General features: G+C 35.7%; 48 protein-coding genes. 9 read left to right on the top strand and 39 right to left on the bottom strand.

The features are described from left to right. Window positions 1-613 precede the first annotated feature (613 nt). Window positions 614-766 carry a hypothetical protein gene (locus B371_RS23625; protein ID WP_019415713.1) on the bottom strand — a complete coding sequence of 51 codons (153 nt, stop codon included), beginning with the start codon at window positions 764-766 and terminating at the stop codon, window positions 614-616. Window positions 767-1172: 406 nt separating this feature from the next. Here B371_RS23625 and B371_RS0118000 point away from each other — a divergent pair, with 406 nt between their 5' ends. From B371_RS0118000 to B371_RS0117990, 3 genes are all read left to right on the top strand, one after another. After that, window positions 1173-1868, top strand: a complete 696-nt coding sequence (locus B371_RS0118000; RefSeq protein ID WP_026023121.1) for a hypothetical protein — start codon at window positions 1173-1175, stop codon at window positions 1866-1868. Between the two features lie 92 nt (window positions 1869-1960). Next, window positions 1961-2266: a DUF3243 domain-containing protein gene (locus B371_RS0117995; RefSeq protein WP_019415711.1), complete on the top strand. Its 306-nt coding sequence runs from the start codon at window positions 1961-1963 to the stop codon at window positions 2264-2266. Window positions 2267-2288: 22 nt separating this feature from the next. Next, window positions 2289-2522, top strand: coding sequence for a hypothetical protein (locus B371_RS0117990; protein WP_019415710.1), 234 nt, complete (start codon window positions 2289-2291; stop codon window positions 2520-2522). A gap of 73 nt (window positions 2523-2595) precedes the next feature. Here B371_RS0117990 and B371_RS0117985 read toward each other — a convergent pair whose 3' ends face one another. Beyond that, entirely contained in the window at window positions 2596-3684 is a 1089-nt protein-coding gene (locus B371_RS0117985) for an AI-2E family transporter (RefSeq protein WP_019415709.1), read from the bottom strand. 365 nt (window positions 3685-4049) lie between these two features. Here B371_RS0117985 and B371_RS0117980 point away from each other — a divergent pair, with 365 nt between their 5' ends. Next, window positions 4050-4622 (top strand): GNAT family N-acetyltransferase, encoded by a 573-nt coding sequence (locus B371_RS0117980; RefSeq protein ID WP_019415708.1) that lies wholly within the window; start codon window positions 4050-4052, stop codon window positions 4620-4622. Window positions 4623-4993: 371 nt separating this feature from the next. Here B371_RS0117980 and B371_RS24175 read toward each other — a convergent pair whose 3' ends face one another. The 5 genes from B371_RS24175 to B371_RS0117960 form a co-directional block, all read right to left on the bottom strand. Next, a complete protein-coding gene (locus B371_RS24175; protein WP_019415707.1) occupies window positions 4994-5404 on the bottom strand; it encodes a GNAT family N-acetyltransferase in 411 nt (136 codons plus the stop codon). Window positions 5405-5437: 33 nt separating this feature from the next. Further along, entirely contained in the window at window positions 5438-5827 is a 390-nt protein-coding gene (locus B371_RS24170) for a GNAT family N-acetyltransferase (RefSeq protein ID WP_019415706.1), read from the bottom strand. Window positions 5828-5904: 77 nt separating this feature from the next. Next, complete coding sequence (dacB, locus tag B371_RS0117970) at window positions 5905-7389, bottom strand: D-alanyl-D-alanine carboxypeptidase/D-alanyl-D-alanine-endopeptidase (protein WP_019415705.1); 1485 nt, start codon at window positions 7387-7389, stop codon at window positions 5905-5907. A gap of 166 nt (window positions 7390-7555) precedes the next feature. Further along, window positions 7556-8467, bottom strand: coding sequence for a DMT family transporter (locus B371_RS0117965; protein WP_019415704.1), 912 nt, complete (start codon window positions 8465-8467; stop codon window positions 7556-7558). A 14-nt stretch (window positions 8468-8481) separates the two neighbouring features. Next, entirely contained in the window at window positions 8482-9027 is a 546-nt protein-coding gene (locus tag B371_RS0117960) for a bifunctional transcriptional activator/DNA repair enzyme AdaA (RefSeq protein ID WP_019415703.1), read from the bottom strand. 117 nt (window positions 9028-9144) lie between these two features. Between B371_RS0117960 and B371_RS0117955 the strand changes: the two genes are divergently transcribed. Continuing rightward, window positions 9145-9603 carry a methylated-DNA--[protein]-cysteine S-methyltransferase gene (locus tag B371_RS0117955; protein ID WP_019415702.1) on the top strand — a complete coding sequence of 153 codons (459 nt, stop codon included), beginning with the start codon at window positions 9145-9147 and terminating at the stop codon, window positions 9601-9603. A 545-nt stretch (window positions 9604-10148) separates the two neighbouring features. On the opposite strand, the gene B371_RS0117950 is transcribed toward B371_RS0117955, so the two are convergent. The 16 genes from B371_RS0117950 to B371_RS0117875 all read right to left on the bottom strand — a co-directional run bounded on the left by B371_RS0117950 (window position 10149) and on the right by B371_RS0117875 (window position 25272). Further along, the gene (locus B371_RS0117950) at window positions 10149-11288 is read right to left on the bottom strand and encodes a CaiB/BaiF CoA-transferase family protein (RefSeq protein WP_019415701.1); all 1140 of its coding nucleotides are present in this window, start codon (window positions 11286-11288) and stop codon (window positions 10149-10151) included. A 21-nt stretch (window positions 11289-11309) separates the two neighbouring features. Next, window positions 11310-12731 (bottom strand): DASS family sodium-coupled anion symporter, encoded by a 1422-nt coding sequence (locus B371_RS0117945; protein ID WP_019415700.1) that lies wholly within the window; start codon window positions 12729-12731, stop codon window positions 11310-11312. Window positions 12732-12882: 151 nt separating this feature from the next. Next, window positions 12883-13563 (bottom strand): class I SAM-dependent methyltransferase, encoded by a 681-nt coding sequence (locus B371_RS0117940; protein ID WP_019415699.1) that lies wholly within the window; start codon window positions 13561-13563, stop codon window positions 12883-12885. Window positions 13564-13636: 73 nt separating this feature from the next. Beyond that, the gene (locus B371_RS0117935) at window positions 13637-14803 is read right to left on the bottom strand and encodes a mandelate racemase/muconate lactonizing enzyme family protein (protein WP_019415698.1); all 1167 of its coding nucleotides are present in this window, start codon (window positions 14801-14803) and stop codon (window positions 13637-13639) included. A 69-nt stretch (window positions 14804-14872) separates the two neighbouring features. Beyond that, a complete protein-coding gene (locus tag B371_RS0117930; RefSeq protein ID WP_019415697.1) occupies window positions 14873-15718 on the bottom strand; it encodes a CoA ester lyase in 846 nt (281 codons plus the stop codon). A gap of 210 nt (window positions 15719-15928) precedes the next feature. Beyond that, entirely contained in the window at window positions 15929-16990 is a 1062-nt protein-coding gene (locus B371_RS0117925) for a tartrate dehydrogenase (protein WP_019415696.1), read from the bottom strand. A gap of 43 nt (window positions 16991-17033) precedes the next feature. Further along, window positions 17034-17699, bottom strand: a complete 666-nt coding sequence (locus tag B371_RS0117920) for a GntR family transcriptional regulator (RefSeq protein ID WP_019415695.1) — start codon at window positions 17697-17699, stop codon at window positions 17034-17036. Window positions 17700-17771: 72 nt separating this feature from the next. Beyond that, the gene (locus B371_RS0117915) at window positions 17772-18098 is read right to left on the bottom strand and encodes an NAD-binding protein (protein ID WP_019415694.1); all 327 of its coding nucleotides are present in this window, start codon (window positions 18096-18098) and stop codon (window positions 17772-17774) included. Between the two features lie 17 nt (window positions 18099-18115). Further along, entirely contained in the window at window positions 18116-18658 is a 543-nt protein-coding gene (locus tag B371_RS0117910) for an NAD(P)-dependent oxidoreductase (protein ID WP_019415693.1), read from the bottom strand. Between the two features lie 5 nt (window positions 18659-18663). Then, window positions 18664-19896: an MFS transporter gene (locus tag B371_RS22065; RefSeq protein ID WP_019415692.1), complete on the bottom strand. Its 1233-nt coding sequence runs from the start codon at window positions 19894-19896 to the stop codon at window positions 18664-18666. A 47-nt stretch (window positions 19897-19943) separates the two neighbouring features. Then, entirely contained in the window at window positions 19944-20492 is a 549-nt protein-coding gene (locus B371_RS0117900) for a Fe-S-containing hydro-lyase (RefSeq protein WP_019415691.1), read from the bottom strand. Window positions 20493-20502: 10 nt separating this feature from the next. After that, window positions 20503-21348 (bottom strand): fumarate hydratase, encoded by an 846-nt coding sequence (locus B371_RS0117895; protein ID WP_019415690.1) that lies wholly within the window; start codon window positions 21346-21348, stop codon window positions 20503-20505. A 16-nt stretch (window positions 21349-21364) separates the two neighbouring features. Beyond that, window positions 21365-21874, bottom strand: coding sequence for a PaaI family thioesterase (locus tag B371_RS22060; protein ID WP_019415689.1), 510 nt, complete (start codon window positions 21872-21874; stop codon window positions 21365-21367). A 17-nt stretch (window positions 21875-21891) separates the two neighbouring features. Next, window positions 21892-23232, bottom strand: a complete 1341-nt coding sequence (locus B371_RS0117885; protein WP_019415688.1) for an MmgE/PrpD family protein — start codon at window positions 23230-23232, stop codon at window positions 21892-21894. A 60-nt stretch (window positions 23233-23292) separates the two neighbouring features. Beyond that, the gene (locus B371_RS0117880; RefSeq protein WP_019415687.1) at window positions 23293-24453 is read right to left on the bottom strand and encodes an acyl-CoA dehydrogenase family protein; all 1161 of its coding nucleotides are present in this window, start codon (window positions 24451-24453) and stop codon (window positions 23293-23295) included. A 24-nt stretch (window positions 24454-24477) separates the two neighbouring features. Continuing rightward, complete coding sequence (locus B371_RS0117875; protein ID WP_019415686.1) at window positions 24478-25272, bottom strand: enoyl-CoA hydratase/isomerase family protein; 795 nt, start codon at window positions 25270-25272, stop codon at window positions 24478-24480. Between the two features lie 300 nt (window positions 25273-25572). Between B371_RS0117875 and B371_RS0117870 the strand changes: the two genes are divergently transcribed. Further along, a complete protein-coding gene (locus B371_RS0117870) occupies window positions 25573-26496 on the top strand; it encodes an AEC family transporter (protein ID WP_019415685.1) in 924 nt (307 codons plus the stop codon). A 42-nt stretch (window positions 26497-26538) separates the two neighbouring features. Here B371_RS0117870 and pcaC read toward each other — a convergent pair whose 3' ends face one another. From pcaC to B371_RS0117855, 3 genes are all read right to left on the bottom strand, one after another. After that, a complete protein-coding gene (gene pcaC / locus B371_RS0117865; RefSeq protein WP_019415684.1) occupies window positions 26539-26919 on the bottom strand; it encodes a 4-carboxymuconolactone decarboxylase in 381 nt (126 codons plus the stop codon). A gap of 28 nt (window positions 26920-26947) precedes the next feature. After that, on the bottom strand, window positions 26948-28291 hold the full coding sequence (locus B371_RS0117860) for an MmgE/PrpD family protein (protein ID WP_019415683.1): 1344 nt from the start codon (window positions 28289-28291) through the stop codon (window positions 26948-26950). Window positions 28292-28390: 99 nt separating this feature from the next. Beyond that, complete coding sequence (locus tag B371_RS0117855) at window positions 28391-29446, bottom strand: DctP family TRAP transporter solute-binding subunit (RefSeq protein ID WP_019415682.1); 1056 nt, start codon at window positions 29444-29446, stop codon at window positions 28391-28393. 352 nt (window positions 29447-29798) lie between these two features. Here B371_RS0117855 and B371_RS0117850 point away from each other — a divergent pair, with 352 nt between their 5' ends. Together B371_RS0117850 and B371_RS0117845 are read left to right on the top strand one after the other, a co-directional pair. Next, window positions 29799-30296 (top strand): TRAP transporter small permease, encoded by a 498-nt coding sequence (locus B371_RS0117850; RefSeq protein WP_019415681.1) that lies wholly within the window; start codon window positions 29799-29801, stop codon window positions 30294-30296. Further along, entirely contained in the window at window positions 30284-31546 is a 1263-nt protein-coding gene (locus B371_RS0117845; protein WP_019415680.1) for a TRAP transporter large permease, read from the top strand. Before B371_RS0117850 ends, B371_RS0117845 begins: the two co-directional genes overlap by 13 nt. Window positions 31547-31646: 100 nt before the next feature. Here B371_RS0117845 and B371_RS0117840 read toward each other — a convergent pair whose 3' ends face one another. Next, entirely contained in the window at window positions 31647-32342 is a 696-nt protein-coding gene (locus B371_RS0117840) for a class I SAM-dependent methyltransferase (RefSeq protein WP_019415679.1), read from the bottom strand. A 138-nt stretch (window positions 32343-32480) separates the two neighbouring features. On the opposite strand from B371_RS0117840, the gene B371_RS0117835 reads away from it, so the two are divergent. Then, a complete protein-coding gene (locus B371_RS0117835; protein ID WP_019415678.1) occupies window positions 32481-33470 on the top strand; it encodes an aldo/keto reductase in 990 nt (329 codons plus the stop codon). Window positions 33471-34006: 536 nt separating this feature from the next. On the opposite strand, the gene B371_RS0117830 is transcribed toward B371_RS0117835, so the two are convergent. The 12 genes from B371_RS0117830 to B371_RS22550 all read right to left on the bottom strand — a co-directional run bounded on the left by B371_RS0117830 (window position 34007) and on the right by B371_RS22550 (window position 42418). Beyond that, window positions 34007-34453 (bottom strand): N-acetyltransferase, encoded by a 447-nt coding sequence (locus B371_RS0117830; RefSeq protein WP_019415677.1) that lies wholly within the window; start codon window positions 34451-34453, stop codon window positions 34007-34009. Window positions 34454-34597: 144 nt separating this feature from the next. Next, a complete protein-coding gene (locus B371_RS0117825) occupies window positions 34598-34972 on the bottom strand; it encodes a nucleotide excision repair endonuclease (RefSeq protein ID WP_026023119.1) in 375 nt (124 codons plus the stop codon). Between the two features lie 304 nt (window positions 34973-35276). Continuing rightward, complete coding sequence (gene ytxJ, locus B371_RS0117820; protein WP_019415675.1) at window positions 35277-35612, bottom strand: bacillithiol system redox-active protein YtxJ; 336 nt, start codon at window positions 35610-35612, stop codon at window positions 35277-35279. 110 nt (window positions 35613-35722) lie between these two features. Further along, complete coding sequence (locus tag B371_RS0117815; RefSeq protein ID WP_019415674.1) at window positions 35723-36223, bottom strand: GNAT family N-acetyltransferase; 501 nt, start codon at window positions 36221-36223, stop codon at window positions 35723-35725. 24 nt (window positions 36224-36247) lie between these two features. After that, window positions 36248-37282, bottom strand: coding sequence for a glutathione S-transferase family protein (locus B371_RS0117810; RefSeq protein WP_019415673.1), 1035 nt, complete (start codon window positions 37280-37282; stop codon window positions 36248-36250). Between the two features lie 42 nt (window positions 37283-37324). Next, on the bottom strand, window positions 37325-37702 hold the full coding sequence (locus tag B371_RS0117805) for a DUF1499 domain-containing protein (protein WP_019415672.1): 378 nt from the start codon (window positions 37700-37702) through the stop codon (window positions 37325-37327). Between the two features lie 32 nt (window positions 37703-37734). Next, entirely contained in the window at window positions 37735-38409 is a 675-nt protein-coding gene (locus B371_RS0117800; protein WP_019415671.1) for a TVP38/TMEM64 family protein, read from the bottom strand. After that, window positions 38406-39758, bottom strand: a complete 1353-nt coding sequence (locus B371_RS0117795; protein WP_019415670.1) for an NAD(P)/FAD-dependent oxidoreductase — start codon at window positions 39756-39758, stop codon at window positions 38406-38408. The genes B371_RS0117800 and B371_RS0117795 overlap by 4 nt, the downstream gene beginning before the upstream one ends. Then, a complete protein-coding gene (locus tag B371_RS0117790) occupies window positions 39745-40347 on the bottom strand; it encodes a CDP-alcohol phosphatidyltransferase family protein (RefSeq protein WP_019415669.1) in 603 nt (200 codons plus the stop codon). The genes B371_RS0117795 and B371_RS0117790 overlap by 14 nt, the downstream gene beginning before the upstream one ends. A 6-nt stretch (window positions 40348-40353) precedes the next feature. Beyond that, window positions 40354-41217 carry an ABC transporter ATP-binding protein gene (locus B371_RS0117785; RefSeq protein ID WP_019415668.1) on the bottom strand — a complete coding sequence of 288 codons (864 nt, stop codon included), beginning with the start codon at window positions 41215-41217 and terminating at the stop codon, window positions 40354-40356. After that, complete coding sequence (locus B371_RS0117780) at window positions 41214-41906, bottom strand: ABC transporter permease (RefSeq protein WP_237721555.1); 693 nt, start codon at window positions 41904-41906, stop codon at window positions 41214-41216. The genes B371_RS0117785 and B371_RS0117780 overlap by 4 nt, the downstream gene beginning before the upstream one ends. Before the next feature lie 26 nt (window positions 41907-41932). Then, window positions 41933-42418, bottom strand: coding sequence for a hypothetical protein (locus tag B371_RS22550; protein ID WP_019415666.1), 486 nt, complete (start codon window positions 42416-42418; stop codon window positions 41933-41935). Between the last annotated feature and the right edge of the window lie 18 nt (window positions 42419-42436).

Below are 42436 nucleotides of genomic sequence, written 5' to 3'. Positions count from 1 at the left end.
CAATCATTCTCCTTTAAAAAATCAACAGTGATAACAATATATTTTTAAAAATAAATATAAACATCCGTTCTATCTTGTAAAAAGAAAAGAAAGTACCCAAACCTATAGGATGATTTTTGTGTACAACCCAAATATTACTAACCAAGAATATATCCTGAACAAAATTCACTTTGACTGAGAGGAAACTTGCATTTCTAAAAAAGTAAATCACGACTTCTTATTAATCGAATTACGAGAGTCACATCAAAGAAATACCGTTTTAGCATGTTAGTCTCTATATACTAAAAACACCATGAACACTAGGTTCATGGCACAGTAATTTTGTATACTTTCTATATTTTAAAAAAACGGATAACAATTAGATGTTCATGTTTATTATCGTGTTTAGGAGTTATGAAATTGACTAAAATTAATGGAATTTAATAAACTATCTTTAAGAAAAGCGCGAAGCGTATTCTAGCCCAACTCTTGCGCTGGTTGATGAAAGGCTAACGTTCAAAGCCTTTCTGTTAACAACGTATATACTTTTAATCTTTAATGTCCTACATCAACCTTATGTACATAATTCAATATATCTTTTACTAATTTTCACCACAATAATGTATATTCACTATTAGTTCCAATTTTTAAAAATACTCATAATTATTCTCGGAATAAAAAGTATACTCCTCCAAGCAACATCAAATAATATTGAATCCCTAATTTCTGCAAAGATGCTTGAAATAAAATTTTCTTTCTTATTATCACGATTATTTTCTTTCTCCATTCGTATATCCCCTAAACATATAAAAAGTTATATTATTTACGTATAATTCCAAATAGCATATATATTACTGCATGTCGCAAATTTTTTTAAAAAAATCGATGCGAAAAACCATTAGAATATTTTCCAGAGCTCCTTGCAGGTTATGGTATAGTTTAAAATCTTTGCTTAGCTTATCCTTATCATCATTGGGTTACTTTAAGCGCTAGAAGTGTTTTGTTTTATAAATTCACTATTAAAACTTCGATCATATATCCTTCTGGAATATCATCTTCACTTGTTTTATATTTCCAACCTTTTGATAGCATTTTTAAATTCCTTATTATTTTCTATCTATTCCTTAGATTTCGTTTCGATAAAGTTACCCAAATTACATTTCAAAAACTACAAACTTTTGTATACTAAGAACATGACTACTTTAACGAACGATCAAATCCGACAACTAAATATGTATAGCACATATACAACACCACCTGCTCATCCTCTTTTTACATTAAATCAACTAAAAGACATCGACTTCTTGGGAGTTGTCCAAGCTATTACGGGCATTGAAAACAAAACAGTTGCCGCTTCTTATCTAATGCGGAGATATGGCATGTTTGCTTCAACTCAGTTTTTACTGTTAGCCACTTACGATGAAATATGGATGGGTGAACTTGACGACTTAATGTTTGGTGCAAATGTGGAGTATGGCAATAAAGGAATAAGTATGTATATTGATAAAAACCACTATATCGATGTTGAATGTGAAGTTCGAGCAACTATCATTCATAAAATCTTAAAACAAACTCATTCTTTACTTGTCGAAATCCGTAAGCATTCTTCTGTCTCTCCCATGACATTATGGGAAAACGTATTTGGTTTCTTATTGTGGCATTATGGAGTTTTGTTAGAAAACCCATCAACTGCTAAACAATCCCGTATTGATTTGGAAATCTTAAAATCAAATGAGACTTGGAAAGGAATAGCTTCACAGTCTTTATTCAACACCTATTTAAAAGGGCTTGAACCAGCTCAATTATTGAACACTCCAGTTCGTACGACTTGTTGTTTTTCTAAAGACGTTCCTGGATTACTCAAATGCGGATTTTGTCCACTCGATTAGTATTAAATACCCATTTAGGTTTTAAATACGTTTAAATTCTTATGAATAGGATAAACCTATAGTAAGAATATAAAAAGGAGAGTGTTTATAACATGGATAACATTCAAGGTAAAGTTCAAGAAGAATTAAGAGAGATTACCCCAGATATGAGAGAAGAAGTTTTATCAAATTTTTCTACTTTTAAATCTTATTTAGGCGATAAAGTTTCTATGGGTGAAAAATTAGGTCTTGGTGAAGAGAAATTAGCAAAAACTGCTGAAATGGTTGCAAATTATTTAGCTAAAAATGAAGATCCAAGAAACAGCGAAGAGAAATTGTTACAAGAGTTATGGAAGTCTGGTGACAAAGACCAGCAGCATGCTTTATCTCACATGTTAGTAAATATGGTGAAGCACTAAGTTACCGAGAGGATGGATTGATATGAAAAAGAAACCTTTAGATTCAGATGAGAAGGTTCATCGAAAAAATGAAAAAGGTCCTGCTTTAGACAATCCTGACCTAGTCAAAACAGAAAAAGAGAGCCTTTTCGATATGCATGAAGACATGAAAACAGTTGACCCTATCCCTGTAGAAGAATTAAACCAAAAAGTTAAAGATGAAAAAGATAAACGTCACTCGAAAGATACTTCTACAAGTGAAGAACGCTATAAATGAAAAATCCGGTCTCTCATAATAGAGAGACCGGATTTTTCACTTTTTTAGTAGAAGTGACATATATTAAATAGAGTTACTCTTCTTCTACGGTGGCATTTGCTGCTTCTTTAATTTCTGAACCTCTCGCATACACATTTTTCATGATTACTTTAATTACAGCATAAGTAGGTACCGCTAAAATGATCCCCCAAAAACCTGCAATATTTCCTGCTGCTAAAATAATAGTAATGATTGTTAAAGGGTGAATATCAAGGACTTTTCCCATAACATTTGGTGAAATTAAATTACTCTCAATTTGCTGCGCAACGAGCATGATAATTGCCACGTATATGGCCTTTTCCGGCTCTTGAATGAACCCAATTATTAGTGCAGGTATGACTGAAATGAATGGACCTATAAAAGGAATAACATTCATCATTAATCCAAAAGTAGCGAGCAGCAATGCATACTCAAGTCCAATAATTAAATACCCAATAAGCAACATTACTCCAACAGCGAAACTTACAATAAGTTGCCCTTGAATATAAGACCTCAATGTAATATCAATGTCTACCAATGTTTTTCGAATCCATGTTTTACGTTCCCCTCTAAAGAAACTTGCTACAAATGGCGCAAATTTTTCATGGTCTTTTAATAAATAGAGAAGGAAAAATGGTACCAATACCAATAGAAATACACCTCGTAAGAAACTTTGGATAATTCCAATCATCCAGGTACCAAACCCTTGCGCCATGTCATTTACTCTTGAAGTTAGGTTATCAATCGGTTGTTCAACAAACAGTGGTAAATGCTTTTTCTGATCAACTATGAAGTCTACCATATCTTCAAAACCTTGCATGAGTTCAGGTGCATCTTGGGCAAGAGCATTAATCTGTTTTGTAATCATTGGGCTAATCATTGCCGTGAATAACCATACAATTAATCCAAGAACAATAAAAATAGCTAATATGCTTGTCCACTTTGGTACTTTTTTTGACTCAAAAAATTTAAGCGCTGGCTTCGTTAAGTAGAATAGAACACCCCCCAATAGCAAAGGTAAAAAAATAGTTTGTCCTATTACTACTAATGGTGAAAAAATATCTTTCACTTCAATAAACAATCTTATAATAATTAAGGCCAGAGATATCCCTATCCCTATTTGAAACCAAAGTTTTTTTGTCATTTTTTTCACTTCCTTGATTTATAGTTGATCTATATTTTTCAAAACTATAAATGATTGATTAAGAGAGTCTTTTTCATAAAAATGTCTTAATAAACGTAGTTCTTCTTCTCTTAATTTAACCTTAAGTGATCATCATTATTCAAAAAATATAAATTTGGTAAGAGATTTATAGGTATAAACCTTGAAAATAAATTTATTTATCCAGATTTTTACATATCTTTTTGTAAAATATTTAATGTTTCATGTTTACATTTTAAAATTACGGGTAAATATAATACCGAGGCTTTTTTCTCGCCTGTTTTTCCTCTATAAACATACAAAACAAAAACTCCGGGCAAAATACGATTTTGATAGGAGACAGATACATGAATTGGTATGAAAAACTAAATCAATATTTTCCAATCGAAGAAATGAAATCCAAAGAACATATGGAGACATTACTTGCTGAAAAGTCAAAAGTTTATATAAAAGATGAAGGTCCCAAACATGTGTTGATGTATGTTGAATTTGAAAACTTTGTATTTGTAGATTATTTATTTGTATCAAAGGAAGCTCGAGGAGAAGGACTAGGTCGCAAACTATTAGATAAATTAAAAGAAAAGAACAAAGCCATCTTGCTTGAAGTCGAACCTGTAGATTATGATGACACTGATACTGAAAAACGTCTTAAGTTCTACTTCCGTGAAGATTTTAAACATGCCTTACGAATTGGATATACTCGTCGCTCTTTAGCAACAGGCGAAAACACAGTTTTGGAAATACTTTACTGGTCACCGAGCGATCAAAGTGAAGAGGAAATTTATGAGGCCATGAAGTGGACATATGAAAACATTCATACATTTAAAGATAAGCATTTCTATGGTGATTCCTACGATCCATCAAGCAAAGTCTTAGTTTTGAAAAAAGACAAAAAACCCAATATCCTTGAATCCTTTTAAGGTTAAAACGAAAGAACCGTTCAACTGGTACTTTCGTTTTTTTATTGTAATTAGTTTAAGAAAAATTGTAAAGTAATTCCCACTATTCTTTGCTATCGAACCTCTAATTAGACTGTAATTCTTTCTTATCTCCAAATATAAAGACGACCCGAAGTAAATGTTACTTCGGGTCGTCTTGCTTTCTTATGGAATATCTTAGCGGTTGATATCAAGATCTATTTACATATTACAATCCACCCTCAATGAGGACTTTAAAAGGATGACTCAATAACAATAAAAATAGCCCACTAAATAGTTCTTGTCTTGTCTCAACAAAAAGTCTTTTTAAAAATCATTTTTCTCCTGGGGTTCATTCACAAGGTTTTATGCAGTTATCTCACATTTGTTAAATCATACGTATAATAATCTTGAGCATGGACTATTTTAAACCCAACAGAATAATACAGCTTTAATGCATGTTCATTTTTGGTTTCCACTTCTAAATGTACAGAATGGCCTAATTCACTTTGTCCTTTGACGACTTTACGAAGTACTTTTCGACCTATACCTCTACCTTGAAATTCGGGTAGAATGGAAAAACCATATATCCATGCTTGACCCTTTTCTCGCTTAATTCTAATTTTACCAACTACTTCATCATTCACTATAATCATAAGCATATCGGTGTCTTCATCACTGTCAATACGACTTTCCATATCTCTAGCATCTTCTTCAGACACACCAAACCCTTCAACGTCTAGTCGAACTCTTATGTCAATATCGTCTTTGTGAGCATTTCTCAAACTCAATCCATCTGATTCTTCAAGTTCTTGTGGCTACCAATGCATTTGATGCTCTGAGTTTTTGTAAGATGCTCCTTGGGTTGCTAAAAATCCTTTTGCTGCATCAGAAGTTGCAGGAGCATTAAGTAGAATTCTTTTAAAACTATGATTTGCCATACTCAATTTCGCTTTATTAAACAACTCAGTGAAATAACCTTTTCTACGTTCGTTTGGCTTCACCATGCCACACACTTCAGCAGTTGAGCCAAATTCATATATGCCAATAAATGCGATTAACTCTTCCTTTTCATATAGTAAAAAATCAAATTGATCTGTCCCGCGGTTACGTAACATTTCCCAGTTTAACTTTAGCTGAAATTTATCATGTGCTTCACACTCTTTTTGGAGTTTTTCTATATCTACTAGTTGTTTAGCCGTTAACACTTGATCCCCTACCTTGCTTCCTTTTTCTACCTAAAACTAGCTTCCCACATTTTGATAAGGGAAGCTAGTCATTATTTTTATTTGCTATAGGATGCAATTGCTGTAGCTATTTGATCCTCAATTGGCGTTACAGCCGCTAAATCATTGTTAATGATTACTGAGAATACAAGTAACTCCCCGTCTTTTGTAGTGGCATAGCCTGATAAAGCAGAAACTGCTGTTAATGAACCTGTTTTCGCTTTGACGTTGCCGACAGTTGGCTCGGCTTTCATTCGGTGCCGCAAAGTTCCCCCTACAAAACGTTCACTTATACCTGCGACTGGGAGCGATGCTAAAAAAGTGTTATACCAAGATTCTTTTTGCACAGAAACTAGGAGATTTGTTAATTCATTTGCAGGAATTAAATTAATATGTGACATCCCGGAAGCATCTCGAATCATTATCGTAGACATATTCAAACCCAGTCTATCCGAATGTTCTTCAATCACCTGAAGTCCCTTTGCCCAGCTACCTTCGCCATATACTACTTTACCCATTTCTTTTGCCAATACTTCTGCATGGCCATTGTTACTTAATTTCATAAATGGGATAGATAATTCTTTGAGGGTCATCGAACTTTTTGATGTTAGCAATTGAGCTTCATTTGGCGTTTTACCCATAAGCACTTTTGATGTATCTCCAAGATCAATGCCATGTTCTATTAATGATTTTTCGAATAAGTCAAGTGCATAATAGGAAGGCTCCCACACGGCGATCCACTCACGAGTGACGGTACCGCCAACCGGCACTGTCCCTTCAATTACAATGTTATTTGTTCCATGGTCTCGTTCGATTGTGATGGTCTTTGTTCCACCAGCTGCAACCGTCTTAGATCGATTATCTATTTTCACAACATCAGTTGCTGGCAACACTTTAATTGTTGCGGGTTCCCCTACTCTTGAATTCGCATGTGCTTCAACAATTACTGAACCGGCATCATAATCTGCATTTGGCGATGCGGTAAGTGCTGAAACCTGCGCAGCATAGTAGTACGATTCGTCCGTCCAGTTGATATCCTTTGATAATCGAACATTATCGTACCATGTGTCGTCTCCAATTAAATTCCCGTTCACTTTCTTGATTCCTTTAGACACAAGATCTTGTGCAAACACATCAAAATCTTTCTTTAAAAGTGTTGGGTCTCCTTTTCCTTTCAAGTATAAATTCCCTTGCAACACTCCTCCTACTACACTGCTATCACTTAACACTTCAGTAGTAAAACGATATTCTTCACCGAGAATTTCCAAGGCAGCCGCTGCTGTAAGTAGTTTAATGTTAGATGCAGGATGTAACCTTGTGTCACCTAAGTGATCATAAACGATTTCTCCAGTAGTTGCTTTCCTTATACTTACACCGGTAGTTGCACCTTTAATACGTTCATTTTGAAGTATTAAGTTAATGCTATTTCCTAACTTGGCATAATCTTCGTTTGCAACCACTTTTTGTTGATTATTATCATTAATAAAAGGCAAAAAAGCGAGAACAGCGATTAAAATAAAGACCATATACTTTTTGAACCTCAAATTTTCTCCCCCTAATAGACTATAGAGTAAAGCAAATCAATTAATAGTTGAATAGTATGCGTTTATATAACTGAAACATACACTTTTTTCTCATCATCTCTATATATGTCAAATCTTTTGTGAGTATGCTACTAATAACAGAAATCAGACTTTGTCCAGAAGAGTTTCATAGTTTCTTTCCTATTGAGAAAAATTTCATTGTGAAAGTTAGTTTTGGACGAGTAGTTAAATAGACGCCACACAATATGACAAGTAACCCGATGATCATTTGTATCGAAATAGGTTCCTGAAGTAAAAAGTATCCCCAGAAAATAGCGGATATAGGAATTAAATAAGTTACAGAAGTAGCAAATTCTGGACTTCGCTCTTTCATTAAGTAAAAGAACAATAAATGAGCAATACCTGAACCGAAAAATCCAAGTCCAATAACAGCGAACAAGATTTCGCCATTTAGATTTTGTGCAAGTGTTTGTAATTGACTTGGATTGGTGAATAGCATCATTAATCCTCCGAATGTTGCTCCGACAACCAATGTACAGGTTGTCACAAAAACGATACCTGCATCTCTTAAATGTCTTCGAGCATAATGAGAAGAAAAGCCATAACAAACAGTAGCTAAAATCATCGTACCAATTCCAATAAAACTTTCTCCAAACAATAGCGATACATCAAAGTCCATGATAATTAATATTCCAACAAAACCAATAGCTATTCCTACCCATTGTTGCTTTAACAATATAGCACCGAAAAATACAAGTCCCATTATGCCTGTAAATATAGGAGTAAATGCATTAAGGACTGCTGCTAAACTACTGTCAATTTGAGTTTGACTTAATGCTATTAATCCCCACGGCAAACCAGCGTTTATTACTCCAACTACCATTAATGGTTTCCAAGGAATAGGCTTGATAATATCTTTACGCTTAAACCATAAGTATGGACCCAGTAACAATGCACCTGCTATGCAACGAATAAAAACGGTTCCCCATACTCCTGCTGACTCACTAAGAATTGAAATAAATACAAAAGATAAACCCCAAATAAGACTTAGGGAAATTAGTGCTACGTAAACACGCATAAAATCTACATCCTTTACTGAACCTTGGTTCGATATTGTGTCGGGGAAAGCCCGACATGTTGATGAAAAGCCGTAGAAAAATGGGCAGCATTGTGATAACCGACCAATTGAGCAATGTTGATTATAAGTAAGTCAGTAGTTTGAAGTAAATGTTTCGCTTTAGACATTCTCGTTGTCACCAAATATCGTGTTGGTGATACTTTCATTTCTTTCGTAAAGACTTTCTGTAAATAGGTTGGCGAAACGAATAATTGTTCAGCCAATAATTTCAGTTTCAGTGGTTCTGCAAAATGTACTTCAATTATTTTAATGGTTTGTTTAACAAGATGTGAGCCTGGATCAATATATACCAAGTCTTCCGGGCGACAACGCTTACAAGGGCGGTATCCCGCATCAACTGCTTCAGCTAGTGTAAGGAAAATTGACACATGCTTACGTAAAGGTTTTTTAGAATGACAAGAAGGTCGACAGAACACAAGTGTTGTCGACACGCCATAAAAGAATTGATCATCAAAGGTTTCATCATTGTTTGAAACGGCGATCCATTCAATTTCTTTCATTAACAAGTGCCTCCTTTTTTCTAATAGTATCACAGTTCAATTGTCCCAAAATTGAAAGACAATAATTGAAAAGCAAATATCTCAATAGTCTTTTATAATGAATCAAGGGGGTTGCTTATGTTTACAGGTTATATTGATTCAGCTATCGGAATTATTGAAGTAAAAGCTTCGAATCTAACACTTCTTTCCGTGCTGTTTGTTGAAGAAAAACAACCAAGTGTTGAAAATAATATCGTCAAACATTTTACACAAGAAATTGATGCATATTTTAAGGGACATTTAACAAACTTTACGCTCCCACTAATAAAAGGTACTCCTTTTCAACTTCAAGTGTGGGATGAGTTAACACAAATCCCTTATGGGGAAACAAGTACATATTCTCAAATTTCTCAAAAGATTCAACGAGAAAAAGCTTTCCGTGCAGTTGGGACTGCAATTGGAAAGAATAAATTAGCCTTAGTTATTCCATGTCATCGAGTAGTAGGAAAAAATGGTGAAATAGCTGGTTTTGCATGGGGAACGTGGCGAAAAGAATGGCTACTTTCACACGAGAAGGGGCTATCTAATAAGTCTTAAAAAGGAGTTACTCAGTACGAGTAACTCCTTTTTAAGATGAGAAAATTTGCAGCAAGTTTCTACTTTTCATTCACTTAGAACTTTTCGCTCACTCAGATCAGATTTTCGCTTACCTAGAACAGTTTTCCGCTCACTCAATACTACTTTTCACTCACCCAGTACAGTTTTCCGCTCACTCAAGATTACTTTTCGCTCACTCAGTAGATAATGACCATTATATTCCAATAAAAATGTGTATACTTACTGAAACAAACGTCCCTATTAAAGTTGTCAGCTTGGTAAATCTTTTTTTTCATTGAAATAAGTTAGAAACCCCTATAATCTGATGATAAAAAGCCAGCTAATAAGAAACTCTTTACAAAATAGGCCCGTTCCTTTAAGAAAGTACAAACTTCCTGCAGCATAACCTCAAGAATAAAACAGCCTACTAAATCTAGTAATTTGTTTAACAAAGCTATTTTAATAACCAAAGAGGGCTAATCATAAAAGTCATTTTAAATAACTTTTGTGACAGCCCCTTTTTGTGTAATTGCTCATTAAATGATTTAACGGAACCCAAATTCTTTTAAAATAGCTTCTGTATGTTCTCCTACAGCAGGAATAGGATTCATAACAGACTCTACTTCATCAAACGTAACAGGCGGAATCAATGCTTGGAGCTTTCCGACTGGAGAATCCACTTCTCTCCAGCGATCCCGTGCTTTTAGTTGAGGATGATTGATTAATTCATTTACTGTGTTAAGACGCGCGTTCGCAATTTTCGCTCCTTCTAGAAGATCAATAATCTGATTTGAATCCTTTTTTTGAAAAACATTTTCGATAATGGTTTTTAAAAAATCTTTGTTACATACACGGTTGGAGTTAGTGTTAAATCGAACATCCACAGCGAGCTCATCATCTTCGAGTACATCTTCACAAAAACGAACCCATTCCCGTTCATTTTGAATACCCATAAAAACAAACTTTTGATCCTTTGCCAAAAATGGACCGTATGGATAAATCGTTGCATGACTGGCACCTGTTCGTTTCGGTTCTGATTCACCATATCCAGAATAATAAAGAGGATATCCCATCCATTCTGCCAATGCCTCCAACATAGAAACCTCTATAATCGCTCCCTTGCCACTTTTATAGCGAGCGATAATTGCAGTTAAAATGCCTGTATAGGTATACATCCCAGCAGCAATATCTGCAATAGAAATACCTGATTTAGAGGGCGTATCTTCTGTTCCAGTTACGGAGACTAAACCGGCCTCACATTGGATGAGCAAATCGTATGCTTTTTTATTCGTGTAAGGACCAAAAGAGCCATACCCTGATATCCCACAAATAATTAACTGGGGATATTTTTGTTTTAACTCTGCTGCACTAAAACCTAGGCGATCAACAGCACCTGGTGCCAAGTTTTGAATAAATACATCTGCTTTAGATATCAGTTTATCTAAAATTAATTTAGCTTCATCTTGTTTTAAATCAAGAGTAATTGATTCTTTAGAACGATTTAGCCATACAAAATGACTTGCCATCCCTTTAACTGTATCATCATAGTTTCGAGCAAAATCTCCGGAACCTGGCCTTTCAACTTTGATTACTCGTGCTCCTAAATCTGCCAGTTGCCTAGTTGCAAAAGGTGCTGCTACCGCTTGCTCTAACGATACGATCGTTATTCCTTGTAATGGGTACATCATATTCCTCCTATCATTAAATTAAACCAAACCAATCCATCTCCACCATGTTGCCGCGACAATGATTGTTGCAATGATTGATATGATGGTTGCATATAATCCAGGTTTTAGAAAGTCTTTCTGTTTTATCATTCCAGTACTATGAGCTAATAAATTTGGCATTGATTCGACAATTAAAATAAATCCAAAGAGAGAGGTCAATCCAGTTGTAAACCCAATAACTAATGGATCTATTCCAGCATTTTGCGAGACACTTATAAGTATTGGAACTAATACGACAACTGCTGTTGAAACATTTGATATCATTTTATGGAATATCTGCGCAATCAAAATAACCACGATTACAGCTATAAATGGACTTTGAATAAGAGACATGAACCAGTCTACACTTAAATATTCACTGATTGTATGTGCTGCTCCGGAATCTACAAACGTGTATCCCATAGACAGAGTTACACTTAATAATAAGACCGTATTATAATTTATTTTTACAACTGTTTCCCAAGGAGCAATACCGATTATGGGTAATGTCATTAGTACTACCCCTATTAAAGCAGGAATACTTGGATGCATTCCATGAAGTGGTTCACTTAACCATAAACCTACAATGAAAAACAAAATAATTAAGCAGCGAATCTCTTGCTTGTTCACTGGACCTAGTTCCTTTATTCTAATTTTCATTTCATCTCTAATCATAGGGAAGTACTGTTGATCTTTTGGCAACGGAAATACCTTCAATAGGAGAATCCATATAGATGGAATTAAGATGAGCCATAATGGAAAAGTATAGAAAAACCATTGAAAATACGTGATTTTAATTCCTGCAAAACGATTAAGTAGTTCCACTGTTAAAATATTACCTATTGCAGCAGTCATGACTGCCGTACCACTGATTATCCCCCCAAAAGCTACACCCAACATAATCATTTTCCTTAAATTACTTCCGGGCTTAGCGTCAACCGTTTCAATAATCATGGTGGAAACAGGTAACATTAATGCCGAACGAACAGCTGTTGAGGGAATAAAGAAAGCTTGAATTTGTTGAATGATAATAATGCTACCTAATAACCCCTTTGCATGCCCCCCCCATCTCAACAAGATTTTGTACGTCATCCTCTTAATGAGCGAAGTTTGGTTTACTGCTGTCGCAAGCATCATGCCACCAACAATCAAGTATGTAGCGGGAGAAGCAAATCCACTAAAGATGATGGATACCTCAGCAATATTAAACAAAAGCATTAATAATAGTATAATTAGAGCTGTAAGTCCTAAGGGAATTGGTTCAAAAGACCATAAAATTATTCCTAGCGTTATAATGCTAGTCATAAGTTTGGCAGAATAAGAAAATGTATCTGGCAACCAGATAAACATAGCTAAGAAAGCGAGAATCGCAAACGCAATAGACGCTAACGCGTTTAAATCCACACTAGAAAATTTCTGCATCGTTTTTCAACCTTTCCTGTTATACAACTTACCGTTCGTTTATAATACCGAGAGAATATAGTGTCTCTTCGCTGAACAGTGCTCGAAGGGAGAAAGAGAACTAAATCGATCGAATCTACTAATCCTTCTTCCATCATCTAACATATCAAATTTAAAGAGCATGACAAATCCAACCACTAAAATGATTTGTCTTGAAAAAGTTTGCAATTCTATGAAAACCAGCCTCACCTAACAATTCCCGTATTTTTTCTTCTGAAATCGATGACTCTGTAAGCGTACCTTTCATCAGTTCTTCAACTTTTGTTTCTGACAAACTAGTCGTGTCGAGCCAATAATTTTTCCATAGGGAGACAAGTTCCTTAAATTCTGGATCACTTGGATCTCCGAACTTACTGACGAGTATAAACGGTGCACCTGGCTTCAGTTGTAATCTGACTTTCTTTAGAAGCGCTAGCTTTTCTCCTATATTGGGAATGATATGAAGAACCAGTATACACGTTGCTCCGTCGAAGGTATATTCTGCTGGTACGTCTAGGATTGTTCCATTAATCAGTTCCACTCGACTATTCATTCCCATCTGCGTCGCCTTCACCCCAGCCACCTCAAGCATCGCTTTTGATGGGTCCACAACAGTGAAATTCCAATCTGGATTTGAAGGGCCAAACACTTTTAGATCGTTTCCTCCCCCACCTCCTACAATAAGAAGTGAAGCATTTCCTATTAGATTGCTACGCAGGAATGTTTGTGAGAGCCGGAGCATTGGATCATATGTGGGAAGTGTCCGCCTTACTCCTTTGTCATATTCGGTAGCAATCTCCATATTGAACTCCATCTTTCAACCCCCCCTATGTGATACTAACTTTTAGTTTCTATGAAAAGGATTGGAAATACCGGTAGCCCATTTGTTATTTACCAATGGTTAATAGTAATTTGTACAAATCCGACTTTGCCTCAAAACCAATACCTGGAACGTCTGGAAGCTTTACATAGCCATTTTCAACAGCATAGTTATCAGCGAACCCTCCGAATGGTTCAAATACACCCGGGTATGATTCATTTCCATGAAGTGCAAGACCCGCTGCAATGTTCAGTGACATTTGGTGTCCTCCATGAGGAATACAGCGTCTCGAAGACCATCCATGTTCTTTTAACATTTCGAGAATTTTTAAGTACTCCACTAATCCATAACTAAGTGCACAATCAAATTGTAGGAAGTCTTTTTCTGGATTCATGCCTGCATAGCGGATTAAGTTCGTTGCATCTTGTAGAGAAAATATATTTTCGCCAGTGGCAATTGCATGAGGATAACGTTTAGAGAGCTCAGATTGTAGATGATAATCAAGCGGATCTCCTGCTTCTTCATACCAAATAAGTTCATAATCTTTTATTTTCTCTCCAAATTCTATTGCATATTCTAAGTCGAACCGGCCATTTGCATCGACCATTAATCCGCTTCCTTGAGGGAGAATATCCAGGACTGCCTCAATGCGTTGTAAATCCTCATTTAATGAGGCACCGCCTACTTTTATTTTCACATCTCTATAACCTAAGTCTAAATAGCCCTTCATTTCATCTTGTAATTCTTTCAATCCCTTGTTAGGGAAATAGTAGCCACCTGCTGCATAAATATAAACTTTTTCATCCACTTGACCATTTCCATAGCGATCAGCAAGCAGTTGATACAATGGTTTTCCTTCTATTTTTGCTACTGCATCCCAGATAGCCATATCAATAACACCCACTGCAACTGTCCGTTCACCATGGCCCCCTGGTTTCTCGTTAGACATGATAATGGTATGTATTTTATGCGGATCTAGATTTAATCCATCGTCTGTTACTATATCTTTTGGATCTGCTTCGAGTAATCTTGGGATAAATCGTTCGTTCAATAATGCCGTCGGAGCGTATCTACCATTCGAATTAAACCCGTATCCAACAACTGGTTTGCCGTCCCTGACAACATCTGTTGTAATGGCAATTGCGGATGCCGTCATTTTACTAAAATCAATATAGGCATTTCTTATCGGACTGCTAATCGGTACTGTTTTAACTTCAACTTTAGTTATTTTCATCAATACGCACCTCATCAATTTTATTAAAATACATTTTAAATACACCCTAATCATTACTATTCTGGCACTCTAATATTTTATCAATAATATGTTCTTTGCCTTTTTATAGACAGGATAATCAACTAGTTGACTATTAACTGTAATGGAAGCTACTCCATTTTTCTCAGCTACTTCAAACGCCTTTACAATTTCTTTTGCCATGTTGATTTCTTTTTCTGAAAAGGAAAACACTTTGTGAACGGTTTGTATCTGCTTAGGATGAAGAATCAACTTCCCTTTATAGCCTAGCTGCTTGGCAATTTTCGTTTCATTTTCCAAACCCTTATCATTGTCCAAGTTTGGATACACTGTGTCTATTGGTGGTCCAATTCCCGCTGCTTTTGAAGCAATCACGATTTGTGAACGCGCAAATAACAGTTCCGTTCCACCCGGTGTAAGCTCACAATCAATATCAAGAGAGAAATCTATTGATCCAAAAGCTAATCTTGAAATCATGTCATCTGCCGACGCAACTAAATAAGCAAACTGGACCCCTTTCGCCGATTCAATTAGTGGAATGATTTCGAAGTCTTTCTGAGATTCTGTCAAAAATTGACGTGCTTTATCACAAACCTGCCTGATGCCCTTCTCACTTTCAGATTTCGGCACCATAACACCCTTAGCTCCATATGTTATTGCACATATAAGATCTAATTCCCAGAATGGTGTAGCAGGGTCATTTATTCTTATAATTATATTTTTTTCACTACTAAAACTTTTTAAAGCTTCTCTGACAGTTTCTCTTGCATTATCTTTTTCTGAAAAAGCAACAGCATCTTCTAAATCTATAATGACGTAATCCGCTTCTGAATAAATAGCTTTCTTAATGATGGATTGTTCAGTTCCGGGAACAAATAAATATGATCGTCTACTCATTTCTTATCCCTCACTTACTTTACATCGGATATTGGATACAATTTAATTCTAATACTACTAGACAATATTTTTATTGTATACGGAAAAAGACAGAAAACTTGTTTTAGCTTTCAGATTATTCATAGAATAAATTTTCATGCTAGCTCACTGTCAATCCCGCTACTTTAAATTTAATCTAATTACCTTTTTCATTATTAATATTGGTGTAAACTAGCTTTGTTCTTCAATTTTAGCGATAATTGCATCGGTTACTTCTGTGGTATTTGAATGTCCTCCAATATCAGGAGTTTTGATACCAGACTGCATTGTACTTTCAATCGCATTTAATACGATTGTCCCCATTTCCATTTCCCCAAAATGGTCTAACATCATTTTTGCTGTCCAAATTTGCCCAATTGGATTTGCTATTCCTTGTCCATATATATCCGGGGCTGAGCCGTGAACCGGTTCAAACATTGACGGATATTTGCCATTTAAGTTTATATTCCCAGCAGGTGCAATACCGATACTCCCCATAATAGCTGCCCCTATATCGCTTAATATATCTCCAAATAGATTACTCGCCACGACAACATCGATAGTTTGAGGTCTTGTTATGAAAAAGGCAGATAATGCATCAATATGAACGCTATTGGTTTGAATGTTCGTGTTGTTTTGAGATATTTCTACAAACACTTCATCCCAAAAAGGCATTGAATGTCCAATTCCATTTGATTTTGTAGCACTTGTTAAACGGCCGCTTCTTTTACTTGCTAAGTCAAAAGCATATTCCATAACGCGGGATACGCCTTTTTTTGTGAAAACAGCATTCTGAATCACTATTTCATCCATCCCATTATGAACTCTTCCTCCGCTATTGCTATATTCGCCCTCGCTATTTTCGCGAACAATCATAATATCGAAGTTTTGTGGATTTGTTAATGGAGATACTATCCCTTTTAATTGTTTTGCAGGTCTTACATTGACAACTTGTTCAAATCCTCTTCGTATATTCAATAAGAGACCCGACAAAGAAATATGATCTGCTACTAGAGAAGGATCTCCAACAGCTCCTAAAAAGATTGCATCACTTTGACTGAGTTGTTCCAGCCCATTTTTTGGCATCATTTCACCATGCTCAATGTAATATTCAGAACTCCACGGATAATGTGTATAATTGAATTTTAACCCTCCGTGGAGTTTTGCTATTGTATCCAAAACACGGAGTGCTTCCGGAACTACTTCTTTTCCAATTCCATCTCCTGGAATTACCGATATATCTAACTGTTTCATAAAAAATTCTCCCTTCAATCTACTTTTATCTTATAGTGGAATTTTAGCGGTTTTGAATGATATTAATTAAATTTTCTTTAGTTCTGATAATATGTCTTGTTGTTACTTCTTTTAGCTTTATTTCATCTTTTTCTTTTACATATTTCAACATAAGACGATGCTCATTATGAGACTCATCCAGATGATTGGCCAGTAAACTAGGTGTGTAAGGAGGGATTCCTTTCCATAGCGTATCAATAAATCCTTTAATTCTTCTCCAAGGACAACCGTCGATTAAAATCTGATGGAATTGGAAATTTAACTTCATGTATGTTTCCATGTCTGTTTCATTAGTTTTTAAGCCAACCATTTTGTCATATAATATTTCTAACTCTTCAATATCTTCTTCATCTAAAAAAGGCAGTGAGATTGCTACTGCTTCTCCTTCTAAAATTGCTCGTAGCTGATAGATTTCTTCTATATCTTCCGTTGACACGGGGGTTACCACTGCACCTCTTCTTGGTTCAATACGAACAAGTCCTTCTACTTCAAGCTGTCGCAATGCTTCCCGAAGAGGCATTCTACTTACGCCTAGTTTCTGTGCCCATTCTTCTTGCATTAAGCGATCACCCATTTTAAATTCACCTTTTAATATCAATTCCCGTAATTTAGTAGTTACCTTAAATTGTAAGGTTGCTCTGTCTTGCTCAGATAATTTGAATTTCTCCATTCTGCACTCCCTTAATTCTTTTCTACTCGAAAAAAACATTGATGTATGTGTGAGAATTAATAACAGTACCCTTTATCCTTTTATTTCAACATCGAACATTTCTTCTATATATTTCACAATAGCTGTATGGTCCTCACTACCTCTGCCTTGAGACCAAGCATGCTTCCATAATTGAAAAGAAGCACTTGATATAAACATTGGTACTTTTTCTTCTTCTGCCATATTCATAGCAATTTTTAAATCTTTTACCATTAAATCGAGTGTAAATCCAACCTCAAATTTCCTTGTTAATACTTGATTTGGAAATTTAAAATCACTTGAAAAACTTTTTCCTGTACTCGAATTAATTACATTTAACATTTTACTAGAATCTAGTCCAAGTTTAACTCCTAGTGCCAATGCTTCGCCTGTTGCTGCTAAGTGGTTGCGGAAATCATATTATTTAATGCTTTTATTGTATGTCCGGCTCCCGCATCTCCAACATGAAAAAGATTTTGTCCTATGCAACTTAAAAGCGGTTTAACTTCTTCAAAATCAGCAACTTCTCCACCGACCATTATGGATAGTAATCCATCTTCAGCTTTTTTTACTCCTCCACTGACAGGAGCATCTATCATTCTGAGGCCTTTATTCTTCAAAATATTGCTTAATTCCTTTGTTACTGAAGGAATAGAAGTAGTCATTTCAATTAATAAATTTTCCGGACGAAAAGTCTTCAATAGCCCTTCTGGACCTAGTAATGTTTCTTTGACGATATATACATTGGGTAAGACTGTTATAACATACTCATACTTTAATGCTAAATCCGCAGGGCTTTCTGCTTCCTCAGCCCCTAATTTTACCGCTGTTTGAATAAAGTCTTTATTGATATCAAAGACTCCTACCTCTACATCTTGCTCTAATAGCCTCTTCGCCATTCTTCCACCCATATTACCTAGACCTATTATCCCTACCCTCATCGGTGTTATTCTCCTTTCATGCTTAGCTCTCTGACCTCTTTACTTTCCCTACTACTTACAATAATTTTTAAAAATAATATTCCCGCTATTGCAGGTAAAATTGCACAAGTTAAACTGACGCCCAACCAACCAAAACTGGACCAAACAAAACCAATAGCTGTTCCACCGATAGATGCTCCTGTGTAATAACTGACTAAGTATAAGCTTGTGGCTCCACTCCGATGATGTTGAGCAGTTATCCCGACCCAGTTGGATGCCATAGCATGAGCTATAAAAAAACCAAAACAGATTAATGATAATCCCGTAATGATGAAAGAAGTATGCATGAATAAAGTTAGGAGATTTCCTACTATCATAATAATAAGTCCAGTACATATGGTCCTAATTAATCCGAATTTTATTGATAATCTTGAGGAAAATAAAGATCCTACTACCCCAAACAAATAAGTAAAGTACAGAAAAGAAATAAATTGGATCGATAAGTTATATGGGTCTTTTTCTAGGTGGAACGGGATATACGTCCAAATGCCTGAAAATCCTAATTGGATTGTCATCCCAAAGATAAACGCATAAAGAAGTAGTGGTTCTTTTAAGTGAATAGTCATGCCACCAAAGTCTTGAATAAATGTTCCTTTATTAAACTTGAAAAAGTTTGATCTTGGAAGCAATTTGATGACAATAACACTTATCACTAGACCTGCACTGGCAAAAGAATAAAATCCTAGTTGCCAATCAAAGTTTTCCGCAAAATACCCACCAACATAACGACCCGCCATTCCTCCAAACGCATTACTCGAAATATATAGCGACACGACTAAAGCACGGGACTTCATATCAATTTCTTCGTTAATATAAGCAATCGCTGCCGCTGGTAAACCTGCTAGCATAAATCCCGTGAATACTCTCCAGACAAGTAACCACTCAAAAGAGTCAACTAGTGGTATGAAAAATAAAGACAGGATTGAAAGTAATAAAGTCCAACGCATAATGTTCACTCGACCTATGCGATCGGAGAAGAATCCGAATATTAACAATCCAATTACTAACGAAAGCGTCGTAAGAGTAAATGCTAGACTTGAATATGCTGGTGATATTTGAAATTCTCTTGAAAATATAGGTAGTAATGGTTGAACAATGTAGAGATTCCCGAAAATCATAAAAGAGGCTAAGAGCAACCCTATAACAATTCTCCAGAACTCCCATTCGTTACTTTTATAAGGAGCTTTTTTTGTTTCCAATCCTTATACCTTCTTTCAAATTGTCATTGAAAGCTTTTCCCTTAAAGTTACAACTTATATTTCGCGACCCCTTCTTGGTAAATGTCCCCGCCATGTATGTCATTGATGACGAATACTGGAAACTTTTCAATTGTTAATTTGCGAATTGCTTCTGTTCCTAAATCTTCATATGCAACTACTTCAGCGGATTTGATTGAACGTGAGATTAATGCAGCAGCTCCTCCAACTGCACCAAAATAAACTGCCTTATGTGTTACTATTGAGCGTTTCACTTCTTCGCTTCGGTAACCCTTTCCAATCATGCCTTTCAACCCTTTTTCAAGAAGCCTTGGAGTGTATAGATCCATTCGACCACTAGTTGTAGGTCCAGCTGACCCAATAGCCTCGCCAGGCTTTGCCGGTGTTGGGCCTACATAATAAAGAACCTGTCCCGCAAGATCAATTGGAAAAGGAATTCCTTCTTTTTCTTGTTCGACCATTCTTTTATGGGCCGCATCTCTGGCAGTGTAAACAATCCCAGACAGTAAAATTCGATCTCCTGCTTTTAAAGAAATTAATTCATCATCATTTAATGGAAGTCTGATTTCTTTTGGCACATTACTCTCCTCAATTCACAGTAATAGTTTGATGACGGCTGGCATGGCAATTAAGGTTTATAGCAACGGGCAACGCAGAAATATGACAAGACTCAACTTCTATCTTCACATCCAACGCCGTTGTACTTCCACCCATCCCTTGTGGACCAATACCCAAACGATTAATTTCAATTATTAGCTCTTCCTCTAACTCAGCAATTTCAGGATCGGTATGGCGAATTCCTAATGGTCGAAATAGTGATTTTTTAGCAAGATACGCACAACGTTCAAAGTTCCCGCCAATACCAACCCCTACCACTAGCGGTGGACATGCATTCGGACCAGCTTCTTTAACAATGGATAAAATATACTTCTTTACTCCTTCCATGCCGTCAGAGGGTTTTAACATTTTTAAATCACTCATATTCTCCGCCCCTCCTCCTTTGGCAGTCATATGAATCGTAAGATGTTCACCTTCTACGAGTTCAATATGAACGACAGCCGGTGTATTATTCCCCGTATTTTTCCGATTTAATGGGTGATAAATTATAGAATTTCTCAAATAACCTTCCCCGTACCCCTTCGCAACCCCTTCATTGATCGCATCTACCAAGCTTCCCCCTACGATATGGCAGCTTTGACCTACTTCAACAATAAAGACTGCTGTACCTGTATCTTGGCACATTGGTACTTGTTCAGCTTTAGCAATATCAGCATTTTCGATTAACTGTGCAAGAATCTCTTTACCGGTTTCTGAGCGCTCCGTTTTTAATGCTTTTCTAAAAGCAGAATAAACATCCTCTCCCAAATTAGTATTAGACTTCTTACACATTTCCTTTACTTCTTCAACGATATCTTGATAATGAATTTCTTTCATTTCTCATCCTTCTTTCTTATCCTCTAACGATATAAAAGGTACCAAGAGCCTTTGCTATTAATCTTCCTTTTTCATCAGTGATAGTGCACTCGGAAACAACCATTCTCTTTCCTTGGCGTAGAATGGATGGAGTTGCTATAAGACGGGACCCCTGGCCTTTTTCTATAAAGTTGACCTTCAATTCTAAGGTGAAAACTTTTTCTCCTTCTGCTAAGTTCTTTAATATGCTAAAGCCGATAGCAACATCAGCAAGCGTATAAATAGAACCTCCCTGAGCGACCCCGTATGTATTTTCATTTTGTAAACCTAGCTTCATCTCAGTTGTTCCATCTAGATTTTCTTTAATCCCTAAAAATTTACCTAAAAAGTGCATTGGAATCGTTGGGGACTCTTGATTAGAAGCTGAGTCCTGATATAGAGATAGCAAATAAGATATTTGACTCAGCTCATTCTTACTCAAGGTTTTTAATTGTTGTTGAATAAAATCTAATTGTTTATCATGTTCAATGTTGCTTTCGTCAATCATTACTTCTCCCTCTTTATCTAAATATTTGCCATTATTTCTTCAGCATTCTCTAATAACTCTAGCTCAAATATAGCTTCAGCAATATTTGTTCTTTTCTTGTCTGAATATTTACTAGACAAATTCATGAATTTTTCTAACAGTTCTTCTGTTGTCACAGCATTTTCCGGATCTCCTTTTGGAAAGTCTGTAACCTTTTTTATTGTTTCTCCATTTGTAAAATTAACCTCCACAGTAGCACCCCATTGATTAGGATAATTTGCATTAATTTGCGGATCTAATACAACCTTTACTTTCTTCATTAAGTTTCGGATTTCTTTATCCCATAAAGTAGACTCATCAAAGTCGTCTAAACTTGCTTTCCCTCTTAGAATGGCCAATGCTGAACAAAATTGCACACTAAACTTAGCGGCATACTGTGTTTGGGGATCATTATTATCTGTAATATTAATAACCGCTTGATACGAGTTAACGGTAATAGACTGTATTTCTTTGAGAGAAGGAGTTCGTTCGTTAAAGATCTCTATTAATAAGTCGATAGCGTGATGTGTATGTCGACACGAGGCATGAATTTTAAAGGAATTTTCTAAAATCTTATATTCCTCACCCAAACCTTCAGTTATCTTTTCTTCATTGTATTCTTCACTCATAGCTTTAAAAAATCCTCGTTTGCCTTCGAGTATTTTCTGAGGACCAGTAAACCCTTTTTGGGATAATAGTGCTGACATTACTCCGTTCATCGCCGCTTTACCCGTGTGAAGCTGTTTTGTCATTGCTCCATCTTCAATAAACTCCCACAACCCTGCTGCCTGAGTACCCGCATTGCCTAATGCATTTATCATTTCCTCTTCATTTAAATCAAGTAATTTTGCAGCAGCAATAGCTGCCCCAAAAGTTCCACATGTAGCAGTATTATGCCAATAATAGTAATGAGAAGGTGATACTGCTTCTCCAATTCTAAAACAAACTTCATAGCCGATAACTATTGCAGTAATTAACTCTTTTCCAGATAATTTTTTCCATTCTGCAATAGCGATTGCTGCAGGAATTACAACAGTCGCAGCATGGATAATTGATCCTTTATGGATGTCATCAAGCTCCACTGTATGACTTGATGCACCATTCACTAAAGCGGCGTTTAAAACAGAGGATTTTCCTCCAGTAAAAAGGCTTGCCTGCTCCGTTCCCCCTAAGTCCTTTACTAATTCACTTATCAGTTGAGCAGGAATTTTATCGGAACCAGCAATAGCTGATCCAAAATAATCTAATATGCAAAGCTTCGTAAATTCAACAACGTTAGGTGGTAGCTGTTCATACGATAAATCCAGACTGTATTTTGCTAACTTTCTACTAAGTTCCATTTCTCTAATCTCCTTTTAAATAAATTAAAAATCCATTGTAAAATCATATGGCTTTTTAATTTAAAATGATCTTGGCATTCCCAGAACATGTTGGCCAACATAGCTGACGACAAGATTATTCGTAACAGGAGCAATAATAAATAACCGTGCTTCTCTAAACTTCCTTTCGATATGGTACTCTGTAGCAAATCCGTAACCACCAAAAGTATCCATGGCAGAGTTTGCTGCTTTCCACGTAGCTTCAGAAGCTAAATACTTCGCCATATTTGCCTCTGCTCCACAGACTTCATTTGCATCAAACATTTTAGATGCTTTGTCCCTCATTAGCTTTGCTGCTTCAATTTCCATGTATGCACGTGAAATTGGAAATTGAACCCCTTGGTTTTGCCCAATAGGCCGACCAAATACTTCTCGTTCATTTGCATATTTTACTGATTTATCAACGAAATATAAACCGTCTCCAACACTTTCGGAAGCAATTAAAATTCTTTCAGCATTCATCCCACTTAAAACGTAACGGAATCCTTTTCCTTCTTCACCAATTAAGTTTTCTACCGGAATCTCTGCATTCTCGAAAAACACCTCAGTAGTAGCATGATTAATCATCGTTTCAATATCACGAATAATAATTCTATCTTTTTGATCTTGCATATCTAAAATAAATAAACTCAATCCATCTGTCTTCTTCAGTACTTTATCTTTCGGCGTTGTTCTTGCCAGTAACAACATTAAGTCTGAGTATTTTGCACGTGACGTCCAAATCTTTTGACCATTTACAATATATTTGCCACCTTGTCGCTCAGCTGTTGTAATGATGCTGGTCGTATCGCTTCCAGCAGTTGGCTCGGTAATACCAAATGCTTGTAGACGTAATTCTCCACTTGCAATTTTAGGCAAGAACCGTTTCTTTTGTTCATCATTTCCATGGCGAAGAACAGCCCCCATCGTGTACATTTGTGCATGCCCAGCCCCAGCATTCCCTCCCGAACGGTTGATTTCTTCCAAGATAATTCCTGCTTCAATCATACCAAGCCCCGATCCACCATATTCTTCAGGAATCAATACCGACAACCATCCTTCATCTGTTAAGGCTTTAATAAACTTTTCTGGATACTCCTGATTTTTATCAATTTCTTTCCAATAATCTTCAGGGAATTTTTCACAAAGTGATCGCACACTTTTCCTGATAAGATTTAAATCTTCCATTGTACTTACAGACATATAAACATCCTCCTATATGTAACTTTATTTCCCCTGCCAATTTGGTTTTCGCTTTTCATTAAAAGATAAAATACCTTCTTTTCTATCTTCTGAATTTGCACATTTATAATATTGATCTAATTCAATGGTTAAGGCAGTATTGATATCTGTTTGTAGACCTGTATTAATTGATTTTTTTATAGCTTTAAGTGATAAAGGGGCATTTTTAGCGATTTCTTTTGCTATTTCCAAAGTATTAAAAAGTAACTCTTCTTTTTTGAAAACGCCATTTAAGATGCTTGATTCTAGTGCTTTTTGTGCATCGATTTGATTCCCTCTAAATAGAAATTCTTTTGCCAATCCTATCGGTATCGCTCTAGGCAATAGTTGCGTTCCACCGACACCTGGGATAATCCCTAATTTCACCTCAGGGAATCCCATTTTTGCATGCTCAGCCGAATAGCGAAGATCACAGCTTAAAAGCATCTCCATACCACCTCCTAGAGCAAAACCATTTACAGATGCAATTACAGGAAATGGGAAGTCCCTTAATAACTCATATGCATCTTCAAAAATATCATGTTGTAGCTTCCACTGGTCATTAGTCATGCCTTTTCTTTCTTTTAAATCAGCACCCACACAGAAACTTTTTTCACCTGTACCTGTTAATACAAGAACTCGTAAATTTTCAATATTTTTTAAGTGTTCTAAGCATTCAATCAATTCTATCCCCATTGTTGTGTTTAAAGAATTCATTGCATCAGGTCTGTTTAGTTCAATAATATAAACATTCTCAGAGCTGTGATCTTCGTTTAATATAATTGTTTCCCATTTTTTCACAACTTTTCCCTCCTGGTTCTTTTATTTAATTATGTATTTGTAATCGGATGTTTAGAGTTCTGCTTTTAATATGGTACTTAGTGTTTCATGCTTTAAAAATTATTCAAGGTTTTACATAATAACTTTAAAAGTCCCTATCAAAATTTGAATTATCGTCCTCAAAATCACTTCTTTTAATTTTAATTTCTTCAATTTCTGAAAAATGACTTTCTTCACATAAATCAAAGGGCTATAGTATACAATATCTCTTATCTATAAATATTCTAATAATTACGTTGTTTAAATAAAAGGAGTCTGTCTATGGAAATTCTTAGTATTTTTTTCAATATCCTTTTACCAATCCTCATTCTTATTGGCTTTGGTTCACTTCTTCATCTCAAGTTCCAATTCAATTTAAACACCTTAGCTAAAATAAACATATATTATTTAGTTCCTGGATTAATTTTAATTCGCCTATATGAAACGGATCTAAATTGGGAGTTATTTTTAAAAGTACTGCTCTTTTTCATTGGTTTAAGTGTTTTATTGTATTTTGTATCCATGATAATCTCTAGGGTTTTCCGTTTCCATAATGGACTTAGTACTGCTTTTTCTCATAGTGCGCTTTTCTACAATTCTGGAAACTACGGGATCTCTGTAAACGATTTAGTCTTTCGACAAGATCCTATCGCAATGGCTGTCCAGGTTTTAATTTTAACATTTCAAAACTTACTTGTTTACTCATATGGTATTATCACTTTACAGAAAATTAATAAAGATATGTTAAAAGCTTCTATTCCTTATTTTAAAATGCCCGTTCTTTATGCCATGTTTATTGGCCTTGGGTTAAACGCTTTTAATATTACACTTCCACAATTTCTATACATATCAGGATCTTATATTGCGGATTCACTTATTGCTATAGCACTTTTAACCCTAGGAGCACAGGTTGTACAACTCAATTTCACTAAAAATATGTTTACGGTTTACTTGAATGTCTGTGTCAGACTACTAATCAGTCCAATTTTAGCCTTTATCATAATCTCTTTTCTCGAAGTTGATACGATAACTGCACAAGCTTTGTTTATTGCTTCAGCAGTCCCCAGTTCAGTAAACAGCGCAATACTTGCACAAGAATATGAAAATGAACCTGCATTTGCAGCTCAAGCAGTACTTCTTTCTACAATCTTTAGTGCAATAACAGTCACGTTTGTAATTTATTTATCTAGAATAATTTTTGTATAATAAATTACAAACCTGAACTCTTATAAATAACTTCTGAACAGTTTACTCTTTATCCATTTCATCAAAAACTTCCTTTGCCGTTCTAAAGCTATCAATTGCAGCTGGTACACCACAATAAATAGCGGTCTGCAAAAATATTTCTTTAATTTCGTCTTTTGTTAAACCATTATTAATTGCTCCCCTTACATGAAGCTTTAACTCATGAGGTCTATTTAAAGCTGTTATCATAGCAAGATTTAGCATGCTTCTTGTCTTTTTAGAAAGGCCAGGTCTTGCCCAAACTTCTCCCCAACAGTATTCCGTTACTAATTCTTGCATAGGCATATTAAATTCAGTAGCATTTTGAATCGATTGATCGACGTATTCTGCGCCTAAAACACTTCTTCGTATTTCTAAACCTATTTCAAACTTTTCTTTGTTCATAACCACTTCTCCTATTCTTTTTTATGGATTACCCTTCACTTACAACTACTATTTTATTGAGCGCGATTAGCTCATTTATAGTAGAATATTTCTCTATGTTAAGAAGGAAATTAGCAAGTCTTTCAGAATTAAATTTCCCTATTTTCTCTTCAACCAGACTAGCAAATTTAGTTAACAGTTCCTCTTCAGACATAGGATTACAGATGCTTCCTTTTGCATTTAATACCTTATAAGTAATCTGTGATCCATCCTTCAAGCTTGCGATAACTTCAGCCTCTTCTTCTTTAATATCATTGTCTACCGTTATACTAACTTTCTTTTGCATTTCTCTAATTTTTTCCTCGTTAACTTTTTCGTCTGTGTATTGTTTTTCACTGGCACTTCCTTCTAAAAATGCAATCGAGGCGGTAAAATATACACTAAACTTCCCTTCTAGCCCTGTACTCGGTGTTTTTTTTCCAGTCAGTTCAAGTACATATGGATTAACCTTTAGCTCGATTGACTGCAATTCTTCAAATGAAAGGGTTTTATGTAAATACACGCAAGCATCAATTGAGGGGTGAAGGACAATTCCACATGCATATGGTTTGAAACTGTTTTTCAAAAGTTCCCAGTCTTGTCCCCAGCGAATATTAACTTTCTCTAAATCATGCTCTGGTGCTAATACGTTCGCAAAACCTCGTTTAGCTTCTAAGATCATTTCAGAACTTGTAAATCCTTTTTTCGCCAAGAGAGCTGATAATAATCCATTCTGCGCTGCTTTTCCTGGATGGAATGGTTTGCTCATTGTTCCAAATACTTCTCTAAGACCAGATGATTGTGTTCCAGCAATTCCTAGTGCCCATAATAATTTTTCTTGATCTAACTTTAATAAGATACCAGCAGCAATTGCTGCCCCAAACACACCTGTTGTACTTGTAATATGCCAACCTAGCTTATAATGACTTGGATAAACCGCATTTGCTATTCTTAGTTCTGCTTCACATCCTAAAATGAAGGCATGTAAAATCTCCTTGCCACTTAAACCTAAATGTTCTCCTAATGCAAAAACCACAGGTGCCACTGGTCCACTAGGATGGTGAATAGTATCTAAATGTGTATCATCATAATCGAAAATATGGGAAGATGTACCGTTTATCAATGTAGCCATTAATAAATCAACCTTTTCTTCCCTGCCATATATGGAAACTTGTTGTGCCGATTTAAGATCCTTTGAAAGTTCTATTAACATATCGATTGAAGGATGATTAGAAGCGCCAATTGAAACTCCCATCCAATTTAGCAAGCTTCTTTTGCCATGAAGTATTACCTCTTCAGGTATTTGTTCATAAGATGTTGACAAGCAGTTTTCGACTAAAGTTTTAGTTGTCATTCGGATTACTCACGCCTCCCAATGCCTATCTTAAAACACAAAAAGTTGGCTATAAAAACAGCCAACTTTTTCAGTTCAATAAAGGACTATGATAATTTTTTAATCTTTTGCTGCTTCGCGTGCCGCCTCAATTACATCCGCACCAATTGAATCTTCATATTCTGCATAAATAGGTTCCATTACTTCTCTAAATACGTCAACCTGTTCCGGTGTTAATTCAATAATTTCAACTAAGCCTCTTTCTTTAATTGTTTCATATGCTTTTTCATTTAGACTCTTAGCTTCTGCTCTTGCCACTTTTGTACCTTCTGCCAAACCAGCTACTACAATTTCTTTTGTTGCTTCATTCAATTCATTCCAAAATGTTGTATTAGTGAAAACAGCGTAATCAACACGAGTATGATTCATAACTGTCATATATGTTTGAACCTCATCAAACTTCTTAGATTCGATGTTACTAAATGTATTCTCTTGACCGTCTACAACACCTTGGTCAAGTGCTGTATAAAGCTCACTAAAAGGAATAGATTCTGACCCTGCTCCTAGGGCTTTATATATAGATTCTAATACTTGCCCACCTTGAGTACGGAATTTCAAACCTTTTAAATCATCTGGTGAATCTATTGCTTTTTCATCATTCGTCAGATGCTTACCACCATTAGGCCACATTGATAATCCTAAGACACCGTCAGCTTCAAGACTACCTAAAACTTCAGCACCTTTTTCGCCATCCCAAAATGCGATAGCCTCTTCATCGTTATCAAACATGAATGGAAGAGCAGGTACATTGAATTGAGGATTATTACCAACAAACTTTGTTAAATCTGGTGCAATAAATTGAATATTATTTGATACTAGATTTTGATATTCATCTTGATCACCAAACAATGAACTGTTCGGATAAATTTCAAATTTTATTTTCCCATTAGAATTTGATTCAATATACTCTTTCATCGCCAATGCCCCTTGATGTTTGGGAGTATTCTCTGCTACAACATGAGAAAATTTAATAGTTATTTCCTGTATGTCATTACCACCATCATCTGTACCCGGAGTTGAACCATCATCTGTTGGCTCAGTTGCTTCATTACCTCCACACGCTGCCAAAAAGATAACTGACATTAATAAAAATACAAATAGAATAACCTTTTTCATAGAATTTCCCCCTAATTTTTTTATAGATAAAAAATAAATCCAAGTTGTAATTCACTTCGTGAAAGGGCTTTCGTTTTTATCAATACACTTCCCTTACCGGTTTTCTTCTTTTTAATGCACTGATAAAATCACATCCCCTTTCGTTGGTTATTGGATACAACTCACAAATAAATTATCACACCGGAACCTAAATGTAAAGAAAAATTAGAATCTTTAAATAATTTTTCTTATTTATCTTGTTGTTACATATATCTTATATTATGATATATCTTGTAATCTTGTAATCTTGAAAATTCAGAATATCGGCATCTCGTATCCAATATACAATATTGCTGCAAAAGGAGGAAATGGAATGAGGATTTTAGATAAAATTGAAAGCGCTTTATCTGGTTTGTTTTTTCTTTTCGGGTTTGGAGTTAGCCTTTATTCAGTATTCATGAGGTATGTAGTAGGGGCCTCCCAAAGCTGGGCAACAGAAATATATACTATGCTTCTTGTTTGGGCGATATTCATAGGTTTCTCTACTGCATTAAAGGATAATAAACACATTTCTATTGATATCATGTATGACAAGTCAGGACCAAAGATGAAGAAATTTTCTCAAGGTGTAACTCTTCTGATAGGAGTCGGTTTTAGTTTATTCATCTTATGGACAGGACTGGAAATGGTATTAACCGCATACGCTCAAGGAATAAAAACAATCGATTTGAATTTTCCTATATGGATTAATTACTTAATAATGCCGATTGCAGGGGCTTTATTATTTATACGTTTCTGTGAGAAAGCATATAAATATTTTATTTTAAATGAAGATATAACTAACGAGGAGGATATCCAATGGAAGCAATAATCGTAATTGGTTTACTATTCGGCCTTGCTTTATTAAGAGTTCCAATCGCAATTAGTCTAGCAGTTTCAAGTATTATTGGTCTTTATTTGGTAGACTTCTCTCTCAACACGGTAATTCAAAAGATGTTTACCGGTGTAAATAGTACTACACTCATGGCCATTCCTGGATTTGTATTCGCTGGTTTGATTATGGCTAAGGGAGGAATTTCAAAATACCTTATTGAATGTATACGTTCTTGGGTAGGACATACTAAAGGTGGATTATCAATTGTAACTGTCGTTACATGTATGATTTTCGCTGCTATTTCAGGATCTAGTCCTGCTACTGCAGCTGCCATTGGCGCTATTATGATTCCAATGATGGTAAAAGCGGGATATGACAAGAAGTATTCTATGGGGTTAGTTGCAGCTGCTGGTACACTTGGAATCTTAATTCCACCATCCATCCCTCTAATTCTCTATGGATCTGTTTCCGAACAGTCTACTGGAAGACTATTTTCTGCTGGTATTTTGCCAGGAATATTACTAGGATTTGCCCTAATAGTATACGCAGTTATAGTAGCATACCGAAAAGGCTATGGAGGACTAGAAAAAGTTCCTTTTAACAAGAGATTGAAGCCTACGGTAAAGGCAGTATGGGGATTAATAATGCCTATCGTAATTTTGGGAAGTATTTATACTGGTGTCGTTACACCTACAGAAGCTTCCTTTTTAGCCGCACTGTACGCGCTAATTATTTCAATATTTATCTACAGAGAATTGAATTGGGTTACTTTCAAGGAGATATTAACAGAATCAATTAACACCACTTCAATGATATTCCTAATCATTGCTGCCGCCCTTGTTCTAGGAATGTTTTTGACAACCGAACAAATACCACAAGCTTTTGCTTCCTGGGTCAGTGATAGCGGTTTTAATAAGTGGACCTTTTTACTTATTGTTAGCATCCTGTTTTTTGTACTTGGTATGTTTTTAGAACCGACTGCAATTATATTAATTACACTTCCAATCTTGCTACCAATAATTTCTGTATTAGAAATTGATGTAATACACTTTGCAATTATTATGGTAGTAAATATGGAACTCGGTATGATAACCCCACCTGTAGGACTGAATTTATTTGTAGTCAGTGGCATATCAGGGGAAAAGGTAGAAAATGTAATAAAAGGAGTCGTTCCCTTTTTCGCAATATTCATAATTGTTCTAGTGTTGATTATTCTTTTCCCGCAAATCTCATTATTTCTTACTTAAGATTAAAAAGGAATTGTTTAAAAAGCGAGAAACTCTTATATCCTAAGAGATTCTCGCTTTTTTAGGTTCGTATGAACAACTTAATCAAAAGTTTGTTGGTCTAATTGCCCGCGTGTGCAATCCATCCACCAAATAATGTAGTTGAAAAGAATTGTGTAACCCGCTCAAATCCAGCTTGGTCTAAGAGTTTTTCGATTTCATTAGCTGATATAAATGATAGTTCACGAACTGACTCTTCCATCCCATTAACATCTTCTAGCGTTAAATCCGTTAAATCTAGCCATATCGACTTCCATAAATTCATTCGTTCATTGAATTCCGAATTCGATTGATCACCAAACATCGTCACCAGAACAAAAGGGGCACCAGGTTTTAATTGTTCTTTTACTGTTTTTAATAAACTTCGTTTTTCTTCTATCGTCTCAACAAAGTGGAGAACTAATATACATGTCGCAGCATTAAATGGCTCAGTAAATTCAATTTCTTCAATCTTCCCAACATGAATGGACACACGTTCTTCGATGCCCTCGTTTTTAGCTTTTTGCAAGGCCACTTCTAGCATTGCTTCAGACGGATCCACACCCGCAAAAGTCCAAGAAGGATTCGCTGTTCCAAATGTAACAATTTCATTTCCTCCACCTGCACCAACGACCAATACGTTTGCCGAGTCTTTTATATTTGCACGTAAAAAGGATTGCACCATACGAAATAATGCATCATAGGATGGCAAAGCTCGCCTAATTCCCTTATCGTATTCTTTAGCCATTTCCATATCAAAAATCAAATCATCCTTCACCGGAATACCACCTTACGTAGTTTGCTATCTTCTATTATGGAATAGTTTATGAAAAGTTACAAACCGCTTGATATTCGCTAACTTAATAGAACAAGTGTTACACTTTTACCAGATAATTCACATTGGAGGCTCATATACTTGAAAAATACTATGGTGAAACGACGAAGTCTAGGTCAAACGGATTTGACCATTTGTCCCCTCGGTCTGGGAACTTGGCAATTCAGCAAAGGTACAGGTATGGTAGGTAAGTTTTGGGGAGCACTAGATGATGCACTAACTGAAGAAATTATTAAAACTTCTTTAGATGGAGGGATCAATTGGTTTGATACAGCTGAAGTCTATGGTGGTGGAGAATCAGAAAAGATTTTAGCGAAAGCGCTTGATAATATTGGTGTTACTCAGGAAGAAGCTAGAATCGCAACCAAGTGGTGGCCAATGTTTAGAACCTCTAGCTCCATTAATAAAACAATACATACCCGGAAAGAAGCACTACGTAATCGACCGATTGACTTATATCAAATTCACCAACCTTATTCCTATTCTTCAGTTGATAAACAAATACGAGCAATGATTGAACTAGTAAAGGCCGGCCATATTAATCAAGTTGGTATTAGTAATTTTAACGTTGCAGATATGGTCAACTCGCACGGGATACTAAGTGAAAATGGACTTACACTCGCTTCTAACCAAGTAAAATATAGTTTATTAGACCGTCGTATTGAAAAAAATGGCATCCTTCAAAGTGCTAAAGATTTAGGAATTTCTATAATTGCATATTCACCTCTTGAACAAGGATTGCTTACAGGTAAATTTCATGATAATCCTGCTTTAATTCACGATGCCAAAGGTCCACGAAGATTTCAAAGTAAGTTTAAAGAGGCTGGGTTGGCTAAATCCAAACCACTTATTACTTTACTCGATTCTATTGGTGAAAAATACAATGTAAGTGCTAGTCAGGTTGCATTGAACTGGACTATCCATTATCACGGAGAAACAATTTTTGCAATACCTGGAGCAACTAAAGTCCATCATGCTCAAGACAATGTCGGTGCTCTAACTTTTAAACTTGACGATTCTGAACTCGAGGAGATTTCACGTACTTCATGGAAAGTTCTTGAGAAGAAATAAATAGATTCCTCAGGTTGTTGAATTCCATAATTGTAATCACAGCTCCAAAAATAATCTATTAGGATAGAATGTTAACCTAATTCGATTACAAGATTAGAGTTTCATTTGAAAAGAATTTCAGATACTATATTGACTTTGTTTCCAGGGTCGTATTAAATATCAAATTTATTATACCCTTAATAACTAAGATGGAGAGCGAAGTGAAGTTTGTCACTCCGCCCTCCGTCTTTCTACTGACATTTTGGATTTACGTCCATTCACATGATGTTTTCGTCCACTCAAATCATGTTTTCATCCACTCAGCTATGGTTTTCATCCATTCATCTCATGTTTTCATCCACTCAGCTATGGTTTTCATCCACTCATCTCATGTTTTCGTCCACTCAGCTATTTTTAAGGGGTGTTAATCTTTATTTTACGTACAATTATCACATTACCAATAATTGTACTATTTGCTCACTTGTTCATTTCTTAAACTAATAATAAAAAAAATGAGGATACACAATTTTCAGCGTATCCTCATTTTAATTGGTGTTTTATAGGTTAATTACATGTGTAGTATGAGGGAAATCATGTGTTTCTTCAAAACCATTTGCCCTATAGAAAGCATCTGCTTTTGCTGACTCTGTCCGACATGAAATTCGTTTAAAGTTATCTTTTGCATGATTCACCAGTTCATTCAATAACTGAGATCCAACACCCTGTCTACGTGCATCACCGAGTGTATAAAATCTCTTCAAGCGTGCTTCATCCATATTATCCTTGAAGGGATTTTGATTTATTCCTCCAATTGCCACTAATTTATCAGGCTCTGCCCAGACACCGTAAAGTGCTTCACCATTTTTATTAAATGTATTAGTTCCATCTTCATAATCATTCACTAAACGTGATAAGAAACGGTACCCTTCTTCTTCGCTTTCCTTCACCAACTGTGATACGTCAACTTTATTCAAATCTTCTATTCGCTGAACTTTAAATGTCAATAGAGTTTCTCCCCTTTACAATTAAATTTAAACTCACATAATACCTATTTCGATACTTATACGCTTATATCCTCTATTTTATGAACCAAGTGTTTAGACTATTTAAAAAATTTATATAAAAAAACTGACTATAAAGTCAGTTTTTTAGTGAGCATACTTTTTATCAACATTATACTTCGCAACAAATTTATTAATTAAATAAGTTTCATAAATTTCACGTTCCATTGCATCGTCAACATAAAAAATCTTGATTTTTGATACTTCTTCACGATGATCTTTTATAGGAGAAACATTATCTTCAAAATGTTTTTTCACACGTTGTCTTACTTTACGTGCTTTCCCAACGAATAAAAGTTCTTCTTCTTTATTAAAGAACATAATGATGCCGCCTTTATCACGGGCAATCTGATGAAAGTCGATAAAACCATAAACCGAAGGGATCTCCGGTTCATCATTTGATCGATCTTGTACACGTTGTACTAACGTAATATCTGGTTTTGGTATCTCAATTTTTATCATATTCAGCCACGTCCTCACTTCTTTAAAGTGTAATGCTATCACAATTAGCATGAAAAATCTATCACCTAGACCAACATTTACAAATAGTTGAAAATTTATCTGCTCTAGTATTGTTTAAACACATCGCTGAAGTCATAACGTCAGGTCACTAACTCAACCCCACCATTAAAATTTATTTTTAATAGGATGGAATATTAAATGCGTCAATACTACTTATTCACGATGAATTCCCGGAATTTTAATGCTCGTATATTGATTTTTAAAAAAGTCATTACTATTTAAGAACAGACTTTGTAGGAGTACATTATAATACTGTTTCCATTGCTTTAGCCAGATTCTTCTCTGTGATACTTGAATGTGATGTATGCCAAACTGGTTTAGCTTGTAATAAAACCAATGCTTGTGGAGATTGGTGTTTAACATTCAATCCACTTGCAATTTCGTTAGACACTGGGCGACTTTCAATGACTTTAACTAAATATGCATCAATGTCCGTTTTAAACGATGTAAATTCTTTGTATGCAGCAGCACTGATAGGACAAGTTGTACTATGTTTGAAAATTAAAACTGGCTTCTCTTGCGATTTTAGAAGAACGTTTTCCCATTCAGGAATTGTTGTGATTTCTGTATATATTGCCAATGATATCATCCTCTCAATTGTTATTCTTTCCATTATTTCAAACTTTTAATTGTAAGTAATAAAATCTAGTGGAATTTCTTTTTATTTAATTGTCTAACTCAAGCTTTTGGTTAAATAGAAAGACGAAACGCCTTCACAATTACACCATCATTTGCAGGTTCAAAATCGTGTTGAGGTAATCGTTCGAAACCTATTCTCTCATACAATTTGATTGCAGTATTCATAAATTCGCCAGTGTGTAAGCCAATAGATGTAAACCCTTTTGCTCTTGACCTTTGAATACATTCAGCAATTAATGCGGATGCCACGCCATTACCTCTTGCTTGTGGATCGACAGCAAGCACCCGAATTTCAGGGTAGTCAAGTTCATCAACATACCCTTCATATGCATCAGATTTTGGAGGAAACAAAGCAACACTGCCTACTAGTTTACCTTCTATTTCAGCAATGATTAGTTCGACGTCTTGACCTATATCTGCATCAGAAGATATTGCCTTTTTTAAAGCTTGCCAATGTTCGTCAGAGAGAGCTTTGGTATGCTCGCTATAGGCGTTAATTCTTTGTTGTCGAATGGTTGACAACTCACTCTTTAAGGCATTACGAATGTTCATTTATAATCACCTTCCACTTCAACCCTATTTATCATGAATCATAAACTTCTCTTCTTTATTGCTTAACTTTTGACGATAATGTGGTGTGTTCCATGCAAATAAATCAGGACCCTTAGGCAGTATATTTACATCAGATTTATCAGGATTAATCGTAATCGATAAATGATAGTGGCTTTTAATTGCATCAAAATCAGTCGTATCACCAAAACCTGGAGTCTGAAATAAATCACGTGCGTAGCCCCATAAATGTGTGTACTCCCGAATCAGGTTTCGATTTGTATTAAAAGCTGTATAATAAGCTGCATCAAACCGTGATAAGGTTGTGTAGAGTCGAACATCGGAATCTGTAATAAAGTCTCCAAATAAGAATCTTTGTTGCGATAGACGCTCTTCTAACTCATCCAATCTTGAAAATAATACGTCATAAGCTTGTTCATAGGAGTTTTGCGATGCTGCAAATCCACATTTATAAACGCCATTGTTGACATCATGGAAGATAACTTCGTTTAACTCATCAATCTCCGTGCGTAAATGTTTTGGGTATAAATCTGGTGCATTTTCCTTATGGAATGGTGCCCAAGTCATTTCAAAAGAATTGGTTAGTTTAAAATAGTTGTAGTTTACTGCTTCTTTTTTCTTAATATCTACCATGACAGGAACTGTAGGTCTTCCACTATAATTTGCATCTGCATTTTTATAAACTTCACTCATGTATTGAATCCCGAGTACAGGGTCTACTCCTTCTTTATCTAAGGAGAACTCCCAGTCCACTCGTCCTATTTTGGGCCGAAGAGGGCTTGCAGTACCTAAACTAATAACATCTTCAAGTCCAAGAATTTTCCGCACGATGACAGGCCGATGTGCCCATGGGCATGCTGCAGACCATAAAAGACGGTAGCGACCTGCTTCTACTGGTAATTCTTCTGGATTATTCCCAAAAGGAGTTATAAATCGATTGGTCTGGCGTTTAAAAGATCCGTCTTCTGTTATTTCTTGTGGTTTTTTTGAAGTAGCATTTGTTTCTATCTCTTTACTTGTATGTTGTTCATTTTGAGTCAACAGAATTCCTCCTTATATAATTCCTTATAACTATATTCCTACCTACTGTACCGTTTTATTAAAAGCATCTCTGATTTTTTGCATTCTTTTTCTATTTACACCGAAATCGAATTGTCCTACTCGTGATTTCGAACGAAAATGGATAACTTGTTCAGTTTCATCGAAATAAAACTCAATATCATCTTTAAATTTAAATACCTTTGACGTTTCTATATAATGGAGATAATTTTCCTGTTCTTCATGTAGTTCAACCCGTTTCATCCTTTTCATAACCATCTTTATCGTACATTTTGATTTACCATGATTACTTGTATAAGGTATTGGCTCCATATGATTACGTTTAATGTCAGTTTGAGTGGATACGCTATTTGGCTTTTCTTCAACAGGTTTCAATTTTCTATTTGTTACCCCTAGTTTCATAGACAATTATATCCCCTTCTCGATTTGGCATCTTATTTTTCAAGTGGAATCTGTGTCGTCCCTTTGAACTTCTTCACAAGGATGGGTAGTAAAATCATTACACCATATAAAGCAATCGCTATCCACAGATTTGAATCCATCGTCCGAAATGATGAACCAATGTAATTTAAAACAAAAGCACCTGGAATAATACCTAAATACGTAGCAGCCATATATGATTTCAGTTTGACTGAACTTAATCCAAGTGAATAATTGATTGAATCAAATGGAATGAGTGGAATCAACCTTAAATAGAGGACGACCATAAAGCCATTATTTCGAATAGATTGATCAAATCCTTCTATTTTCTTTCCTCTAAAAAATCTTTTCATTTTCTCTCGCCCTAAATATCGAGCAACTAAGAACGCTAATACGGCACCGCTTCCAGCACCTATAATATCAAGACCCGTGCCTATAAATGGACCGAATGTGTACCCACCGAATAATGTCAAGAGTGTTGCTGGGAAGAAGAATAAAGGACGTATTGTATACGCCACGACGAACAATACCATACCCCAAATTCCTAATTCTCTAACCGCGTCACTTGCTGCTTCAATATCAATTTTTCCAATTACATCAAATACATATAAGACAATTAAACACAGAATGGCAAATCCAACAAATAAAATTATTTTTCTCCATTCTTGCCAGAAGCTTTTAGACTTCATTTACTTAACCCACGCATAGACATATATGTTTTTAACAATGATTGCACAATTGGTTTTTCTAAAGTCCGTGACATGTACGTATTAGAGATTTGTTGTAGCATTTGAGCATGAGTTGGATAGGGTACTGTCATACTCCCCCATGTGGAGATTGGTTTTTTAATACGCTTCGTATAGGCAACTAACTGCATTAGATCACTAATATTTGGACCAACAGCTTGTGCATTAATGACATATCCTTTTTTATTAATGCCGATACGAATAATAACATCATCCATTGCTTCTGTTTTGTAGCGATCGATGTCTTTTGAAGTAACTTCTATTGTTTCAACAACTTGCTTATCATCACCGAACAATTGGTATACTTCAGGTGTAGAATAAATGATTGCTGCAAAATCTAAATAAATATCCTTTTTCTTTTTAGGAAACACAATATGCTCGATTACCGCTCGAGCTTCTAATCCAGCAGCGTGTGTATGAGTATACGTATCAACAACATCTCCAATAGCGTAAATATGAGAACGTGATGTTTGATACGTATCCATTACCTGTATAAAACCATCTTTCATAGTAACTCCGGCATTTTCCAAGCGCAGGGACCCAATGTTTGCTATACGGCCTGCGGCTATCATAATATCGTCTACTACGATTTGTTTACCATTACTTAAGCTGAGACGCTTTTTATTACCTTCTAGTTCAACATGTGTAACTTCTGTTTTGTTGGAAATTTTCATTTCTTTTTCGAAATAATTTGTTGCAACGGCACGAATGGAAGAATTGAAGTGGCCTAAAATTTCTTTACTACGATTTAGAATATGAACATCCGTTCCAAGCTTCGCCATCGCTTGTCCAAGTTCCAAGGCAATAGGGCCCGCTCCTATGATTGCCAAAGTCTTCGGACGATGTTCTAAACGAAACAATGACTCGTTCGTTAAATATCCAGCAGTCTCTAACCCTTCAATTGTTAATTCGCGCGGCATAGAGCCCGTAGCAATCACAAACTTTTTCGCACGAATTCGTTGTCCATTTACTTCTATTTCATTTGGACTAACAAACTTTGCATGTCCGATATAAACTGACACTCCAAGCCCTTCAAATCGCTCAACTGAATCATGTACTTGAATTTCTGAAATTACTTGTTTTATATGGTTGGACGTCTTCTCCCAATTCATACCTTGTTTTGAAGCATAAATTAAGGACTTAGATGGAACACAACCCGAATGCAGGCAATCTCCGCCTAGTTTTTCAGTCACATTGACAAGTGCTACATCTACATGAAGCCTCGCAAGTCCTGCTGCAGTGTATAAGCCACCAGATCCTCCTCCAATGACCACTACTTTATGTTCTTTCATGTGTTTCCCTCTCTTCCTTTGCAAATGCTGTGAAACGTAAAACTGTACTTAAAACTTCGATAATAATAAAAAATAAAGTTGTCCAAAATAACCAGGTTGGTGCAAAAATCACCATTATTGTTAGTAAGATAAAACCCTCTGTTCGTTCAGCTAAGCCTGTCGCATAATGAAAGCTTTTTTTCCCGGAATTCGGCGCTACATTGCCAATCGTTAGAAATAAAGTCATTGCAAGTAAAATAGAAAACATTAAAACGAGTAAAATAACCGCATGTTCTGGATACTTCATCGCGAGCACTAAAATAATTCCACCTTCTACAATTCGATCAAATGTTACGTCGAGTACAGTACCTACTGCAGAAGGTTTTGTTTTCCTAGCCATTGTGCCATCTACAGCATCGAGGAAGCCGGAAAGCCATAAAAATGAAAGTCCTAACCAAATCATATCAACATATATCCATACACTTGCTAAAATTCCTATTGTTAATGCAATTCCGGTAACTACGTTCGCAGATAAGTGCCATTTGATAAATGTTTCAGCCATCGTATCTAGAAGAGGTTGAATAACTGGTTGGCCTTTTGTGTCTAACATGGATGTTTACCCCTCCTTCAAAATGAGATGTAAAGGCTCTTTTATATTTATTTCTTTGGTCTTTTTCATAAATTGCGTTTGTCCATTGGGCAAAGTGACAACAAAAAAGTTAACTCCGTATAAATGAACTTCTTTTTCAAATAAGACAGGAATTGAAGTATCACTAGAGCTATTAGATAACAAACAATTTGAGATGGAATAAAGCTGACCATCTTTTTCAATGCCTTCATTAAAATATAATTCAACTTCTTCTTCTGACATAGTTGTAAGCTTGCCCTCTTGCAGTAAAAAAGTTTGATCAGCATACATTTTTGTCTCTTCATAGTTATGCGTCACAAAAATGCCTGCAACATTACGCTGTTTCATTTCGTTGAAAATAAGGTGTTGAAGTTGTCGACTTAGTTTCACGTCTAAATTCGCAAATGGTTCATCCATTAATAGGACATCTGGTTGATAAACAAATGCACGCGCAATTGACACTCGCTGTTGCTGCCCACCTGAAAGCTCATATGGAAAACGATTCTCGAGACCAGAAAGTTCAACTTTTTCAAGCCAAACTTTTGCTATTTCGTATCGCTCATTCTTTCCGACACCCTGGCACTTCAATGGAAAGGCGATATTTTGTAAAACTGTCATGTGACTAAATAGAAGAGGTTTTTGTGTAATATACGCACACATAGTTTGTGGATCTTTAAGGATTTCGCCCTCGTCAACAGGTTCCATTGCCGCAGCTAGTTGGAGTAACGTAGACTTGCCACTTCCAGACTTCCCAAGAATCGTAACAACTTCCCCTTGCTTAAGAGAGAGATTCACGCACGTGAGAACATTTTTACCTTCAAAGGATTTTGAGACATTTTGCAACTCGATCATAAGAATGATGTCACCACCTTTTTAGAGAGTGAGATGATCGCCTTCATTAAAAAAGCAAACAGTCCAATCATGGTTATTAGAAGAAATACTGAAGTATGTACAATATAGAAATTAGATGATGTCAGATATGGAAATAGAAGTGTAGTGATTGTTGGAATTAAACCACCACCAATAAATGCAGTAATCGCATACTGACTCAGTGATATCACAGTTGTTAGCAACAACGACGTATACAAGCTTCCGCTAAGGAGGGGAAAGTAGACAAATATCCACATGGTTTTTTTTGAACCGTTAAATAACTTTACGAGTGAGGGAATTTCCTTATCAAGCTCTAAAAATCGATTTTTAAATATTTGAATGGAAAATGGGATTGTAACCATTAAATGAATATATAGTACGCCTATTAATTGATCAGGAATCCCTATCCACAGCAATGCCAGTTGTAAGCCACCCATACTTGCAATTACGGGAAGAATGAGTGGTAGCAATACAAATACATCTTTCCAAAGACTAACCTTACTTGCTAAATGCCAGCCTGTTAATGGCCCTATACTGATATTTAATACAATTGTAATACTTGTGATCATAAGGGTGTAAGTAATTGCTTGAACAATTGAGGGATCTTGTAAAATAAATGCAAAAGTCATTTTCCCAGTAATAAATAGCCATACAGAATAAAAGAACATCATCGTATAACCTATAAAGAGGAGTTGTTTTATAGCGTCCGACTCCCCTTTCCAAGTGGATGTTTCATTCGATTTGTCCAATAAAACAAGATAAATGCTGCACTTACAAATACGATTGAAATGCTAATTAATAATACATCTATCACCAATCGGTCTGCCAAATTGATGGAATAATAGTATTCCAAGATAGTGGGTCCTAGTAGTGGATAAACACTACTACCTAAAAGTGCAGGTACCTCATATGCCGTCAACATAAAAGCGAGCAGAATTAAAAATAGCTCTGCCACTTGCCCCTTAATAGCTATCCACTCAACATGAACAAATTGTTGCCACTTCCCTCCACCAAATAGTTGAATCAGTCTTCGGGAATTGAGATCCAATGATGTATAAGTAACAGTTAAATAAAATACTACAAAAGGTACTTCTTTTAACCAATAAGCTACTAAAATCTCTAAAAAACCAAATGTTGGATGATAAAAATCGATTATCTTATAGATACTATTGGCTAAAGCCAAGCGTGTTGATTATCCACA

Origin of the sequence: Paenisporosarcina sp. TG20 (assembly GCF_000286315.1) — a bacterium.
In the GTDB taxonomy this organism is placed as follows: Bacteria; Bacillota; Bacilli; order Bacillales_A; family Planococcaceae; genus Paenisporosarcina.
Note: the sequence above shows the minus strand (reverse complement) of the source record. Positions and strands in the feature narration are given on the sequence as shown.

Coding starts and splice junctions, on each gene's coding strand:
- B371_RS0117910 (WP_019415693.1), bottom strand. CDS start 18,658: ATGAGGGTAGGGATAATAGGTCTAGGTAATATGGGTGGAAGAATGGCG.
- B371_RS0117795 (WP_019415670.1), bottom strand. CDS start 39,758: ATGAAAGAACATAAAGTAGTGGTCATTGGAGGAGGATCTGGTGGCTTA.
- B371_RS0117945 (WP_019415700.1), bottom strand. CDS start 12,731: ATGCAGAAATTTTCTAGTGTGGATTTAAACGCGTTAGCGTCTATTGCG.
- B371_RS0117815 (WP_019415674.1), bottom strand. CDS start 36,223: ATGAACATTCGTAATGCCTTAAAGAGTGAGTTGTCAACCATTCGACAA.
- B371_RS0117940 (WP_019415699.1), bottom strand. CDS start 13,563: ATGGAGTTCAATATGGAGATTGCTACCGAATATGACAAAGGAGTAAGG.
- B371_RS0117850 (WP_019415681.1), top strand. CDS start 29,799: ATGAGGATTTTAGATAAAATTGAAAGCGCTTTATCTGGTTTGTTTTTT.
- B371_RS0117995 (WP_019415711.1), top strand. CDS start 1,961: ATGGATAACATTCAAGGTAAAGTTCAAGAAGAATTAAGAGAGATTACC.
- pcaC (WP_019415684.1), bottom strand. CDS start 26,919: ATGAACAAAGAAAAGTTTGAAATAGGTTTAGAAATACGAAGAAGTGTT.
- B371_RS0117780 (WP_237721555.1), bottom strand. CDS start 41,906: ATGATGTTCTTTTATTCTGTATGGCTATTTATTACTGGGAAAATGACT.
- B371_RS0117990 (WP_019415710.1), top strand. CDS start 2,289: ATGAAAAAGAAACCTTTAGATTCAGATGAGAAGGTTCATCGAAAAAAT.
- B371_RS0117965 (WP_019415704.1), bottom strand. CDS start 8,467: ATGCGTGTTTACGTAGCACTAATTTCCCTAAGTCTTATTTGGGGTTTA.
- B371_RS0117870 (WP_019415685.1), top strand. CDS start 25,573: ATGGAAATTCTTAGTATTTTTTTCAATATCCTTTTACCAATCCTCATT.
- B371_RS23625 (WP_019415713.1), bottom strand. CDS start 766: ATGGAGAAAGAAAATAATCGTGATAATAAGAAAGAAAATTTTATTTCA.
- B371_RS0117825 (WP_026023119.1), bottom strand. CDS start 34,972: ATGATAAAAATTGAGATACCAAAACCAGATATTACGTTAGTACAACGT.
- B371_RS0117880 (WP_019415687.1), bottom strand. CDS start 24,453: ATGTCTGTAAGTACAATGGAAGATTTAAATCTTATCAGGAAAAGTGTG.
- B371_RS0117860 (WP_019415683.1), bottom strand. CDS start 28,291: ATGACAACTAAAACTTTAGTCGAAAACTGCTTGTCAACATCTTATGAA.
- B371_RS0117790 (WP_019415669.1), bottom strand. CDS start 40,347: ATGTTAGACACAAAAGGCCAACCAGTTATTCAACCTCTTCTAGATACG.
- B371_RS0117930 (WP_019415697.1), bottom strand. CDS start 15,718: ATGAGTAGACGATCATATTTATTTGTTCCCGGAACTGAACAATCCATC.
- B371_RS0117920 (WP_019415695.1), bottom strand. CDS start 17,699: ATGGAGAAATTCAAATTATCTGAGCAAGACAGAGCAACCTTACAATTT.
- B371_RS0117985 (WP_019415709.1), bottom strand. CDS start 3,684: ATGACAAAAAAACTTTGGTTTCAAATAGGGATAGGGATATCTCTGGCC.
- B371_RS0117955 (WP_019415702.1), top strand. CDS start 9,145: ATGTTTACAGGTTATATTGATTCAGCTATCGGAATTATTGAAGTAAAA.
- B371_RS0117805 (WP_019415672.1), bottom strand. CDS start 37,702: ATGAAACTAGGGGTAACAAATAGAAAATTGAAACCTGTTGAAGAAAAG.
- B371_RS22060 (WP_019415689.1), bottom strand. CDS start 21,874: ATGATTGACGAAAGCAACATTGAACATGATAAACAATTAGATTTTATT.
- B371_RS0117895 (WP_019415690.1), bottom strand. CDS start 21,348: ATGAAAGAAATTCATTATCAAGATATCGTTGAAGAAGTAAAGGAAATG.
- B371_RS0117950 (WP_019415701.1), bottom strand. CDS start 11,288: ATGTACCCATTACAAGGAATAACGATCGTATCGTTAGAGCAAGCGGTA.
- B371_RS0117785 (WP_019415668.1), bottom strand. CDS start 41,217: ATGATCGAGTTGCAAAATGTCTCAAAATCCTTTGAAGGTAAAAATGTT.
- B371_RS0117960 (WP_019415703.1), bottom strand. CDS start 9,027: ATGAAAGAAATTGAATGGATCGCCGTTTCAAACAATGATGAAACCTTT.
- B371_RS0117845 (WP_019415680.1), top strand. CDS start 30,284: ATGGAAGCAATAATCGTAATTGGTTTACTATTCGGCCTTGCTTTATTA.
- B371_RS0117925 (WP_019415696.1), bottom strand. CDS start 16,990: ATGAAACAGTTAGATATATCGGTAATTCCAGGAGATGGAATTGGAAAA.
- B371_RS0117885 (WP_019415688.1), bottom strand. CDS start 23,232: ATGGAACTTAGTAGAAAGTTAGCAAAATACAGTCTGGATTTATCGTAT.
- B371_RS0117980 (WP_019415708.1), top strand. CDS start 4,050: ATGAATTGGTATGAAAAACTAAATCAATATTTTCCAATCGAAGAAATG.
- B371_RS0118000 (WP_026023121.1), top strand. CDS start 1,173: ATGACTACTTTAACGAACGATCAAATCCGACAACTAAATATGTATAGC.
- B371_RS0117800 (WP_019415671.1), bottom strand. CDS start 38,409: ATGAAGTCTAAAAGCTTCTGGCAAGAATGGAGAAAAATAATTTTATTT.
- B371_RS0117855 (WP_019415682.1), bottom strand. CDS start 29,446: ATGAAAAAGGTTATTCTATTTGTATTTTTATTAATGTCAGTTATCTTT.
- B371_RS0117935 (WP_019415698.1), bottom strand. CDS start 14,803: ATGAAAATAACTAAAGTTGAAGTTAAAACAGTACCGATTAGCAGTCCG.